At 33.4% G+C, this 57,671-nt stretch carries 46 protein-coding genes, 1 other RNA gene and 1 pseudogene (1 of these 48 running past the window's edge); 25 read left to right on the plus strand and 23 right to left on the minus strand.

Going from position 1 to position 57,671, the window contains the following annotated elements; translation table 11 throughout:
* Positions 1-610 precede the first annotated feature (610 nt).
* Positions 611-1,150 carry a YceI family protein gene (locus tag RT99_RS11820; RefSeq protein ID WP_042564967.1) on the minus strand — a complete coding sequence of 180 codons (540 nt, stop codon included), beginning with the start codon at positions 1,148-1,150 and terminating at the stop codon, positions 611-613.
* A gap of 152 nt (positions 1,151-1,302) precedes the next feature.
* On the opposite strand from RT99_RS11820, the gene RT99_RS11825 reads away from it, so the two are divergent.
* Together RT99_RS11825 and RT99_RS11830 are read left to right on the plus strand one after the other, a co-directional pair.
* Entirely contained in the window at positions 1,303-1,620 is a 318-nt protein-coding gene (locus tag RT99_RS11825) for a helix-turn-helix domain-containing protein (protein WP_242607197.1), read from the plus strand.
* A gap of 211 nt (positions 1,621-1,831) precedes the next feature.
* The gene (locus tag RT99_RS11830; protein WP_042564969.1) at positions 1,832-3,067 is read left to right on the plus strand and encodes a cystathionine gamma-synthase family protein; all 1,236 of its coding nucleotides are present in this window, start codon (positions 1,832-1,834) and stop codon (positions 3,065-3,067) included.
* 82 nt (positions 3,068-3,149) lie between these two features.
* Here RT99_RS11830 and RT99_RS11835 read toward each other — a convergent pair whose 3' ends face one another.
* Positions 3,150-3,842 (minus strand): SIMPL domain-containing protein, encoded by a 693-nt coding sequence (locus tag RT99_RS11835; RefSeq protein WP_042564970.1) that lies wholly within the window; start codon positions 3,840-3,842, stop codon positions 3,150-3,152.
* Positions 3,843-3,893: 51 nt separating this feature from the next.
* Positions 3,894-4,532, minus strand: a complete 639-nt coding sequence (locus RT99_RS11840; protein ID WP_042564971.1) for a rhomboid family intramembrane serine protease — start codon at positions 4,530-4,532, stop codon at positions 3,894-3,896.
* 110 nt (positions 4,533-4,642) lie between these two features.
* Between RT99_RS11840 and RT99_RS11845 the strand changes: the two genes are divergently transcribed.
* Both RT99_RS11845 and RT99_RS11850 read left to right on the plus strand, forming a co-directional pair.
* Positions 4,643-5,515, plus strand: coding sequence for a lysophospholipid acyltransferase family protein (locus RT99_RS11845; RefSeq protein ID WP_042564972.1), 873 nt, complete (start codon positions 4,643-4,645; stop codon positions 5,513-5,515).
* A 231-nt stretch (positions 5,516-5,746) separates the two neighbouring features.
* Positions 5,747-8,137: a TonB-dependent receptor gene (locus RT99_RS11850; protein WP_042564973.1), complete on the plus strand. Its 2,391-nt coding sequence runs from the start codon at positions 5,747-5,749 to the stop codon at positions 8,135-8,137.
* Between the two features lie 267 nt (positions 8,138-8,404).
* On the opposite strand, the gene glmM is transcribed toward RT99_RS11850, so the two are convergent.
* On the minus strand, positions 8,405-9,793 hold the full coding sequence (gene glmM / locus RT99_RS11855; RefSeq protein ID WP_042564974.1) for a phosphoglucosamine mutase: 1,389 nt from the start codon (positions 9,791-9,793) through the stop codon (positions 8,405-8,407).
* A 311-nt stretch (positions 9,794-10,104) separates the two neighbouring features.
* Here glmM and RT99_RS11860 point away from each other — a divergent pair, with 311 nt between their 5' ends.
* The 9 genes from RT99_RS11860 to RT99_RS11900 all read left to right on the plus strand — a co-directional run bounded on the left by RT99_RS11860 (position 10,105) and on the right by RT99_RS11900 (position 25,524).
* Complete coding sequence (locus RT99_RS11860) at positions 10,105-10,689, plus strand: ACP phosphodiesterase (protein WP_042564975.1); 585 nt, start codon at positions 10,105-10,107, stop codon at positions 10,687-10,689.
* Complete coding sequence (gene ggt / locus RT99_RS11865) at positions 10,686-12,368, plus strand: gamma-glutamyltransferase (RefSeq protein ID WP_042564976.1); 1,683 nt, start codon at positions 10,686-10,688, stop codon at positions 12,366-12,368. The genes RT99_RS11860 and ggt overlap by 4 nt, the downstream gene beginning before the upstream one ends.
* Before the next feature lie 83 nt (positions 12,369-12,451).
* The gene (locus RT99_RS11870; protein WP_042564977.1) at positions 12,452-14,236 is read left to right on the plus strand and encodes a chloride channel protein; all 1,785 of its coding nucleotides are present in this window, start codon (positions 12,452-12,454) and stop codon (positions 14,234-14,236) included.
* A 63-nt stretch (positions 14,237-14,299) separates the two neighbouring features.
* Positions 14,300-15,253, plus strand: coding sequence for a Fic family protein (locus RT99_RS11875; RefSeq protein WP_042564978.1), 954 nt, complete (start codon positions 14,300-14,302; stop codon positions 15,251-15,253).
* A 100-nt stretch (positions 15,254-15,353) separates the two neighbouring features.
* Positions 15,354-18,188, plus strand: a complete 2,835-nt coding sequence (gene uvrA / locus RT99_RS11880; protein WP_042564979.1) for an excinuclease ABC subunit UvrA — start codon at positions 15,354-15,356, stop codon at positions 18,186-18,188.
* A 420-nt stretch (positions 18,189-18,608) separates the two neighbouring features.
* Positions 18,609-18,968 carry a cupin domain-containing protein gene (locus RT99_RS11885; RefSeq protein ID WP_042564980.1) on the plus strand — a complete coding sequence of 120 codons (360 nt, stop codon included), beginning with the start codon at positions 18,609-18,611 and terminating at the stop codon, positions 18,966-18,968.
* A gap of 196 nt (positions 18,969-19,164) precedes the next feature.
* A complete protein-coding gene (locus tag RT99_RS11890; RefSeq protein ID WP_042564981.1) occupies positions 19,165-19,893 on the plus strand; it encodes a TIGR00730 family Rossman fold protein in 729 nt (242 codons plus the stop codon).
* A 280-nt stretch (positions 19,894-20,173) separates the two neighbouring features.
* Positions 20,174-22,924: an aminopeptidase N gene (locus RT99_RS11895; protein WP_042564982.1), complete on the plus strand. Its 2,751-nt coding sequence runs from the start codon at positions 20,174-20,176 to the stop codon at positions 22,922-22,924.
* A 188-nt stretch (positions 22,925-23,112) separates the two neighbouring features.
* Entirely contained in the window at positions 23,113-25,524 is a 2,412-nt protein-coding gene (locus RT99_RS11900; protein WP_042564983.1) for a thiamine pyrophosphate-dependent enzyme, read from the plus strand.
* 258 nt (positions 25,525-25,782) lie between these two features.
* On the opposite strand, the gene kdsB is transcribed toward RT99_RS11900, so the two are convergent.
* The 3 genes from kdsB to RT99_RS11915 all read right to left on the minus strand — a co-directional run bounded on the left by kdsB (position 25,783) and on the right by RT99_RS11915 (position 28,952).
* Positions 25,783-26,517, minus strand: coding sequence for a 3-deoxy-manno-octulosonate cytidylyltransferase (gene kdsB / locus RT99_RS11905; RefSeq protein WP_042564984.1), 735 nt, complete (start codon positions 26,515-26,517; stop codon positions 25,783-25,785).
* A gap of 123 nt (positions 26,518-26,640) precedes the next feature.
* Positions 26,641-27,471, minus strand: coding sequence for a 4,5-DOPA dioxygenase extradiol (gene ygiD / locus RT99_RS11910; protein WP_042564985.1), 831 nt, complete (start codon positions 27,469-27,471; stop codon positions 26,641-26,643).
* A gap of 71 nt (positions 27,472-27,542) precedes the next feature.
* Positions 27,543-28,952, minus strand: coding sequence for an ATP-dependent RecD-like DNA helicase (locus RT99_RS11915; RefSeq protein WP_042564986.1), 1,410 nt, complete (start codon positions 28,950-28,952; stop codon positions 27,543-27,545).
* A gap of 333 nt (positions 28,953-29,285) precedes the next feature.
* On the opposite strand from RT99_RS11915, the gene RT99_RS11920 reads away from it, so the two are divergent.
* Together RT99_RS11920 and RT99_RS11925 are read left to right on the plus strand one after the other, a co-directional pair.
* The gene (locus tag RT99_RS11920; protein ID WP_042564987.1) at positions 29,286-30,107 is read left to right on the plus strand and encodes a DUF3822 family protein; all 822 of its coding nucleotides are present in this window, start codon (positions 29,286-29,288) and stop codon (positions 30,105-30,107) included.
* Positions 30,104-30,709 carry an RsmD family RNA methyltransferase gene (locus RT99_RS11925; protein WP_042564988.1) on the plus strand — a complete coding sequence of 202 codons (606 nt, stop codon included), beginning with the start codon at positions 30,104-30,106 and terminating at the stop codon, positions 30,707-30,709. Before RT99_RS11920 ends, RT99_RS11925 begins: the two co-directional genes overlap by 4 nt.
* Positions 30,710-31,023: 314 nt before the next feature.
* Here the strand turns inward: RT99_RS11925 and RT99_RS25815 are convergent, their stop codons facing one another.
* On the minus strand, positions 31,024-31,842 hold the full coding sequence (locus RT99_RS25815; RefSeq protein ID WP_256365467.1) for an outer membrane beta-barrel protein: 819 nt from the start codon (positions 31,840-31,842) through the stop codon (positions 31,024-31,026).
* Positions 31,843-31,874: 32 nt separating this feature from the next.
* Positions 31,875-33,137 carry an outer membrane beta-barrel protein gene (locus RT99_RS25820; RefSeq protein WP_256365468.1) on the minus strand — a complete coding sequence of 421 codons (1,263 nt, stop codon included), beginning with the start codon at positions 33,135-33,137 and terminating at the stop codon, positions 31,875-31,877.
* Positions 33,138-33,404: 267 nt separating this feature from the next.
* On the opposite strand from RT99_RS25820, the gene RT99_RS11935 reads away from it, so the two are divergent.
* The 3 genes and pseudogenes from RT99_RS11935 to RT99_RS11945 all read left to right on the plus strand — a co-directional run.
* Positions 33,405-34,763, plus strand: a complete 1,359-nt coding sequence (locus RT99_RS11935) for a sensor histidine kinase KdpD (protein ID WP_042564989.1) — start codon at positions 33,405-33,407, stop codon at positions 34,761-34,763.
* Positions 34,764-34,773: 10 nt separating this feature from the next.
* The gene (locus tag RT99_RS11940) at positions 34,774-35,463 is read left to right on the plus strand and encodes a response regulator transcription factor (RefSeq protein ID WP_042564990.1); all 690 of its coding nucleotides are present in this window, start codon (positions 34,774-34,776) and stop codon (positions 35,461-35,463) included.
* 95 nt (positions 35,464-35,558) lie between these two features.
* Positions 35,559-35,759: pseudogene (locus RT99_RS11945) on the plus strand (hypothetical protein); the annotation flags it as partial.
* Here the strand turns inward: RT99_RS11945 and RT99_RS11950 are convergent.
* From RT99_RS11950 to rnpB, 3 genes are all read right to left on the minus strand, one after another.
* Entirely contained in the window at positions 35,760-36,674 is a 915-nt protein-coding gene (locus RT99_RS11950) for a ketopantoate reductase family protein (RefSeq protein WP_042564991.1), read from the minus strand. It abuts the pseudogene before it with no gap.
* Positions 36,675-36,947: 273 nt separating this feature from the next.
* Positions 36,948-38,198, minus strand: coding sequence for a cation:dicarboxylate symporter family transporter (locus tag RT99_RS11955; protein ID WP_042564992.1), 1,251 nt, complete (start codon positions 38,196-38,198; stop codon positions 36,948-36,950).
* A 28-nt stretch (positions 38,199-38,226) separates the two neighbouring features.
* Positions 38,227-38,542: RNase P RNA component class A (rnpB, locus tag RT99_RS24700), an RNA gene on the minus strand.
* 124 nt (positions 38,543-38,666) lie between these two features.
* On the opposite strand from rnpB, the gene RT99_RS11960 reads away from it, so the two are divergent.
* Positions 38,667-38,966, plus strand: a complete 300-nt coding sequence (locus RT99_RS11960) for a hypothetical protein (RefSeq protein ID WP_042564993.1) — start codon at positions 38,667-38,669, stop codon at positions 38,964-38,966.
* Between the two features lie 214 nt (positions 38,967-39,180).
* Here the strand turns inward: RT99_RS11960 and RT99_RS11965 are convergent, their stop codons facing one another.
* The 4 genes from RT99_RS11965 to RT99_RS11980 all read right to left on the minus strand — a co-directional run bounded on the left by RT99_RS11965 (position 39,181) and on the right by RT99_RS11980 (position 41,542).
* Entirely contained in the window at positions 39,181-39,552 is a 372-nt protein-coding gene (locus RT99_RS11965) for a LysM peptidoglycan-binding domain-containing protein (RefSeq protein ID WP_042564994.1), read from the minus strand.
* A gap of 6 nt (positions 39,553-39,558) precedes the next feature.
* A complete protein-coding gene (locus RT99_RS11970) occupies positions 39,559-40,035 on the minus strand; it encodes a BON domain-containing protein (protein ID WP_042564995.1) in 477 nt (158 codons plus the stop codon).
* Positions 40,036-40,367: 332 nt separating this feature from the next.
* On the minus strand, positions 40,368-40,841 hold the full coding sequence (locus tag RT99_RS11975) for a hypothetical protein (RefSeq protein WP_042564996.1): 474 nt from the start codon (positions 40,839-40,841) through the stop codon (positions 40,368-40,370).
* Positions 40,842-40,912: 71 nt separating this feature from the next.
* Complete coding sequence (locus tag RT99_RS11980; RefSeq protein WP_042564997.1) at positions 40,913-41,542, minus strand: hypothetical protein; 630 nt, start codon at positions 41,540-41,542, stop codon at positions 40,913-40,915.
* 199 nt (positions 41,543-41,741) lie between these two features.
* Between RT99_RS11980 and RT99_RS11985 the strand changes: the two genes are divergently transcribed.
* Positions 41,742-42,392 carry a hypothetical protein gene (locus tag RT99_RS11985; RefSeq protein WP_131494913.1) on the plus strand — a complete coding sequence of 217 codons (651 nt, stop codon included), beginning with the start codon at positions 41,742-41,744 and terminating at the stop codon, positions 42,390-42,392.
* Between the two features lie 64 nt (positions 42,393-42,456).
* On the opposite strand, the gene RT99_RS11990 is transcribed toward RT99_RS11985, so the two are convergent.
* A complete protein-coding gene (locus RT99_RS11990) occupies positions 42,457-42,960 on the minus strand; it encodes a dihydrofolate reductase family protein (protein ID WP_052483655.1) in 504 nt (167 codons plus the stop codon).
* A 222-nt stretch (positions 42,961-43,182) separates the two neighbouring features.
* Here RT99_RS11990 and dnaX point away from each other — a divergent pair, with 222 nt between their 5' ends.
* Together dnaX and RT99_RS12000 are read left to right on the plus strand one after the other, a co-directional pair.
* Positions 43,183-44,268: a DNA polymerase III subunit gamma/tau gene (dnaX, locus tag RT99_RS11995; protein WP_042564999.1), complete on the plus strand. Its 1,086-nt coding sequence runs from the start codon at positions 43,183-43,185 to the stop codon at positions 44,266-44,268.
* Positions 44,269-44,558: 290 nt separating this feature from the next.
* The gene (locus RT99_RS12000; RefSeq protein ID WP_042565000.1) at positions 44,559-44,975 is read left to right on the plus strand and encodes a hypothetical protein; all 417 of its coding nucleotides are present in this window, start codon (positions 44,559-44,561) and stop codon (positions 44,973-44,975) included.
* Positions 44,976-45,063: 88 nt separating this feature from the next.
* Here RT99_RS12000 and RT99_RS12005 read toward each other — a convergent pair whose 3' ends face one another.
* From RT99_RS12005 to RT99_RS12030, 6 genes are all read right to left on the minus strand, one after another.
* Complete coding sequence (locus RT99_RS12005) at positions 45,064-45,642, minus strand: NAD(P)H-dependent oxidoreductase (protein ID WP_042565001.1); 579 nt, start codon at positions 45,640-45,642, stop codon at positions 45,064-45,066.
* Between the two features lie 56 nt (positions 45,643-45,698).
* Entirely contained in the window at positions 45,699-46,259 is a 561-nt protein-coding gene (locus RT99_RS12010; protein WP_042565002.1) for a Crp/Fnr family transcriptional regulator, read from the minus strand.
* A 140-nt stretch (positions 46,260-46,399) separates the two neighbouring features.
* A complete protein-coding gene (locus tag RT99_RS12015; protein ID WP_042565003.1) occupies positions 46,400-46,975 on the minus strand; it encodes a TMEM175 family protein in 576 nt (191 codons plus the stop codon).
* Positions 46,976-47,065: 90 nt separating this feature from the next.
* Complete coding sequence (locus tag RT99_RS12020; protein ID WP_042565004.1) at positions 47,066-47,956, minus strand: Ppx/GppA phosphatase family protein; 891 nt, start codon at positions 47,954-47,956, stop codon at positions 47,066-47,068.
* A gap of 27 nt (positions 47,957-47,983) precedes the next feature.
* Positions 47,984-50,062 carry a polyphosphate kinase 1 gene (gene ppk1, locus RT99_RS12025; protein WP_042565005.1) on the minus strand — a complete coding sequence of 693 codons (2,079 nt, stop codon included), beginning with the start codon at positions 50,060-50,062 and terminating at the stop codon, positions 47,984-47,986.
* Between the two features lie 5 nt (positions 50,063-50,067).
* Complete coding sequence (locus RT99_RS12030) at positions 50,068-50,553, minus strand: histidine phosphatase family protein (protein WP_042565006.1); 486 nt, start codon at positions 50,551-50,553, stop codon at positions 50,068-50,070.
* Positions 50,554-51,051: 498 nt separating this feature from the next.
* Here RT99_RS12030 and RT99_RS12035 point away from each other — a divergent pair, with 498 nt between their 5' ends.
* The 3 genes from RT99_RS12035 to RT99_RS12045 form a co-directional block, all read left to right on the plus strand.
* Positions 51,052-51,309, plus strand: coding sequence for a hypothetical protein (locus RT99_RS12035; RefSeq protein ID WP_042565007.1), 258 nt, complete (start codon positions 51,052-51,054; stop codon positions 51,307-51,309).
* Positions 51,310-51,536: 227 nt separating this feature from the next.
* Complete coding sequence (locus tag RT99_RS12040) at positions 51,537-57,053, plus strand: gliding motility-associated C-terminal domain-containing protein (RefSeq protein WP_042565008.1); 5,517 nt, start codon at positions 51,537-51,539, stop codon at positions 57,051-57,053.
* A 149-nt stretch (positions 57,054-57,202) separates the two neighbouring features.
* Positions 57,203-57,671, plus strand: partial view of a type IX secretion system membrane protein PorP/SprF gene (locus tag RT99_RS12045; RefSeq protein WP_042565009.1) — the 5' portion only. It continues 449 nt past the right edge of the window; only the first 469 of its 918 coding nucleotides appear in the window; the start codon lies at positions 57,203-57,205; the stop codon falls past the right edge of the window.

Raw genomic sequence — 57,671 nt, forward strand, 5'->3', positions numbered from 1 at the left:
ATGTGTTAAGCCTGCCGCTAGCGTTCATCCTGAGCCAGGATCAAACTCTTCATCGTATATTGTTTGCCTTGATTAAATCAAGACTAATTATTATCGACGATTCTCTATCGGTTCTTTTCAAATCTCTCGATTCTATTACTCTTATTCTTTTGCCTTAACATCTCTGTTAAAGCGGCTGTCAATTCAATATGTCTACGAACGTGTTTCAATTTTGTTTCGCTTGTGTTTCAAAGCGGGTGCAAAAGTACAACCTTTATTGACATTCGCAATACTTTACCAGCACTTTTTTTCAATCTTTTTTAAAACTATTTCCTAACTTTCTGATAACAATAATTTTAGACTAAAATCTTTTTTCAATTAAATAACGATTTTTCTTACTATTTGTATTAAGCACGTAAATTTACATTTTAAAAAAAATTCTCATTTACTAATTTCAAAGCCTTATCATATGTTTCTATCCATTGCGGAGACACATATTCCCAAAATTTTTACTTGTAAATTCAGAATCAATACTCATTTTTCTCAAAATACTTTTTATACTATATATATGTTAGCAAAAGAGTAATGCACAAGGAAAATCCTTGTGCATTTAAATAAACTTTAGAATATCCTACTCCACAATTTTAGAAATCTGAATATTTGCAATAAGTTTTACATCTTCCCCTAACCCCAGACCTCCTTTATCTGTAATCTTGTTCCAGGACATTCCAAACTCTTTTCGATTCACTATTCCTGTTATTTCAAATCCGTGTTTCACATTCCCATGTCCGTCATTTTCAAAACCGCCATATTCTACATACAATTCAATTGGTTTGGTTACACCTTTTAATGTCAGATTCCCTATCATGTTATAATGATTGTTGTCCACTTTTAAAAAGGATGTAGATTCAAAAGTTATTTCAGGATAAGTACCAGCTTCAAAAAAGTCACCACTTTGTAAATGTTCATCCCTTTGTGACTGATTTGTATCTATACTTTTTACATCAATACTAAATGCAAATTTTGCATTGCTAAAATCTGTTCCTTCAGAAATTACATTTCCCTCGAACTTCCTAAAGGAACCGGTTACAGAAGAGATAACTAAATGTTTGATTTTAAATAACACTTCGGAGTGCACTGGGTCTATAACCCAAGTTGTTTTATTTTTCATAATTTTTACAATTTATTATATGAGCAAAATTATATACATTTACTATCTAATATATACTAGTTACCTCTTAGTAAGTAGTTACATTTAAGTAAGTATTGTTTTAAACCAAATTAGATATGAATCAAAAAAATGACGTATGCCGACATAGATTAATGATTGCAAGAGATACTCTGGAGGTTATTCAGGGAAAATGGCGCTTGCCTATAATTATTTCTTTAAATCACGGAAACAAACGTTTTGGAGAAATACAAAGAGATATTACGGATATTTCTCCTAAAATGCTTTCGCAGGAACTAAAAGCTTTAGAAACAAATAAAATTATTACCCGCACTCTTTATGACAGTATGCCAGTAACTGTAGAATATTCACTTACTCCATTAGGAGAGAGCATGAAGAAACTACTAGATGAAATTTTAAACTGGGGTATTCATTTTAGAAAAGAAATTTTAGAAACACGCATTGATAATTGAGATATCAAGTCTTAATAGAGTTCCAGGTCTCTGTTACTTGTTAAATACAATTCATAATTGCAGAAATACAAGGAAACTTTTTTCTCTTTGACATTAATGTTTTATCCATATTAATTGTGCTTGCTCAAATCGGGATACTACTATTTTATTGATTAATTTAGCTTAAAATAAATTAGACATTAACAAAACACAAGTTGCGCATACAATACCTATGAAAAATAAAAAAGGATTTACTACTACAATATTACATTCAGACCGACTTTTAAAACCTGAATTTGGCGCATTACATCAACCTATACATACAGCTGTAACGTGGGGATATGAGGATGTAAACGGACTTATTGATGTTTTTCAGAACAAAACAAAAGGTTATGCTTATTCAAGACAAGGCAATCCAACGGTGACTGCATTAGAAAATAAGGTAACACAAATGGAAAATGGTCTTTCCACGGTGGCTTTCTCCACTGGTATGGCCGCCATAAGTGCCACTATTTCATCGCTTTTAAAAAAGGATGATCACATTATTGCAAGTTCTTACCTCTTTGGTAACACCAGAAGTATTATGCAGACATTTACGGAAATTGGTATTCAAATATCTTTTGTGGATGTTACTAATATAGAGAACGTAAAAAAAGCGTATCAACAAAATACTCGTATGGTTTTTGTTGAAACTATCGCAAATCCGGCTACTCAAATCGCTGCATTGGATGAAATTGGTACTTTTTGTTCAGAGAATACTCTACTATATGTTGTTGATAATACGATGACGTCACCATATCTTTTTAAGTCAATTGATGTCAAAGCCAGTTTGGTTATTAATTCGCTGACAAAATATATAGGCGGTCACGGCAATGCACTTGGAGGCAGCGTTACAGATACGGGTTTGTATGACTGGAATAATTTCTCCAACATTGCTCCTATTTTAAAAGAACAGATTTCTCCGGCTTTACTCGGAATTACTCAAATTAGAAAAAGGGGTCTAAGAGATGGAGGCGGTACATTATCTCCGGAAGCCGCACATAGTATTTCGGTAGGATCAGAAACTTTGGCTTTAAGATTGGATAGAACCTGCAGCAATGCTTTAATTTTAGCTCGTTTTCTGGAAGATCATCAATTAGTCAAAAAAGTTAATTATCCTGGTTTAGAAAGTCATCCACAACATAAAATTGCATCTGAGTTATTTGATGGATTTGGAGGTTTGATGAGTTTTGAATTAGACGATAAAGTTGATTGCGTAACTTTTTTAAACCGTTTGAAAATTGTCATCAAATCCAGTAATTTGGGAGATACAAGAACTCTCGCTATTCCGGTCGCAAGGACAATTTTTCATGAACTTGGTACCGAACGAAGAAAAGAAATGGGAATTGAAGACTCTTTAATTCGACTATCAATAGGAATTGAAGATAAGCAGGATTTAATAGACGACTTTACTCAGGCATTGTACTAAATCTTTTTTCAATTAAATATAAAAAAATCCAAATCCCAATTTTTAAGTTGGAATTTGGATTTTTTTTATAATTTATTGAAGTTTATTCTAAAACAAAACTCACACTTACGTTTGCAGTAACTTCGATTTCTCCAATAGCAAGAGTTTCGTTCGAAGCCCCCATTGCATCTGCTGATTCTTTCATTCTCATTGCAGCATACATTGGCTGTGGCTGGTAAATTTGTGAATTATCAGAAATCACAAAAGCTTTCCCTACTTTTTGTCCTAAAACTGATACATAATCTTCTGCTTTTACTTTAGCATCTTTCATTGCTAATTTACGAGCATCTGACTGTAACTGAACTAATTTAGAAGTTTCAAAAGAAACTTTATCTATACGATTGATTCCTTGTTGAACCAAACCTTCCATTAATTCATCGTATTTAGATAAATCTTTTAATACAATTTCTACAGTTTGAGTAGCATTATAACTTGTTTTCTTTTTTTCGTAATCGTATTGCGGATTTAGCGCAACTTGTTTTGTTTTAAAATCTGCTGTTGGAACATTCATTTTTTTAATGAATTTTAAAACAGCATCCATTTTTTCGTCGTTTTGCTTTTTGACGTCTTTAGCATTATTCCCTTTTGTTTCAACTGTAGCTGAAATACAAACCTGATCAGGCGCTACTTTTACTTTTCCTTCTCCATTTATATTAATTAGAGGAATTTGTTTGGTTTCCTGGCCGTAAGACATAGTCATAAACATGATTGTTAAAAATAATACTAGTTTTTTCATTTTTGTTAAATTTTAATTATTCAATAATGGCATTTCAAAAGTTGTGCCACATTATATTTTCCCCAATTTTGCAAGCACAAAAAGTATCACAATAGGAATCGCCAGCAAGATTACCATCAACGTATGATCTGTTAGTAATGATGGCTCTTTTATCAAAGTAATCAAATAACCACCCACAGCACCTCCAAAATGGGCTGTATGACCAATATTATCGTTTTTAGCGCGCATTCCGTAAATAGAATACAATAAATATAAAATCCCGAAAAGATAGGCTGGAATTGGAATCACAAAAAATATTCCCAACATCATATCCGGCTGTAAAAGAATTGCCGAATACAAAACACCCGTTACTGCACCAGAAGCTCCAACGGCTCTGTAACTATAATCGTTTTTATGGAAAACCATTGTTAGCAAACTTCCAAAAATTAAACTTCCAAAATAAACCAATACAAACGAAAAATTACCCAGCCAACCTAAAACCACAGGGGCAAAAAACCAAAGCGTAAGCATATTAAAAACTAAATGCATGATATCAACATGCAAAAAACCAGATGACAGCATCCTGATTTGTTCTCCGGAACGGATACTTCCTACATGAAACTCATATTTTCTCATAAAAGAATAATCTTCAAAACCTTTCCAGCTAAATAAAACATTGGCAACTATAATCCCAATTAAAATGATATTCATAAAAATATTTAATTTGAAATGTAAATATAGTCATTCTTAAACATATGTTAGCATGAGACCAAAATATCCATCTTTATTCATTTTTATTTTATATTTGTAAAAAAAATTACATGCAATTTCTCGTTTATATATTGGCCTACCCTTTACTCTGGCTTATCTCTATATTACCTTTTCGAATATTTTATTGGCTGTCTGATTTCGTATATTTTATTATATATCACATTATAGGTTATCGTAAAAAAGTTGTACGAGAAAACCTTGCAATGACTTTACCGCATTTAAATGATGCTGAACGAAAAGAAATTGAAAAGAAATTCTACAAGCACATGTGCGATATGTTTTTGGAGACTATCAAAACGATGAGTATTTCTCCTGAAGAAATGGAGAAAAGATTTCAGGTTACTAATATTGAACTCGTACAGGATTATGCAAAAAAAGGTAAAAGTGTAATTCTAGTTGCCTCGCATTATGCTAGTTATGAATGGCTTTTGACCACTAACCCTAAACTTGGTTTTCAGGGAATTGCAATATATAAAAGGATTGCCAATCGCTATTTTGACAAATTAATCCGCGAAATTCGTTCAAAATATAATACAGAGTTAATTGAGACAAGACAAGCTATTCCGACTATGGCTCAAAATCAACGTGAAGGAAAATTAAGTTTATACGGATTGGCAAGTGATCAGTCTCCGAAACTGGACAGAATTTTTCATTCAATGAAATTTATGGGTATTGAAGTTCCTGTACACACGGGAGCCGAAATGCTTGCAAAAAAATATGATTTAAGCGTGATAATGGTAAAAGTAAAAAAAGTAAAAAGAGGTTATTATGAAGCCACTTTCTTAACTATCGCTGATAATCCTAATGACTTTGAAAATTTTGAAATTACTGAAAAGTATTTAAAAGAAGTAGAAAAACAAATTTATGAGTGTCCTGAATATTATTTATGGACACATAAAAGATGGAAGCATAAGGTTGAATAATGTTTTAGAAGAAATTAAAATCCAAAAAGCGCATATTGCTTTTTGGATTTTTTGTTTGATTAAACAAGCAATTATATTTAAAAAAGAGAATTACTTGTTTTAATTTATAATTTATTAAATAATGAACAACAAAAAGCGTTATTTACTTTATTATTTAGAATAAATAAAGATAATTTGGTTTGTTTTAACACAACGTATACATTTGTGCTATTCGAAACAATTCTAAATAACATGAAAGTAAAAATATCATTTTCAAAGTTGATCTGCAGTCTAATGTTGCTGGCAGCTGTAACTTCATTTGCTCAAACAGGTACTATTAAAGGTAGAGTTTCATTATCTAGTGATGAAAGTGCCGACAATGTTTCTGTAACTATTAGAGGAACAAAAATTGGAACCAACACAGATGCTCAGGGAAACTATGAGATTAAAAACATCAAACCGGGTAATTATACTTTAAGAGCTACTGCGGTAGGTTTTTCCTCTAAAGAAAAAAGCATCTCTATTCAGGATGGAGATGAACTTACAGAAAACTTTACATTGACAACTTCATCTGAAACTCTTACTGAAGTATTTGTAAAAGGAAATGCTAACAAATATACTAAAACAGAAAGTGAGTATGTTTCAAGAATGACGATCAAAAATCTTGAAAATGCTCAGGTTTACAATGTTGTTACTAAACAATTAATGAAAGACCAATTGGTAACAAATCAGGATGAAGCGTTGAAAAACGTTCCGGGTTTATACCAATTATGGGGAGCTACTAACCGTGCCGGTGACGGAGGTTCTTGGTTTTCACTACGTGGATTTACAACTCAGAGTTTGGTAAGAAATGGTATTGCAGGAAAAGTAAACAGTAATTCTGATGCTGCAAATCTTGAGAAAATTGAGGTTATAAAAGGGCCATCTGCTACATTATTTGGAAACGTACTTTCTTCATACGGTGGTTTAATCAACCGCGTAACCAAAAAACCTACTGAAAATTTTGGTGGAGAAATTGCTTACCAAAGCGGAAGCTATGGTTTTAATCGTTTGTCTGCTGACGTTAACACGCCAATTAACGACGATAAAACAGCATTATTCAGATTAAATGCTTCTGTTGGTACTGCAAATACTTTTCAGGATTTCGGTTATTCAAAAAGTTACTTTATAGCACCGTCTTTCTCTTATCAGGTAAACGAAAAACTGAATATCTCTATTGATGCCGAAATTGGAAATCAGGACAACTCTGGTATGCCGTTAATATACCTTTCTGCTTCTAGCGCAGATTTAGGATTTAATAACGCTAAAGATCTTAACATCAACTTTAAAAGATCATTTTTAGGAGATGAATTTATGACCAATACGAAAACATTTAATGTTTTTGCACAGGCTAATTATAAAATCTCTGATGAATGGACTTCACAAACTGTATTTAGCAGCAGCTCAAATAAAGCAGCGGGTTTACAAACTTGGTTTTATCTTTTAAAAGACGAGCAATTATCAAGAAATGCATGGGATGCAAATGGTAGAGACAATGCTATAGAATTCCAACAAAACTTTAATGGCGATTTCAAAATTGGATCAATGAGAAACCGTTTCCTAATTGGTGGTGATATTTATCACGGTACAAATAAATTAGGATACCAAAGTTTGCCTGGTTATGCTCCATACGATACAGTAAACTATAGCGGAACAGCGGCTAATTATTATGATTTTAACCCAACAAATGTAAAAAATGCGCTTGTTGGAAATGGTAATACCCCATATACTACAAATAGTGCGATATCAACATACAGTGCTTATGTTGCAGATGCAATTAACATTACTGAAAGCTTAATTCTTTCGGCAGCAGTACGTTTTGATCATTTTGACAATCAGGGAACATTTGATGCTGTTACTAATACAAAAGCTGATACGTTTTCTCAAAATGCATTCTCTCCAAAATTTGGTGCAGTTTATCAAATCATAAAAGACCAGTTATCTGTATTTGGTAGCTATCAAAATAGTTTTACAAACAAAGGGTTCTTAAATGCAAATGTTGATGGAGCTCTTCAAATGAAACAATTTGATCCTGAAAAAGCCAATCAGTTTGAAGGTGGTGTAAAAGTAAATGCTTTTCAAAATAAAGTAAGTGCTACAATTAGTTATTACAAAATTAAAGTTGAAGATATTGTAACAGCTGATCCAAATTTGCCAAATGCAAGCATACAAAATGGTACACAATTTAGTAAAGGTTTTGAATTAGAAATTACGGCTAACCCAATTGCAGGATTAAATTTATTGGTTGGTTATGCTAAAAATGATTCTGAGTTAAACGATTTAAGACCAGCAACTGCAGGACCAGAAAACTTAATCAACTACTGGTTTAGCTACAATTTACAAACTACTACACTTAAAGGTTTAGGTTTAGGATTTGGAGGTAACTACGGAGATGCAACATACATCTACAATGCAGGACCTGGACAAACTTTTGAACTTCCGTCTTACTCAGTTGTAAATGCTGCATTATACTACGATCAGCCTAAATACAGAGTTTCATTGAAAGTAAACAACCTTACAGACGAATTGTACTTTAATGGTTATACAACAATCAACGTTCAGGCTCCACGTACAATTATGGGAAGCTTAACATATAAATTCTAATCGAATTTAAAACATATAGAAATGCCCCGGACTCACGTTCGGGGCATTTTTTTTTAATCAAACGGTAAGATGTTTTTTTAACCGCAAAGTTCGCAAAGATTTTTATCTATGTAGCCTTCTAAAGCACAAAGTTCGCAAAGCTTTGTATTGACTTAACTTTGCGAACTTTCTATTGTGTTAACACACTTTTAAAAAAACCTTTGCGAACTTTATGTTTTTAAGGATTTACGAATAAAAAACCTTGCGTGCTTTGCGGTTAAATCTCACTTAAATTCCCGCAATTGCTTTTATTTCGTCTATAATTCGAAGTGCCAAAACATCAGCTTTTTCCTGAGATGGAGCTTCGGTATAAATACGAATAATAGGTTCTGTATTTGATTTTCTTAAATGAACCCATTCTGTAGCAAAATCAATTTTTACACCGTCTATTGTCGAAATATCTTCGTTTTTATATTTTTCAGTCATTGCAACTAAAATAGCATCAACATCAATTTGTGGCGTTAATTCAATTTTATTTTTGCTCATATAATATTCCGGATATGAAGCACGTAATGCCGAAACTGACATTTTTATATTCGCCAAATGTGTCAGGAACAATGCAACTCCTACCAAACTATCACGTCCGTAGTGCAATTCAGGATAAATAATTCCGCCATTTCCTTCACCGCCAATAATCGCGTTGTTCTTTTTCATCAATTCAACCACATTCACCTCGCCTACTGCACTGGCTTCGTAATTTCCTTTATGTCCAACAGTTACATCGCGCAAAGCACGTGAAGATGACATGTTCGAAACCGTATTTCCAGGAGTTTTGCTCAACACATAATCAGCACAAGCGACTAGTGTATATTCTTCACCAAACATTTCCCCGTCTTCACAAATAAAAGCCAAACGATCCACATCAGGATCAACTACAACTCCCAAATCGGCTTTTTCTTTTACTACCAATTCAGAAATATCAGTTAAATGTTCTTTTAAAGGTTCCGGATTATGAGGGAAATGTCCGTTTGGTTCGCAATATAATTTTACTACTTCAACGCCCATTAATTCTAATAATTTCGGAATAATAATTCCGCCAGAAGAATTTACTCCATCGACAACAACTTTAAATTTTGCTGCTTTTACCGCTTCGACATCAACCAAAGGCAAATTCAAAACCTCGTCGATATGAATATCCATATAAGCGTCGTTCATCGTGATTTCGCCTAAACTGTCTACATCCGAGAAATCGAAGGCTTCAGCGTCGGCAATTTCAAGAATTTTAGCACCTTCGGCACCGCTTAAAAATTCTCCTTTTTCATTCAGTAATTTTAGAGCATTCCATTGTTTTGGATTATGAGAAGCAGTAAGAATAATTCCGCCATCTGCTTTCTCCAAAGGCACTGCAACTTCAACAGTTGGTGTTGTCGAAAGTCCAAGATCAATAACATTAATCCCTAGACCAATTAACGTATTTACAACAAGATTGTGAATCATCGGACCAGAAATTCTGGCATCACGACCAATTACAACCGTTAGTTTTTCTTTTGAAGTATTATTTTTTAAAAAGGTTCCGTAAGCCGATGCAAATTTTACAGCATCAACAGGAGTCAGGTTATCGCCTACTTTTCCTCCTATCGTTCCACGAATACCGGAAATTGATTTTATTAAAGTCATTTTTTTGAGTTATAGTTACCGGTTACAAATATAAAAAAGATACTGAGGTTCTAAGATGCTAAGTGGCTAAGATTTTTTTAAAAGAGTTATTATCCCGAAGCGTCGGGACTAAGTTGCTAAGATTCCAATATTTAAAAATAAACTAAAATGTTAAGTTTATATTGTGAAGTCTACTGGTAAAAACGATTTAAAAAAGATTTCATACTTTTACTAAAACAACTTAATTTCTTAGTCCCGAAGTTTCTGGTAGCAACTTTAAAAAAGAAAAACTTAGAATCTTAGCCTCTCAGAAACTTAGCAAATTAAAAAGAATGAACTTCCTTGCCCACATATATCTTTCCGGTGAAAATGATTTAATCAAAATTGGCAATTTTATGGCCGATGGAATTCGCGGAAAACAATTCGAACATTTTCCCGAAGATGTTCAGAAAGGAATTATTTTGCATCGTTTTATTGATACTTATACCGATTCGCACGATATTTTCAGACAAAGCACCAAGCGGTTACATGAAAAATACCATCATTATTCGGGGGTGATTGTAGACATTGTTTATGATCATTTTTTAGCTAAAAACTGGTCTAATTATTCTGATGAAAAACTCGAAGATTTCATTAATAGATTTTATAGTTCCTTACATGAAAATTATGACATTCTAACCGAAAAAACACAAGGTATGATGCCCTACATGATTGATCAAAACTGGCTTTTGAGTTACAGAACCGTTGAAGGAATTCATCAAATTTTAACGCAAATGGACAGAAGATCAAAAAACATATCAAAAATGCAATTTGCCAGTGAAGAATTAAAAGAATTCTATGACGACTTTGAACAGGAATTTACCGTGTTTTTTGAAGACATAAAACTGCATGCCCGTCAAAAACTACAATCACTATGAAGAAAATTACGCTTTTATTAAGCCTTATTTATATTAGCTGCTCAGCTCAGGTTTCTACAAATCCAACAGGATTAGTAACTTCAAAAGCGATGGTGGTTTCTGCCCGTGAAGAAGCATCCAAAATTGGGGTTGAAATCATGAAAAAAGGCGGAAATGCTTTTGATGCCATGATTGGTACCGAACTGGCTTTGGCAGTCTCTTTTCCTTTTGCAGGAAACATTGGCGGTGGCGGATTTATGGTTTACAGAAAAGCAAATGGCGAAGTTGGATCTCTGGATTATCGTGAAAAAGCGCCTTTGGCAGCATCAAAAGATATGTTTCTGGATAAAGATGGAAATGTTATAAAAGGAAAAAGTACAGAAACTGCGCTTGCCATTGGTGTTCCCGGAACTATTGCCGGAGTTTTTGCGGTACATAAAAAATTTGGTTCATTACCAATGTCCGAAATCTTAAAACCTGTTATCGCTCTTGCCGAAAGAGGCGTTATTGTTACCAAAAAGCAGGAAAAAAGTATGAATAATTATCGGGAATCGATCGTAAAAGTAAACGGTTCTACAACGCTTTTGGCAACTAATTTTAAGGAAAAAGATACTATTAAATATCCTGCTCTTGCCAATACATTAAAACGAATTTCTAAAAATGGTCGGGATGAGTTTTACAAAGGAGAAACCGCTAAAATTCTTGTAGATTACTTAAAGAAAAAAGGTGGAATTATTACACTTGAAGATCTCGCCAAATACGAAGCCAAGTGGAGAAAACCGCTTCAGTTTAATTACAAAGATTTAAAAATCACTTCGATGTCACCGCCAAGCAGCGGCGGAATTTGTCTGGCGCAAATCCTGAAAATGATTGCTCCTTATGATTTGGCAAAAATGGGTCATAATTCGCCAGAAGCAATTCAGGTAATTGTTGAAGCAGAACGAAGAGCTTATGCTGACAGGAGTCAGTTTTTGGGGGATCCTGATTTTGTCAAAATTCCCGTAAAAGCATTACTCTCTGATGCCTATTTAAAAGATAGAATGTCGACTTTTAATGTTGAAAAAGCCAGTTTGTCATCTGAAATAAAAGAAGGAAAAATAACGTATAACGAAAGTACCGAAACCACACATTATTCAATAGTAGACCAATTTGGAAATGCAATTGCTGCAACTACAACCTTAAATGATGGTTACGGTTCTAAATATTATTGTGACGAATTAGGTTTTTTTCTCAATAACGAAATGGACGATTTTAGTGCAAAACCCGGATCTCCAAATATGTTTGGTCTGGTCGGAAGCGAAGCCAATAGTATTGCTCCTCAAAAACGTATGTTGAGTTCTATGACGCCAACAATCGTAGAAAAAAACGGAAAACTTTTTATGGTTGTGGGAACTCCTGGAGGATCTACTATTATTACTTCTGTTTTACAGACTATTTTAAATGTTTACGAATACAAACTAAGTATGCAGGGAGCTGTAAATGCTCCACGTTTTCATCATCAATGGCTGCCGGATCTTATTAATTTTGAAGCTGATGCTTTTGATATCAAAACTTTAGACCTATTAAAATCTAAAGGTTATTTGATTAACGAAAAACCAACTCCCGTACTTGGTAAAGTCGATGCAATTTTGGTTTTACCAAACAAAAATCTTGAAGGAGGTGCCGATTTTCGAGGAGACGATGCGGCTTCTGGTTTTTAAATTCTAAAAAATAAACGGAAATAATTTACATTTTCGAATTCTATGCCCTAAATTTGTAGTTTACCTAACTTTTTAAACAAATAATGTTAAGAAAACTTTTTCGCAGACTAGAGAGCATTATTGCTTTAGCTCAATCTATATTGACCCCAAAGCAATTTATTTTTTTATCAAGTGTATTAGTTGGTATTTCCTGCTCATTGGCTGTAATTGTTTTAAAAACATTTGCCCATAGTGTTTTCTCTTTTGCGACCTATATAAACGGAATCCTTAAATTAAACTTCATTAATGGTATTTTACCTATAATTGGTATTTTACTAACTGTATTTGTTGTAAAAAAAGTTTTGAACGGCACGATTCAAAAAGGTACTTCACAAATTTTATATGCTGTTGCAAAAAAAGCCAGTATTATTCCTAAAAAACAAATGTATGCCCAAATCATTACAAGTTCCTTAACTGTAGGTTTGGGAGGTTCTGCCGGATTAGAGAGTCCAATTGTAATAACAGGAGCTGCTTTTGGATCCAATTACGCTCAAGGCTACAAATTATCTTATAGAGACAGAACTTTACTTATTGGCTGCGGAGTTGCCGCAGGAATTTCAGCCGCTTTTAATGCTCCTATTGCCGGAGTTCTTTTTGCGATCGAAGTTTTATTGGTAGATGTTAGTATTTCTGCCTTTACCCCTATTATGATTTCGGCTGCTACCGGTGCTTTGGTTTCTGCTATTTTATTAGACGAAAGCATTTTATTGTCTTTCAAAAAACAAGAAACTTTTAATTATCATAACATTCCTTTTTATGTTCTTTTAGGTGTTTTAACCGGTTTTGTTGCGGTTTATTATGCCCGAAATTTTCAGAGAGTCGAGCATTATTTTTCCCATTTAAAAATGGGACCGTATAAAAAAGCACTAATCGGTTCTTCCTTATTGGCATTGCTTATTTTTATTTTTCCAACCCTTTTTGGTGAAGGTTATGAGAGTATCAAAACTTTATCAGAAAGTGATCCCGGACAATTATTAGACAATACCTTGTTTGCCGATTTTAGAAACAACCAATGGGTTTTACTTCTTTTTGTGGGATGCACGATGATGGTAAAAGTATACGCTTCCGGATTAACCCTTGGAAGTGGAGGAAACGGAGGAAACTTTGCTCCCTCTTTATTTATGGGATCGTATTTGGGTTATTTCTTTTCAAAATTTATCACTTTGATTGGCTTATCAAAACTGCCTATTAGTAATTTTACTATGGTTGGAATGGCTGGTATTTTGAGTGGATTGTTTCATGCGCCACTTACTGCAATTTTCTTAATTGCCGAAATTACCGGTGGTTATGGCTTAATGATTCCGCTTATGATTGTTTCTTCTATAAGTTTTGCGATTTCAAAACGCTTTGAAAAATATTCGCTTGACGTAAAAAACCTGGCAAAAAAAGGACATGCTTTTACGAGCAATAAAGATTCTAATATTCTTTCAACTTTAGATATTGACACTATTATACAATGCGATTATTTAACGGTTTCTCCAGATGAACATCTAACGAAATTAGTCGATCTTATTTCGCATTCTAATCAGGTTGTTTTTGCCGTTGTCACGAAAGAAAACGAACTTGTTGGCGTGGTTCATTTTAATGATATTCGCGAAATTATTTTTAATCCGTATCGTGTCAAATATACTTTGATTAAAGATGTAATGAAAATACCTCCGGCTGTGATTTCCTCTTTTGATAGTATGGAAGTGGTTATGACTAAATTTGAAAGATCAAAATCGGCCTTTATACCTGTCTTACGCGACGGAAAATATTTTGGTTTTATTTCTAAATCTATTGCCCTCGAAGCTTACCGAACTAAGTTGCGTTCTATGACAATTGAATAAGCTTAATATCGGATAAGTTAAAAATTTTAGTTATCCGATATTAAGACATATCTTTGCGGGATTATGTGGAATATAGACGTAACATACAGAGAAGAATTTCAATCAACTTTTGATAGATTGTACCAAAAAAGGCTTGATTTGCAAAACAGCAGACCATTGCCAAATATCGCTTTGCATAAAATTCGTGAAAGTTTATCTCTGGAATGGACATACAATTCGAATAGTATTGAAGGAAACACCATGAGTTTGCGCGAAACCCAAATGGTTATTCAGGAAGGAATAACCATAAAAGGAAAATCTTTGCGAGAGCATTTCGAAACCCACAATCACGACAAAGCCATTGATTATCTATACTCAATTGTTGATGATAATTACAAGCTTCGAAGTATTGACATTCTTTCTATTCATGGATTAGTCCTTCGTTCTATTGAAGATGATTTTGCAGGACGTTTACGTAATGGAGGCGTTAGAATTTCTGGTGCTAATTTTATGCCTCCAAATGCCAATAAAGTTTCAGATTATCTGGATGAACTAATTGATTTTATAAATACAAATCCTTTAGGTTTAAACGATATTGAACTGGCAACAATTTACCATCATAAATTAGTCTGGATTCATCCTTTCTTTGATGGAAATGGCAGAACCGTTCGTTTAAGTATGAATTTATTGTTGATGCGTTGTGGTTTTCCACCGGCTATTATTCTCAAAAATGACAGAAAAAAATATTACGAAGCGCTTAATCAGGCCAATAACGGCAATTATCAAAAACTAACCCTTTTGATGTGTCAGGCTTTGGAGCGAACTTTAAATATTTACTTAAGTGCTATGCCGGGAAGCAGTTACGATTATCAACCGATAATTAATATTGTGAGCGAACCAGAAACTCCTTACGGTCAGGAATATATTAGTTTACTTGCCCGAACAGGAAAAATAGACGCTTATAAAGAAGGTCGAAACTGGTATACAACCAAAGAAGCCATAGACGAATATATGCTTACACGAAAAAGAAAACGCTAACTTAGGTTAGCGTTTTTTGTTACTAATTGTAACATAAAGTTTTGTTTTCGAGTACTAAAAGAACAAATCAAAGTGGTAACTTTGCGTTTTGCTCAAAATTATGTTAGAAAAAGACAATACTATTGAAGTTCTTGGTGCAAGAGTTCATAATCTAAAAAATATAGACATTTCTATTCCGCGTGAAAAACTGGTTGTTATTACCGGTCTTTCAGGTTCGGGAAAATCATCTTTGGCGTTTGACACTATTTATGCCGAAGGACAGCGTCGTTATGTTGAAACGTTTTCGGCTTATGCCAGACAGTTTCTTGGCGGTTTAGAGCGTCCGGATGTTGACAAAATCGACGGACTTTCGCCTGTAATTGCGATTGAACAAAAAACAACAAGTAAAAGTCCGCGTTCAACTGTGGGGACTATTACTGAAATATATGATTTCCTGAGACTTTTATACGCTCGTGGAGCTGATGCTTACAGTTACAACACAGGCGAAAAAATGGTTTCCTATTCTGATGATCAGATTAAGGATTTGATTATGCAGGATTTCGACGGAAAACGCATCAATATTTTGGCACCGATTATTAGAGCCAGAAAGGGACATTATGCCGAATTATTCCAGCAAATTACCAAACAGGGATTTTTGAAAGTTCGCGTAAATGGCGAAGTTCAGGATTTAGTTTCGGGAATGAAACTGGATCGTTATAAAACACACGATATAGAAATTGTTGTTGACCGAATGTTGATCGAAAATACCGAAGACAATCAAAAAAGATTAGCCGAAAGTATTAACACAGCGATGCATCACGGCGAAAATGTATTGATGATTTTAGATCAGGATACAAATGAAGTTCGTTATTTCAGTAGAAATTTGATGTGTCCAACAACCGGAATATCCTATCAAAATCCCGAACCAAATTTGTTTTCGTTTAACTCTCCAAAAGGAGCTTGTCCGCATTGTAACGGACTGGGAACTGTTCATGAAATCAACATCAAAAAGATTATTCCAAATCCTAAATTATCAATAAAAAGCGGTGGTTTTGCTCCGCTTGGCGAATATAAATCGTCCTGGATTTTTAAGCAATTGGAAGTTATTGGAGAAAAATTTGGGTTTAAAATAACCGATCCGATTGAAAAAATTCCGGAAGAAGCCATGAATATGATTCTTCACGGCGGAAAGGACAAATTCACCGTAAACTCAAAAGACCTAGGTGTCACAAGAGATTATAAAATAGATTTTGAAGGAATTTCACATTTCATTAAAAATCAATATGATGAAAGCGCTTCGACAACTATAAAACGTTGGGCAAAAGACTTTATGGACGAAGTAAATTGTCCGGTTTGCGAAGGTTCACGTTTAAAAAAAGAAGCACAATTTTTTAGAGTTAATGGAAAAAATATCACAGAATTGTGTGATATGGATATTTCTGATTTAACGGCCTGGTTTCAGGATTTAAATAGTCATTTGACAGACAAACAACTTTTGATTGCATCAGAAGTCGTAAAAGAAATAAAAGATCGTTTGAACTTTTTGATGAATGTTGGTTTAAATTATCTGGCTTTAAGCCGAAGTTCAAAATCACTTTCCGGTGGTGAAGCGCAGCGTATTCGTCTGGCAACACAAATTGGTTCGCAATTAGTTGGTGTTTTGTATATTTTGGATGAACCAAGTATTGGTTTGCATCAAAGAGACAATGAAAAACTGATTAAATCGCTGGAACAATTACGTGATATTGGAAACTCTGTTATTGTTGTTGAACATGATAAAGACATGATCGAAACAGCAGATTATGTTATCGATATTGGTCCGAAAGCAGGAAAATACGGTGGAGAAATCATTAGTATTGGAACGCCTGCAGAAACTTTAAAATCGAACACGATTACCGCTCAATATTTGAATGGTACAATGAAATTAGAGATTCCGAAAGAACGCAGAAAAGGAAACGGAAAGTTTTTAAAACTAACCGGAGCAACCGGAAATAACCTGAAAAATGTTTCTATTGAATTGCCTTTAGGTCAATTAATTTGTGTGACAGGAGTTTCGGGAAGTGGAAAATCGACTTTGATTAACGAAACCCTCTACCCTATTTTGAACGCTTATTATTTTAATGGCGTAAAAAAACCACAACCTTACAAAAAAATAGAAGGTTTAGAACATATTGACAAAGTAATTGATATAGATCAAAGTCCGATTGGTAGAACGCCACGTTCAAACCCAGCGACTTACACTGAGGTTTTTACCGAAATCAGAAACTTGTTTACCATGACTTCTGAAAGTATGATTCGTGGTTACAAAGCCGGACGTTTTAGTTTTAACGTAAAAGGCGGACGTTGCGAAACCTGTGAAGGTTCCGGAGTTCGAACTATTGAAATGAACTTTTTACCGGACGTATACGTAGAATGTGAAACCTGTCAGGGAAAACGTTTTAATAGAGAAACTTTAGAAATTCGATACAAAGGAAAATCTATTTCGGATGTGTTGAATATGACAGTTGATGAAGCGGTTCCGTTTTTTGAAAACATTCCTAAGATTTACAGAAAAGTAAAAACAATTCAGGATGTTGGTTTAGGATATATTACGCTTGGTCAGCAAAGTACAACTCTCTCTGGTGGTGAAGCACAACGTATAAAACTGGCGGGAGAATTGTCTAAAAAAGATACCGGAAATACCTTTTATATTCTTGATGAACCTACAACAGGTTTGCATTTTGAAGATATTCGTGTTTTAATGGACGTAATAAATAAACTAGTTGATAAAGGAAATACAATCCTGGTTATCGAACATAATATGGACGTGATTAAACTAGCCGATTATATTATTGATATTGGTCCAGAAGGCGGAAAAGGCGGCGGACAATTAATCGCCAAAGGAACTCCTGAAGAAGTTGTCAAAAATAAAAAAAGCTATACGGCTAAATTTTTGAAAAAGGAATTAGAAGCGTAAGATTTGCGACGATACCTTTGTCAAAGTTTTAAACTTTGACAAAGGTTGAAATCCAATGTCACTCTATGCAATTGTCATCCCAGAGAACGAAGGATGACAAAAATGAGGTTGTTTTTCGTGGATATTACCGTTTAGTAATAATCAAAGCATCTAAAAGTTCCGTAGGAACTACATATTGGTAGCAACGAATTAAATCCGTTGGAAATATAATTATACCACAACCAAGTTCCGTAGGAACGACATATTTTTCTGATTTCATTAATCATTTGATAATGAACAACAATCCAAAAATCTTCTGTTTTAAATGTTACATTTAAATTAATAAATGGACATTCTTGTGACAATTCTTAAAAAAAGCACTAATTTAGTACGCCCTTTTTGTCAAAGCTTATTTGATTTTGAAAGGTTAAGAGAAATTCTATGAATCTAAAAGAGAAATTCAGTAGCGTAGACCAATATTTTTCGCCAAAAATAATTGATGAAGTAAACGATCAATATATTAAAGTGGCTAAAATAAAAGGTCAGGAAGTTCCGTGGCATAATCACGAAAATGAAGATGAATTATTTTACATTGTTGATGGTGAACTTTTAATGGAAATTGAGAATGAACCCTCTTTTACTATGAAAAAAGGCGATTTATTTGTTGTAAAGAAAGGCGTAAATCACAGGGTTTCATCTATTGACGAATGTTTAATAATGCTGATTGAATCGAAAACTACTGAACATACCGGAAAAGTTAAAAGCAACATTACTAAATCAATTGAGGAACAAACGTATTAATTAAAAGACAATTCTTCTTTTTATAAAACAATGTTTCTATTGAAAACGAGTGCCCTAGCCCTGATGGGAGCGGCATCCTTTTGTGCCGGAGTTCGGCACAAAAGATATAGCGGACAGCAGGAATTAGCTCCTTACTTTCACTATAATTAAAATGACAACTAAAGAAATAAAAATATAAATAATTAAAATACCTAAAATGAGATTAGAAGATTTTGATAATGATGAGGATAAAGTAATTCAGGACCGTTTAAAGCAAAAAACGTGGAATGAAATCAGAACCAATGACAGCTGGGCGATTTTTAAAATCATGGCCGAATTTGTAAACGGTTACGAAAGCATGGGGCGTATTGGTCCTTGTGTTTCGATTTTTGGATCGGCGAGAACAAAACCGGAGGATAAATACTATTTATTGGCCGAAAAAATTGCTTATAAAATTAGTAAAGCCGGTTATGGCGTAATTACAGGCGGAGGGCCTGGAATTATGGAAGCCGGAAATAAAGGTGCACATTTAGGAGGCGGAACTTCGGTTGGTTTGAATATCGAACTGCCTTTTGAACAACACTTTAACCCTTATATTGACCACGATAAAAACCTGAATTTCGATTATTTCTTTGTGAGGAAAGTAATGTTCGTAAAATATTCGCAAGGTTTTGTGGTTATGCCGGGAGGTTTTGGAACTCTTGACGAAATGTTTGAGGCAATAACTTTAATTCAGACCAAGAAAATTGGAAAATTCCCAATTATATTAGTTGGTGTTGAATTTTGGTCTGGTTTGATTGATTGGGTAAAAACAGTTTTGGTTGAAAAAATGCAAACTGTAAGTCCTGATGATTTAAACTTATTTAAAATCGTAGACACTGAAGATGAAGTAGTTGATGTTCTGGATAAATTCTACAAGAAATACGATTTAAGTCCTAACTTCTAATTTTTAAATTATATAGTAACTTAAGTTAACCTAAGTTTAATAAATAGATATAAATTTGCCTGAATGAGCAAATAACGTTAAGTCTTACAAAAAATGAAAGCTGTTTTTTAAAACAGCTTTTTTTATGCTATTTTTACAAAAAACCAAAACAAGTTTATGCACGTAAATTTAAGTGATATCCTTTAATACCAAGTCATCATTGAAGCCATTTTATAGAAACATTTTAATTATTCTAGTTTTATTCAGTTCGATAAAACACTACGCGCAGCATCAATCTAAGATGGAAGTAGCTGTGAATCTTGAGCTTAAAACACTGAATGTAAAACAAGATATCACGTTTTATAACACTTCAAATGATTCTTTGAGTACTATTGTTTTGAATGACTGGAATAATGCTTTTTCTGACAAAAATACGCCTTTGGCTAAACGTTTTTCGGATGAATTTTACAGAGGTTTTCATTTAGCGAAGGCAGCCGAAAGAGGAAATACTACAATTTTAAATCTTTCTGATTCTAATAATTTGGCTTTTGAATGGGAAAGAACCGATAAAAACCCGGATTTTATTATCGTAAAACTGAAGCAAAAGTTACTTCCCGGCGAAAAAATTGAACTTCATCTTACTTACATTTCTAAAATTCCGAGTGATAAATTTACGCACTATGGTTTTGATCCAAATGGTGGAATGAGTTTAAAAAACTGGTTTTTAAGCCCTGCACGTTTTGAAAATCATAGTTTTGTAAAAAACAATAATTTTAATCTCGATGATATTGCCAATGCAGGTACAGATTATGAGATTGAAATAAAAATTCCGAGTCAATATTCGATTACTACTGATTTGAATTCGGTTTCAAAAGACAATTCGAACCTTTCTTATACTTCTTATCTTTTTTCGGGATTGAACAGAACTGATTTTAATTTTTTTATAGAAAGACAAAATACTTTTAGAAGTTATACCAATGACTCTTTAGAGATTCTTTCGGATTTAAAAAGTAAAAAAATCAGTGATATTCAAAAAGCAATTATCATCAATAGAGTGGTGACTTTTGCGAGTGCGTTTATTGGGAAATATCCACATCAAAAGATTACTGTTTCTCAGGCAGATTATGATCGAAATCCATTTTATGGACTCAATCAGTTACCATCATTTATTAGTCCGTTTCCGGATGATTTTATCTTCGAAATTACATTCCTAAAAACATTTCTGAATAATTACTTAAAAAATAGTCTGCGACTGGATCCGCGAAAAGACAATTGGGTTTATGACGGAATTCAGATCTATTCCATGATGAAATTTATGGAAGAACAGCATCTGGATCAAAAGATGTTAGGAAAACTTTCGGACATGAAGCTTTTTAAAAGTTATAATATTACCAACTTATCTTTTAATGAGCAATACAGCTATTATTATATGCTGATGGCCAGAAAAAATCTCGATCAGCCTCTTGGTGACCCAAAAAATACACTGATAAAATTTAATGAGCAAATTGCCAGTAAATATCGCGCAGGTTTAAGTTTAAGCTATCTGGATGATTATTTAAATAATGGTGTTGTTCCTGAAAGTGTTCAGGAATTTTATAATTTGAATAAAACGAAACAGACAAACCGATATGATTTTGAAGAAATACTACTCAAAAAGAGCCCTAAAAATATCGATTGGTTTTTTAAAACTATAATTGATTCCCGCGATATTATCGACTACAAATTCTCGAATGTTTCCAGAACAAAAGATAGTGTACAATTTTCTATAAAAAACAAAACCGGTATTTATGCCCCAATTCCTGTGTACGGAATCAAGAAAAATGAAGTTGTTTTTAAAGAATGGATTGAACCTAAAAATGAGGATACAACTTATACATTTGGACGAAAAAATGCAGATAAAATTGTAATTAATTATGACAATGAAGTTCCGGAGTACAACCAAAGAAATAACTGGAAATCATTAAAAAGTCTGGTGGTTACAAACCGTCCGATAAAATTTAATTTTGCCAAAGATCTGGAAGATCCGTATTACAATCAGATTTTATACATTCCAACGCTGACTTATAATTTATATGATGGTTTTATGCCGGGAATCCGTTTTCATAATAAAACAATACTCGACAAGCCTTTTAATTTTGATATTAATCCAACATATTCGATTAATACGGAAACTTTAACGGGTTCATCTGCTTTTTCATACAGTCAATATTATAGAAACAGCACACTTTATAATGTACGTTACTCTATCAGTCAGAATTATTTTCATTATGCTCCCGATGCTACTTATTTTAGATTGAATCCGATGGTTCAGTTTAGAATTCGGGAAGAAAATTTCAGGGACAACAGAAAACAATTGATTTTGTTGCGTCAGGTTATTGTAAATCGCGAAGCAAGTACTTATATAACAGACAATTCGAAACCAAACTATTCTATTTTCAATGCCCGATATTCGAACACAAAGACCGAATTAATCAATCATTTTAATTTTATGACTGATGTACAGTTTTCAAGTGATTTTGGAAAATTGGCAGCAGAAGTAGAATACAGAAGATTATTTGATAATAATCGAAAATTAAATTTGAGATTATACGCGGGAAGTTTTGTATACAACACAACCAATTCAGATTATTTTAGTTTTGGTTTGGATCGTCCAACTGATTATTTGTTTGATTATAATTTTTACGGAAGATCAGAAAGCACCGGTTTTTTTAGTCAGCAATATGTAATGGCAGAAGGTGGTTTTAAATCGAAAATAGAACCGCGATATGCCGATAAATGGATGACAACTTTAAATGCCAGTTACTCGATCTGGAACTGGATCGAAGTTTACGGAGATCTTGGTTTTATGAAAAACACACATGAAAATGAACGTTTTATATATGATAGCGGTATAAGATTGAATTTGGTAACCGATTATTTTGAAGTTTATTTTCCGGTTTACTCCAATAACGGCTGGGAGATTTCTCAGAACAAATACAATGAAAAAATTAGATTTGTGGTTACACTCTCTCCAAAAACATTAGTTACACTTTTTACCCGAAAATGGTTTTAATTCAATAAATTTTACACAAAAACATAAATTATTGTTATTAGAAGCAGAAAAAACTTAAATATTACACAAAAAATATACGTAGTTTTAGCAATTTAATTATAAATAATTAAATTATATTTATTTTAATGAATTATGATTATTGATACTTTTTAATTAATTTTGCTGCGTAACATGACCCATTTGAGATTATGATTAAAGAACACAACAATACTACACTTACTTTCGAAGATTTCAAAACAGAAGTAATGAAAGATTACAGAATTGCGGTTACAAGCCGTGAATGTAGTCTTTTAGGCCGTAAAGAAGTATTGACAGGAAAAGCCAAGTTTGGAATATTTGGTGACGGAAAAGAAGTGCCGCAGCTTGCTATGGCAAAAGCTTTTAAAAATGGAGATTTCCGTTCCGGATACTATCGCGACCAAACTTTTATGATGGCTATTGGCGAATTGACTCCAAAGCAATTTTTCGCAGGTTTATACGGTCACACCGATTTAGAATATGATCCAATGTCTGCCGGAAGGCAAATGGGCGGACACTTTGTAACGCACAGTTTGAACGAAGACGGTTCATGGAAAGATTTAACACAACAAAAAAATTCAAGCGCAGATATATCTCCTACAGCCGGACAAATGCCAAGATTATTGGGATTAGCACAGGCTTCAAAAATTTACAGAAATGTTGATGGTATTACTATTAAAGACAAATTTTCTGTAAACGGAAACGAAGTTGCCTGGGGAACTATCGGTAATGCAAGTACATCTGAAGGCCTGTTTTTTGAAACTATAAATGCTGCCGGAGTTTTACAGGTTCCGATGGTTATGAGTGTATGGGATGATGAATACGGAATTTCGGTTCATGCCAAACATCAAACTACTAAAGAAAATATATCTGAAATTTTAAAAGGATACCAACGCGACGAAGATGTGAAAGGGTATGAAATTTTTAGAGTTAAAGGATGGGATTATGCTGAACTGGTTTCGACTTACGAAAGAGCCGCAGCAGTTGCAAGAGAAGAACATGTTCCGGTTTTAATTCACGTTAATGAATTAACACAACCACAGGGTCACTCTACTTCTGGTTCTCACGAACGTTATAAAAATGGAGAAAGACTGGCTTGGGAAAGAGATTTTGACTGTATTCGCCAAATGCGTTTATGGATGATTGCCATTAATATTGCATCACCTGAAGAATTGACTGAAATTGATTTTGAAATCAAAAAAGAAATTCTTGAGGCTAAAAAAGAAGCGTGGAATTCTTTTATCAACCCTATTATTGAAGATCAAAAGAATCTTTTGGCTTTACTGGAGCAAATTGCTGAAGCAAGTATCAACCATAAAGAAAGAATTCAAAAATATATCTCCGAATTAAGCGCTATAAAATCGCCTTTGAAAAAAGAAATGCTTGCCATTGCAAGAAAGATTTTACGCTTTATTGAAGTTCCAAACAGTAAAGTTCTTTTATCAAACTGGATTACGAACTATATTGGAATAACACAGGGAAGATTCAGCAGTAATTTATATTCTGAATCTGACAAGAATGTGTTTTCTGTAGAAAAAGTGCTTCCTAAATATGCAGATGATGCAAAAGCAGACCTGGACGGAAGAATGATTTTACGTGATAACTTTGATGCTTTGTTTACTAAATATCCTGAAACTTTGATTTTTGGTGAAGATGTTGGAAACATTGGAGACGTAAATCAAGGCCTTGAAGGTATGCAGGAAAAATACGGAGAACTTCGAGTTGCCGATGTTGGTATTCGTGAAGCTACTATTATTGGTCAGGGAATTGGAATGGCTTTGAGAGGTTTACGTCCAATTGCCGAAATTCAGTATTTAGATTATTTATTGTATGCCATTCAAATCATGAGTGATGATTTGGCTACACTTCAATACAGAACTGTTGGAAAACAAAAAGCGCCATTAATTATCAGAACCCGCGGACACCGTTTAGAAGGTATCTGGCATTCTGGTTCTCCTATGGGGATGATTATTAACGCTATTCGCGGAATTCATGTTTTGGTTCCAAGAAATATGACGCAGGCAGCTGGTTTCTACAACGCGCTTTTAGAGTGTGATGAACCTGCTTTAGTAATTGAGTGCTTAAATGGTTATCGTTTAAAAGAAAAAACGCCTTTAAATTTTGGTGAATTCAAAACACCAATTGGTGTTGTTGAAACTTTAAAAGAAGGTTCTGATATTACTTTAGTTTCTTATGGATCTACTTTAAGATTGGTAGAACAAGCCGCAACTGAATTATTAGATTTAGGAATTGATTGCGAAGTAATTGACATTCAATCTTTACTTCCGTTTGATATTAATAAGGATATTGTAAAAAGTATTGCCAAAACAAATCGTCTTTTAGTAATCGACGAAGATGTTCCTGGTGGAGCTTCAGCTTATATCCTACAACAAATTCTGGAGGAACAAGACGCTTATAAATATCTTGACAGTAAACCACAAACACTTGCTGCAAAAGCCCACAGACCTGCTTACGGAACTGATGGCGATTATTTCTCTAAACCTTCTACAGAAGACATTTTCGAGAAAGTATACAGCATGATGAATGAAGCAAATCCTTCTAAATTTCCCGTTTTATACTAGGATTTAATTAGGTTTTCGATATAAAAAAAGCTTATAAACAATTGTTTATAAGCTTTTTTTATTTTGTTATTGCGTTGTGTTTGTCATTTCGACGGAGGAGAAATCACATCCGGAGAACGACGTACTCTGTGTATTCACTTTATGTGATTTCTCCTCCGTCGAAATGACACGAAATACGTATAAATTAAACTAAAAAATCCGTCAAAATCAGCGTCTTCGCGTTAGCGAATCACCGTCATCCGCGTACCATCTCGCAATTTATTTAGATGCCAAAATAGCTCTCGCCTTTTCTAAATCCTCAGCCGTATCAATTCCAATACCAACATGGGTGGTCTCCACCATTTTAATACGTTTTCCAAATTCTAAATAACGAAGCTGTTCCAGTTTTTCAGAAGCTTCTAAAGATTTCATCGGTAAACTATAAAAATCTAACAAAGCTTGTTTTCTAAAAGCATAAATACCAATATGCTGAAAATAACGAACTCCAACATCTTTGTCTCTCGGATATGGAATTACTGAACGTGAAAAATACAACGCAAACTGCGATTGATCTACCACTACTTTTACATTATTTGGATTATTGATTTCGTCTTCATTCGTGATTTCACGCATTAACGAAGCCAAATCAATTTTGCGTTCTTCATCATTTTTAAAAACAGATAAAACCTGTTCCAGAGGTCCCGCTTCTGTAAAAGGTTCATCACCTTGTACATTTACCACAATATCAACATCAAGATTTGCAACGGCTTCTGCAATTCGGTCGCTTCCAGATTCGTGTTCTTTGATGCTCATAATGGCTTTTCCACCATGAGAAACGATCTCATCATAAATTAAATCTGAATCTGTTACAACAAATACATCATCAAACAAATTTGTAGCTACAGAAGCTTCGTAAGTTCTTAAAATTACCGTTTTACCTCCCAGATCCTGCATTAACTTTGCGGGAAAGCGTGTTGATGCATATCGTGCCGGAATTACAGCTATTATTTTCATTCTACTATTTTTAAATTTATTTTCTTCTTTGTGAATCTTTGTGAAAATCTTCCTGCAACTTTGCGTAACAATTTTACCACAGAGATTCGCAAAGGTTTTCACAGAGATTCACAAAGTATTTTTTTACATTATTTTCATTGAAGTCATACTCAACGAACCAGCCAGTAATTTATCATTGAACAAACTCAATTCTTCTGATTTGTCTTTTAAGCCTAAAGTATACAACAAAGGCAAATAATGATCTGGAGTTGGAATCGCAACCTGAACGGCTTTACTCATTTTTTCGAAATCTATTAAAGGCTGAAAGTTTCCATCTAATAAATAATTATTCACGGTTTCACGTGCTTCGATTGCCCAATCATAACCATAATTATCTTTATCAAAATTTCTAAAATCTACCAAACGAAGATTATGTACAATATTTCCGCTTCCGATAATTAAAACTCCTTTATGACGTAAAGATTGTAACTTCTGAGCCAACTCAAAATGATATTGCCCCGATTTGGTGTAATCTATACTCAACTGAATTACAGGAACATTTGCCTCAGGATATAAATGTTTGATAACGCTCCACGCACCATGATCTAAACCCCAGTGTTCGTCTAAATCGACATTGACCGGTTCTAATATTTTTTTAGTTTCTACAGCCAGTTCAGGGCTTCCTTTTGCAGGATATTGTACATCAAAAAGCGCTTGCGGAAATCCTCCAAAATCATGAATTGTTCTTGGCATTTGCATTGAAGTTACTTTGGTTCCGTTGGTAAACCAATGCGCCGAAACACACAAAATGGCATTTGGCTGCGGCAATGTTTTTGCCAGATTACGAAAACCCGCCACAAACTGATTTTCTTCAATCGCATTCATTGGGCTGCCATGTCCTAAAAACAAAACCGGCATTTTATCTGTATTCGAAAACGTCGATGAAATCGAATGTAAGTCGTTTAGTGTTGTCATTTGCTAAAGTTTTTTTTCGCCACGAATTCACGAATTATTCAAATAAAATTCGTGAATTCGTGGCGGAAAATTTATTCCTCAAAACTCTCATCTTTAAATCCTATCAAATATAATTTATTTTTGGCGCGCGTCATAGCGGTATAAAGCCATCTTATATAATCGCGATCGATTCCGTTTGGTAAATACGGCTGCTCGATAAAAACCGTATCCCATTGTCCCCCTTGCGATTTATGGCACGTTATGGCGTAGGAGAATTTTACCTGCAAACCATTAAAATATTCGTTTTCTTTTACTTTCTGGAATTTCTTGTATTTCGTACTTTCATCTTCATAATCTTTCATCACTTCTTCATACAAACGATTTGATTCTTCGTAGGTTAATGATGGAGATTCACTTTTAATCGTATCCAAAAGCAAAACCGTTTCAAAAGGTTTTTGATCCGGATAATCGACCATTCTGATTTTTACTCTGGCAAAATTAAATCCGTATAATTCCTTGATACCGAAGAGTTCCAACACTTCGATAATATCTCCGTTGGCAATAAATCCGGCTTCATCTGTTTCTTTTAACCAGAAATAATTATTCTTTACTACCATTAAAAAATCGCCTACCGAAAGTTCGCTTTCTTTAAACAAAATTCGGGTTCTGATTTGTTCATTATACTGATTGGCTCGTTTATTTGAGCGAACAATAAAAGCAGTATCTTCAATACTATAATTGCTGTACGCGGTATTTATAGCATCCTGAATATCATATCCATCGGTTAAACGAACAATATCTTTGAATTTTTTCACATTGAATTTAAACTCTGTAATAAAACTTTCTTTCAGCAATTCACGCAATTCCGTCGCATTAAATAAAATTCCGGAACTTTCTTCCTGACGCATAACTTCATCAAGTTCTATATGTTCGATTTCTTTATCATAATGAACGCCCAAAGTTTGTACATCAAGCGCCGGACTAATATCTAAATTCACAGGAGGTAACTGCGCCGTATCTCCCAAAAGAATCATTTTGCAATTGGTTCCTGAATAGACATAATTAATCAAATCATCCAAAAGCGAACCGCTGTCTAAAGTACTGTCTGAAATCATCGAAGCCTCATCGACAATAAAAATCGTGTTTTTATGCTTGTTGACTTGTTTGGTAAAAGCCACTCCTCCACCCGACGATTTTTTAGGAAAATAAATTTTTTTATGAATCGTAAATGCAGGCGTATTCGAATAATTGGCAATGACTTTTGCAGCTCGTCCGGTTGGTGCAAGCAAAACAAATTTTTTATTGATATCGCCAAGATTATTTACAATAGTCGAAATCACAGTTGTTTTTCCCGTTCCGGCATATCCTTTCAATACAAAAATGGTATCGTTATGCGTATCGGTTAAGAAAATAGCGATTTTTTGAAAAAAAATATCCTGCTTGTAAGTTGGTGCAAATGGAAATCTTTTTTGTAAAACGCCGTAAAACAATGATGAATTCATAGGGAAAAATTGAAATACAAAGTACGGTTTTTTAAATGGCAAATGCCAATTTCAAAAATCAATAAATTTTTTACCATATAAGTTATATAAGTTCATTTAATTTCTCGCTATGTCTTCTTAAATCTCTTTTTAATGATAAGCTTTACTGCGCAACTCTACTTAATTGAACTTATATAGCTTATATGGCGGAAAAAATCTTAACATTGGCTTAAACTGCATATTAAAATGATTTTTGAAATTGCAATTATTATTGTTGCTTTTTAATTTGTAAGTTTGTCTTCGAATTAAATTCTTTCTTGACTCTAAAGCAGGTAACGAATTGTAAATCAAGTTATGTCTTTACAAAATACTAATATTACATCAAAAAAATACAAAAAACTTTCGATTCAGGTATCCCTGACCGGATTTTCATTTTGTTGTTTTGATACACTCAATAATACGATTACATCTTTTAATGAAGTTAGTTTCGATCCTTCACAGAAAATAGCTAAAATAGAAGATTTATATCACGATAATTTTAAAAAATTTGCTGAATTAAAGGATACTTACGACGAAATTATAGTTATTCACAATAACAATCTTTCAACTTTTGTGCCTTCAGCTCTTTTTGACGAACATTATCTGGGAAGTTATTTACAATATACAACCAAAGTTTTTGAAACTGATTTCTTTACATACGATCAAATTTCAAAGTACGAAATGAATTCTGTTTACATACCCTATGTAAACATCAATAATTTCCTGATTGATCAGGTTGGTTCGTTTGATTATAAACATGCCAATAGTATTTTGATCGAGAAAGTTTTAGAAGCGTCAAAAAATAATGATGAAAAAAAAATGATTGTCAATTTTAATGTTGGTCATTTTGAAATTATCGTGGTTCAAAATCAAAAGCTATTATTATTTAATTCGTTTGAATATCAAACCCCAACCGATTTTATTTATTATTTGCTTTTTACTGCCGAACAATTGAGTTTAAACCCGGAAAGTTTTCCACTTGAATTATTGGGGACAATCGAAAAAAATGATGCTTATTACGCTGTCGCATACAAATACATTCGTAACATTTCATTCTTGGATGTAAGCACATTACAAGAAAAAAATAACTTTTCAACTGCTCAGAATCAAAAACATTATATCTTATTTCAATCATGAGAATCATTTCAGGAAAATACAAAGGGCGCCGCATTTTCCCACCAAAAAATCTTCCTGTAAGACCTACGACTGACATGAGTAAAGAAGCATTATTTAATGTTTTAAATAATCATTTTAGTTTTGACGGCTTAAAGATTTTAGATTTATTTTCGGGAACCGGCAATATTAGTTTTGAATTCGCTTCACGCGGAAGTGCACCAATTACGTCTGTTGATGGCGATTTTGGGTGTGTAAAGTTTATCAAGCAGGTTTCATCAGAATATGATTTTGATATTGCAGCAACCAAAAGTGATGTCTATAAATTTTTGGAAAACTGCAAAACATCGTACGACATTATTTTTGCCGATCCGCCTTACGGTTTAGATCAGGCTGCTTTTGAAAAAATTGTTTTAACTGTTTTCGAAAGAGATTTGCTTCACGACGACGGAATGATGATTATCGAACATTCTAAATACACCAAAATGGAGCATTTAAGTAATTTCTCTTTTCAGAAAAGTTACGGTGGTTCGTTTTTTAGTTTCTTCGAATTAAATTCTACAGATGATGATGAAGAGCTTCCTGACGATTCGCCTCTAAAAATAGTAGACGAAGACGAAGGATAATTTCTTAAGATTACATACTGGTAAAAATCAATTTATTTGACCTTTTTTTGTCCCGTAGGGAATGTCATTAAGTTAAGTTTTTTAAAAATAAAATTATTGCAAATAAAACCCGTTTTTATCCGCGTTTTTACGAAGTAAATCTGTTTCATCCGCGTCGAAATTAGACACTGATTTTACTGATTCGCTAAAGCGAAAACGCTGATAAAAACAGATTTTTCTAATTACTTTCTTGATTAATTGTTAGGTAATTTTATAGATTTACTCTTAACTTAATGACATTGCCCGTAGGAACACTTATTAAGTAGCAACTTGAATTAATTGACTCTATTCTGATTTTCGTCGTTGTTTCTCTCTCTAAATTCTGTTTCTTTTACTTTTCCAAAAGAATATTTTATCGCTATAGAAATCAAATGATTATCAACAACATATCGTGCTTTAGAATTAATAGTATTGATCGTGAATTCTTCTGTTTCGATATTATTTTTAAAAATGTTATTACAGCTTAAAGTACAATTCCATTTTTTGTAGAATGTTTTTGAAACCGCCATATCTAGTATAAATCTGGGATTTGTGGTAAAAACGCCTGTATATTGTTTTGTTAATCCCCAGAAATTTAAAACTAAAGAATAGTCTTTTGGAAGTTTAAATTCGTTATTTGAAGTATAATAAAAATAAGGTTTTGAAGCCATAAATGCTGCCGAATGATCTTCAATCTTTTCTAAAATAAAAATCAAAGAATTGGTTGTTGTCCAGAATTTGTATGTGAATGGCAATGTAAAATCAGCTGTAAATGCAGAACTTTTATCAAAATTAATATCTTTAAAAGTCATTATATTATTTTGATCATCGAATGAAAAACTATTGTAAACAGGGTCTTTAGCGTTAGTATAACTCAATTTAACCGATTTATCGTGATATTGAAAAGTGGTCGAGATTTCGTTAATAATTGTTGGTCCCAAATTAATATTTCTGGTATATAAAAAATACGGATTTATATAAGTTGATCCCTGACTTAGAGACGAATAATTAGGTCTTGAAATGCTTCTGGCATAGTTTACAGAAATGCTTTTAACACTGTCAATCGGAAAAGTAAACTGTGCTTTCGGGAAAAAATTAGTGTATTTTTTATCCAATAATGGCAATTCATCTGCTCTGAATTTTCCCTTTACAGTGGAGTTTTCAACCTAAAATCAAGAGAGAAATCGACTTTTTTAATTTTTCCTGACAATTGTGTATATCCGGATAAATTTTCTTCTTTAAAATCATAATAACTCCATTCATTCTGATTGTTTTCGGTATAAAAAATAGCCACATCAGATTTAGAATCTGCGGATGAATACAATCCTCCTATTTCAAATTTAATTTCATTTTTAAGCTTTTTCTCGATATCAATTCTTCCAGAGAAATAATTAATCTGAAATTTTTGATCTCTGATTTGATCTAATTCAAATTGGGTATCATTAAAATTATTATTTACTTCGGTAAACAATCCCTGATCGAAATTAGAATATTGAAAACCCGTAAAAATCTGTGTGTCAATTGATTTTATTTTCTTTTGATAATTAAAAAAGGAGTTTACAAAATTCTTTTTGCTGTCATTATCCGTAAAAGTCACCACGTTATTTACAACCTCTTTATTCTTATTATCGGTTATGGTATTAATGGGAAAAGTATCAGATTGTAACTTACTATTGATGCTAAACGAAAAATAATCGTCTTCATTTATTTTGTAAAACAAGCCGGCACCAAAAACATATTGATTTCTTTTTGTAGTGGCCGTTACATCATATTTAGAAGCAATTTCTGCCGCTGGGATTTGATAATCAATACTATGACCTTCCCACGGATTTAATCTATTATAATTGAAATTAGCCTTCAACTCCAGTTTATTCTTTTTGAAGTTAGAATTAAGACCAAGATAATTGTTGAAGTTTTTTTTGAACGACGCTACTTCAGAAATCTCTGTTCTAAAGCTGTCTTTTTTACTAAATTTCCTTGTAATCAAAATTACTGCACGACCTTCTGCTTCGTATTTAGAAGATGGATTCTGAATGATTTCGATGGTTTTAATATCGGCGACAGCCAAAGCATTCAAATCGTTTATCCCAACTTTTTGATTGTCAATATAAATCAACGGATTTCCTTTTCCAACAACTGTAATACTTTCCTGGTCAGAACTTACCTGAACCGTTGGTAATTTTGCCAGTAAATCAACTGCATTAGGAATTGAATTGTAAATTGAATTGGCAACATCTACTTTAATATTTCCGTTTGTGTTCGTAAAGGTTTTTTTATTCTGAGTAATGACAACTTCGTTTAGTTTATTCGAAATACTATCTTTTGGGGTCTCATTTTGCGCATTTGCAGCTATAGAAAGCAAAATAAATAATAAGATCAGAAAAAGTTTTAAAGGCAAATAAAGATTCATTTTTAGAAAGATTTTGGTTTGATTTGATGCAAAAGTGCTTCTAAAAAAAGGTTGCGAAAGTTAATTGAAGGTTAATGGGCGGTTAATACGAAAAGTGTATCATAAAAGCTTTATTTTTGAATCGAAATTGCCCACAGATTTTACGGATTAAACTGGTTTGCACAGATTCAATTATTGTAGAAATCTGCTTAAATCATTTTTAAATCTGCGTGAAAAAAATCAGTGTCAACCTGTTTAATCCGCATCATCCGCGTGCCATAAAAACTAATGAAACAAAGAATCAATTTATTAATCGCTTTTTCTGTAATAGCTTTAATCGTTTTGTCGACGGTGCAATGCTATTTGGTAAAAACAACTTACGATTATAAAGTAGCACAGTTTCATACTGAAATTAAAAACGAAATTGGTCAAATTTCTAATAATTACAGTGATATCGATTCGGTTATTGTTTCCAAAAAAGAAGCACTTTACAAACAATTATCGGAGAATTATATTCAGGGGAAAAAGACGAAAATTGATCTTAAAAACAGTGTTCTCCAAAATGCATTCAGAGATATTTTAACACAGAAAATTCAACGTAAATTCGAAAGAGATTTGCCAAATCTTAAAATAGATTTTGCTATTATTCTGAACAAATTTATTCTGTATCAAAACACAAAAAAAGCAGATACAATTTTCTCTGAAAAACCTTTTATAGCGAATAAATTATACGGAAATCTGGCTTCTTTAAACCATGCTTTTCTGGTTCGGAGTTATGTTGGAACCACAAACGGAAATTTTGAAAATCAAGACTATAAGTTATTGACAGAAGATTCAATGTACATTTCTGTTGTCGATTGGGAAATGATTATTTTAAAACGAATGACTTTCATTCTCGTTTTATCTTTATTTTCGATTTTAACCCTCATCACGCTTTTTGTAATTGCCTTAAAAGCTTTAATAAAACAGAAAAAAGTAAGCGATGTTAAAACTGATTTTATCAATAATATCACGCATGAACTCAAAACGCCTTTGGCTACTTTAGGTATTTCTACTAAAATTTTAGAACAGAAAAACATCCGTGAAAACGATGAAAATTTCAATGCTATTGTCAATACTATTTCGCGTCAAAATAATCGTTTGCAAAGCCTGATCGATCAGGTTATGGCAAATTCACTGGCAGAAAATGAAATCGAATTGCAAAAAGAAAAAATAAATACAGAAGCTTTTCTACTTTCAATTATTGAAGATTTTAAAATTGGAAACCCGAAAATTAATCTTGAAACTGATTTTCAAACTGAAAAAACAATTCTGGTTTTGGATAAATTCCATCTGACAACCGCTTTTTTAAATGTTTTGGAAAATGCTGTAAAATATGGTTCAAATACGATTACGATAAAGACAAAAATAGTTCAAAATCAATTTTCGGTTAGTATTCAAGATGACGGAATCGGGATTGAAAAGAACAAACAATCACTTCTTTTTGAAAAATTTTACCGCGTAGAGCAAGGAAATCTTCATAATACAAAAGGCTTAGGTTTAGGATTGTATTATGTCGATCAAATTATAAAAGCGCATCAGGGCACTGTTAATGTTGTGAGTGATTTAGGAAAAGGAACTCAGTTTACTATTTTATTAAAAGTTTAATTACCTTATTTTGAAAAAATTACTTTTAGCCGAAGACGATTTTGATTTTGCTGCAATTTTAAAACAATATTTAGAACTGCATCAATTTGAAGTAATCTGGGCAGAAAATGGAGAAATAGCTTTAGACTATTTTAAAAACCAGACTTTTGATATTTGTGTTTTTGATGTCATGATGCCAAAAATGGATGGATTTTCATTGGCCGAAAAAATAATTACAATCAATCCTGAGATTCCCTTTATTTTTCTAACTGCAAGAAAGTTAAAAGAAGACAAAATCATTGGATTAAAACTGGGTGCAGACGACTATATCGTAAAACCTTTTGAAGTAGACGAACTGATTTTGCGTTTGCAGAATATTTTAAAGAGAATCGAACAAAAAAGAAGCCTGGACGGAAATAATATTATTGAAATTGGTTCTTATATTTTTGATAATGAAAGATTAACTCTAAATAATAAAAATCATGTCCAGCAGCTCACAGAAATGGAAGCTTCTCTTATTGAATATTTATATCTGAACCATAACCAGTTATTAAAAAGAGATCAAATTTTAATATCTGTCTGGAAAAAAGACGATTATTTCTCCGGGCGAAGTATGGATGTTTTTATCAGCAGGCTTAGAAAATATTTTAATTCAGATCCAAAAATCAAGATTGAAAGTGTTCGTAATATCGGGTTGGAATTTAAAATAGCAAAATCTTAAAATTCTTTTACTGCAAATCATATAAGTTTCGTAAACAATTGTATAACAGCTTTCAGTTAATAATAAAATACATTTGATATGAAAACTTAAAAACACAAATCATGAACCTTAAAAGATTTTTTGGAGGATTACTTACTATTCTGGGAATAGTTGGTCTTATCTATACTGCAGTTATTTTTGCAGGAACTTCCGGCGAAACAAGAGATATTAAATCACTAATTATTTACGGAATATTAGGAATCGTTTTTTTCATGTCGGGCATCAGTTTAGTTCGAACTACAAAAGACGAATCATAGTTAAACCAAAGCGTTTGCTATCTTTTCATAAAGAGGTGTTTTTACTTTATACTTTAAACCCTCTTTCACAATAAATTGTGTTAGCGACATAGCTTCTGTTTTGTTACCGGCAGCTAAATCCCTATGCATCGATGAAGTCGCTTCTTTAGGCGATTTTTCGAGTTTTACAATAGTCTGATTTACGATATCTTCGGGTAATTGCAATCCTTTTGCTTTGGCAACAGCCTCAATTTCATGTAGCAATGCCACATAAACTGCTTTAGATTCTTTATTACTTAAAATTTCACCAATATTTTGATTGAGATAAGAAGTTACAGAAGCCAATGCCGAAATAAAAATAAACTTCTCCCAAACCGTTTCTTCTATATTTTGAACCTGATAACTTTCTATTTTAGCCTTTTCAAAAATACTTTGCAATTGATCTAATTTATCTTTTGAAGCCGTTTTTGAACCAAAAAATAGTTTTTCATAAAAGCCAATTTTTCTAATAGTCCCAGGCGAAAAAATCATCGAAATGATATAAACACAACCTTGTAAAATATCATTTTCGGGGAATATTTTCTGAATGCGTTCCGGTGCGTCAACGCCATTGTACAAAGGAAGAATTACAGTTTTTGGAACAATACATTCTTTTATTGAAAGTAAACTTTCTTTAATATCATAAGTTTTTGTAGCACAAATTAAATAATCTAAAATTCCAATTTCATCGGGATTATTCGAAACTAATTTTGGATGTACAATCGTTTCAGTATTATCAGTTACAATTTTGAGCCCGTTTTCGGCAATTGCTTTTTGAGTTTCGCCACGAGCGATAAAAATAATTTCTATTTCTTCAGATTTAAAATAGGCTTTTGCCAAAAGTCCGCCAAAATAACCACCTACACCACCAAGTCCTAAAATTCCAATTCTTATCATAATAAATTCCAATTAAAAAATTCTAAATTTCAATAAACATCAAACAGTGACCGAACCGTTTTTCATCCTGAGCGGAGTCGAAGGAACGCAAGTAACTCCGTAATGAGAATTCCAATCTTTGTAGAGTTTCTCACGGAGATTTCTCGTTCCTCGAAATGACAAAAAAATGCGGTGATTGCTTAAAATAAACACAACCACTAAAAAAATCCGTTTAAATCCGCGCTTTCGCGAAAGCGAATCCGTCTCATCCGCGTGCCATTCACGGCAAAGCAATTATTCCTCCAAAACAGGCTCCAGATTTAACTCTGTAAAATCATGCTCTGTTTTCGAAATTATAATCGTTGCCACAGTATTTCCAATCAAATTTGTAATCGCTCTTGCTTCGCTCATAAATTTATCTACTCCTAATAAAAAAGCCAAACCTTCGACGGGAATTTTATGCAAAGCTGTTAAAGTCGACGCCAGAACAATAAAACCGCTTCCGGTAACGCCAGCTGCGCCTTTTGAAGTAATCATCAAAATTCCGATTACGGTTAAAATCTCAAAAAAACTCAAATGTACATCATACAATTGTGCAAGAAATATAACTGACATCGACAAATAAATTGAAGTTCCGTCGAGATTAAACGAATATCCTGTCGGGATTACCAAACCTACTACAGATTTACTACAGCCCATTTGTTCTAATTTAACCATAATACTTGGTAGTGCTGCTTCTGAAGATGATGTACCGAGAACTAATAAAAGTTCTTCTTTAATGTATTTTAAAATCGAAAGAATATTGATTTTATAGTATCTCAGAATACTTCCTAAAATAAAAAACACAAACAAAGCCATTGTCAGATAAACGCAAAGCATCAATTTACCAAGCGGAATCAAAGTTTCTAATCCGAATTTACCTATTGTATACGCCATTCCGCCAAAAGCCCCAAGCGGAGCGAGATACATAACATATTTTAATCCTGTAAAAACAACTTTTGAAAAGCGTTCTAAAACCAAAATTGTTTGTTCTCTTTTTTGATAAAAATTCAATGCAATACCACAAACGATGGCAGCCAAAAGAACCTGCAAGGTAAAATTTGAGAGAAAAAATTGCAGCCACGAAAAATTCTCGGCAGCATGATTGGTATACTTACTCGGATCTTGTAAAGTTAATCCTGATTTGTCAATTTTTCCGGGTTGAAAAAAATAGGCAACGCTTACTCCAATTGCCAGAGCAACTGTCGAAACGACTTCAAAATACGCCAAAGCTTTTACGCCAATTCGCCCCACTTTTTTAAGATTTCCCATTCCGGAAATTCCCAAAACAATGGTTAAAAATATAATAGGACCAATAAATAATTTGATAATATCGACAAAAGTTTTTCCGACAATTTCCATTTTTACGCCATTTTGAGGCGAAAAATGTCCAAGCAAAATACCTGCAATTATGGCGATTAAAACCCAAAAAGTAAGATTGGTAATTACTGCCCTGAAAGTACTTTTCTTTGGTTTACCGGCAGTATTTGGAGTAGTTATATTCATGAAGATAAGTTAGTATTCACAAATATATAAAAAATGCAGACCTATAAGCCGGATTCTGTCCCTGATAAATCAGAGCCTTATCATTTATCTAGATTCCGAATTACTTCGGAACTCAAGCTACCTACCCTTCAACAACGGACGAGAAGCCCTTAAATGCTGATATACTTGGTATTTCACCGCATAGAGTTTACCTGGTTTCACTACAGCATTACCTGTACATACTTTCTGTTGCACTTGTCCTTGCGTTATTGCTAACACCGACGGGTGTTACCCGCTATGCTTCTCTGTGGTGTCCGGACTTTCCTCCCTCCGCAAAAGCGAACGACGATAAGGCGGTCTGCGGCGCAAAAGTAGCGATTTATAAGCGAAGAAACGGGGTTCTAAATTTAAGATTTTTATAAAATTTTGATAACGTTTTAATTTTAAATTGGTTACCTTTAAAATCCTTAATTTTTAAATTCATTTATTATGGCTAAAATGTATCATTACGCAACTGTCTCAAAGGCTTTAGATCAATTGAATGAAAAAGGATTTACATGTGATTTTAATCTGAACTCAAATTCAGACATGATTAAAAAAAATCCCGAAAAATTTGAAATTGTTCATGTGTATCGATACGAAGGGGAGTCGGACCCGGGCGATGAGGCAGTTGTATACGGAATTAGATCAACATCAGGGAAAAAAGGTGTTTATGTAGCAGGTTTCTCCGCAGGCTCTGATCTGGAAACTTCTAAGTTTTTATTCGATTTGAGTATTAGGGGGAGGTGATTTTTTAAATTATTCTTAAAGTTTGTCATTTCGACAAAGGAGAAATCGCATTTGCTGAAGCCACACAGTACGTTGCTTTCTGGATGTGATTTCTCCTTCGTCGAAATGACAAAAAAATGAAATCCGCCAAAATCCGCGTCATCCGCGTTCCTTTTTTAAGCAAAAAAGTCCATCATAAAAATGACAGACTTTTCAACTCAACACGCAAAATAAATTACGCAGTTGGTATTTTTAATTTCCAACCCGGCTGAATAACATCAGGGTTTTTAATAATATCTTTATTGGCTTCGTAAATAGTTTGCCAGGAAACGCCGTGAGCTTTTCCTATTTTCGAAAGAGAATCTCCGCTTACAACGGTATAATCTGTTGTTGTTCCTTCAGTAACTTCAATATTCATAACCAAATCACCAGCTCTAAAATCAGGATCAATTTTTCCGTAAGCACTCCAAAGTTTTTCTTTGTCATCTGCAGATTTTGCTGTACCATCAATGTACAAAACATTATCCTGATCTCTTACCTGCAAATTTGAAACTCCTAAATTAGTCGCCAAATCTGTTAACTCTTTGTATTTATCTTGTAAACTCATGGCTTCTTATTTAATAATTAACTTGTTATCTACTTTTTTTGGTTTCAATTCCTGAACGCTTTTGATTAGGTTTGGCAATTGACTTCTTTTAATTTCTCCTGTAAGCGTTACTACACCGCCCACAACAGTTGCGCTAACACCATTGTAAGATTCGATAACTTTATGTAATGATTTATCCAATTCAGTATCCGGACTAATGATAACAGCTTCAGCAGCAGTTTCTTCAGGAGCTACAATCTGGCAGTTGTTCACTACAGATTTTACACCTTTAATTTCTTTTATAGAATTTGCAACCTCTTGTTTGAATGCATCATCTTTACAAATGCCCGAAATTGTAGCAACACCTTTCTCTACAGTAACTTGTACTTCTGGTCTGTCACTCAATTTTGCACTGATTTCTTTTTGAATGTCTGCATCTTTAGGCCCACAAGCTACTAATGAAACAGCAAGACCCATTCCTAATAAAACTGATTTAATCTTCATAATCGATATTTTTTAATTATTTACTAATAAAGTTAAACGAATTAAAATACCAAATATTACATAATAATCTTACAATTTTATATTTTTTCTATGAGATTTAAATAGTGATATAATTTCCAAATTCAGATTTAAAAGAAACCTCCTTTTACAAACAAAAAACATCTACCTAAAATCAGTATGCATATGTGGATTTGGTCCCGCGACCGGTGGAACCGATATTTAGATTAGAGCATATTCTCGATCAGATTGTGTTCCCGAAATCTAATTATGGTCCACAATTTTTAGTTTTTGTCCTGTGGTTTCGTCGATTCCTATAATTGGGTTAGGAGTTTTCATTTTTGAGTAATGATATTAAATTGAATTTGCATTGCCTTTAAAGTATCAAATTTTTTGTCTTCATTAATATGAAACAAAACTTTATCATTCTTAATCAGCATCTTTCCCGAATTGATGTATTTTTCCATCTCATCTCTTTCTTCTTTAATCTCATTCGGTTCCTTTTTAATTATAATCGTATCGCCTGAAATATAGTATTGCTTAAAAATTATATGATCTACTCCATTATCTCCAACATAAAGCATGATATTGGTATTGTCTCTCAAAGTAATTTCACACACTTCAGTTGCACTAAAATATCTTGCTGATAAAAGTTCCTTATTCCTTGCCTCTACATTTCTTTTTACTGTTTCCGGATCCTTATGACCTACAAAATCAAGATTCATAAAGTAGAATATAATAGTTCCGAAAAAGAGGATAAAAATTCCAATTAAGATTGTCGCCGCAACTATTATTTTTTTCTTTTTCATTAAATTAATTTATTATTGATTTAGATTCTACATACAAACTGGATTCGCATTTACTCTAATCTTTCATTTTATTAAAATTTCGACTTTATTTTATTCCAAAAAGAATTACTGCCTTTTATCTTTTCATTTTCATTTTCATCATCATCTTTGGTCAGGTCAAAACTTAACGATACTACTTCTCCGTCAATATACTCAACATGATCTGCCATTTCAGCTCCTGCATTTAAAAACTCCTGTGTGAGGTTTTCAGATGATTCTCTTAATCCTTCCCAATGTTCAGAATCAAAAACTAAATCTTTGGCTTCTGATAAATTTATATTTAGGTTTCTGTTCAAAAAAAGAATTGTTTCCATTGGAGAACTTCCTAATATTTTTAAATCATTTATAAAATTTGAAGTATTAGAATGATACAATTTTAATGTTCCTTCTATAATCTTGTCTTTGAGGTATTTTTTAGAAGTTTCTTCCGCTTTATTTCTTGCTGTTTTGCCTCCAATACATCTTTCTTCATATTCATTTGAGCTGTCAATTTGTTTTTCTTCATTCAGCATATCATAAACACACCACCACCAATTGTCTTCTTCGTCCATCAACTCGGCACGAAGCATTAATCCAGCCCATTTGGCAAGACAATCATCATCTAAATCACCTTCCCAAATAATTGGTGCATAAAAATTTCTTTCTTGTAAATATGATGTCATAAATTTTAATAAATTATAGAATTTGTGTTCTACTTTATTGTTTCAATAGTTATGGATTCTAAATTCAAAATAATTCTTCTAATACTGAGACAGGAATTTTTATATTGCTAAACTAATCTTTTTCATCATAAAATAGTAAAGAAAAAATATATACAATTACAAAATGAAAAATAACTATTATTGTACTAAAATCTTTCTTATGAAATTAAAATACATTTTAGTTTTAGTATTTATTTGTTTTTATAATTATTCGTTTTCATGTGAATGTAGACCGTTGAATAAAGAAACTATGGTTACTGAAGGCTTAAAAAACTCCGACTTAGTTTTTTTTGGAGAAGTAATAAAATTCAATTCAACAAAAGGAACTTACACTTTTAAAATTATAGAATTATTTAAAGGAAAAATTAATTCTAAAATCATTAATGGAAAAGCGTACACTAGTTGTTCTATTTCACCAAATACTAAAGGTCTTTGGATTGTTTTTACAAATTTTAAGGAGAACAATACAATTGACATAAGTGATTGCTCACCAAGTATAGGATTAGATTCAAATCAAGGTTTGCTTCTTCCCCGAATCCCGGAAAAATACTTTAGTATAAAAGATCAGGAAATGAGATCTCTAAAAATAAACATTTTTGCTTTAGAGTATGAAAAACAAAATTTGATTTATTGGATTCGTCAATTAGAACAATTAAGAGCTTATAAAACTTCGCAAATAATAGCGCTTAAAAAAGAAGAAACAGAACTAAAAATCAAAACATACAGAAGTTATATTGTCATTTCTTTAATAGCAAATATCATATTATTTCTGATTTTAATTTTTGTTCTTCTAAAAAGAAAGAAACAATAAAGTTACTTTTCAATACACTTATACAAATGAAGCACAATCCCATTACTATAACTCTCCGATTTTTCTAATTCAAACTTAGATTTTTACCAAAAATGGGTAAACCATTTCCAATCGCTACAGGATGAACAAACAAATGTAATTCGTCTATCAAATTTTGTTCTATTAAAGACAAAACAAATCTTGCACCGCCATAAACCATTATATCTTTTCCGGGTTCAGCTTTTAATTGTGATATCGCTTTTTTTAAATTGCCTTTTTCGATGGAAGTATTTTCGCCTTCAAAACTTTTTAATGTTTTACTGAAAATGATTTTTGGGGTTTTTACAAACAAATTGGCGTAGGCAACTTCTTCATTTTTACTTTTACTTTTAGCAACGCTTTCCCAATACGGAATTCCTTCTGTTGCCATTACGCGTCCCAGAATTATAATGTCGATACTATTTGTAAGCTCATGCAAATATTGTATTTGTTTTTCGTCGACTTCGGGCAGCATCCAGTTTAATTCACCTTTACTATCTCCAACAAATCCGTCAAGAGTCATGTTCATTTGTAATTTTAACTTTCTCATAAAATAAGTTTTGAGGATAAATCCAAAATTAGCTATTCTTAAAAATACCATTTTTTACAGGAAATAACCCCTAATTTTTCTTAATTTTTTAAAGGTTCAATTTTAAAATTAACGGTTACTTTCTCATATTCAAAACACTTAAAAATCCCTTTCAGATTTGTTGATTTCAGATTTGTGATTTGGTAATTTTCAGCCTATATTTGCTATCGAATAAAATAGAATATGGAACAATTTGTAGTATCGGCTCGTAAATATCGCCCGCAAACCTTTAAGGATGTTGTGGGGCAGAAAGCCATTACCAACACTTTGCTAAATGCCATAGAAAGCAATCACCTTGCTTCTGCCCTTTTATTCACCGGACCACGTGGTGTTGGAAAAACAACCTGCGCGCGTATTTTGGCACGTAAAATAAACCAGCCGGGATATGATGATCCAAATGAAGATTTTGCTTTTAACGTTTTTGAGTTAGATGCCGCTTCAAATAACTCAGTTGATGATATTCGTAGCCTGATTGATCAGGTTCGAATCCCACCACAAACCGGGCAATACAAAGTTTATATTATTGACGAGGTTCATATGTTGTCTTCGGCCGCTTTTAATGCTTTTCTGAAAACATTAGAAGAACCGCCAAAACATGCTATTTTCATTTTAGCTACAACGGAAAAACACAAAATTATTCCAACGATTTTATCTCGTTGTCAGATATTTGATTTCAAGAGAATTACGGTAAAAGACGCTAAAGAACATTTGGCTGAAGTTGCTGCAAGTCAGGGAATCAATTTTGAAGACGATGCTTTGCACATTATCGCTCAAAAAGCCGATGGTGCCATGCGTGACGCTTTATCGATTTTTGACCGTGTTGTTTCTTATTGCGGAACCAACTTAACACGTCAGGCCGTAACCGAAAACCTAAATGTTTTAGATTACGAAACTTATATTAGTATCACCGATTTACTTTTAGAAAATAAAATCCCGGATCTTTTGATGGCTTATAACGAAATTCTTTCAAAAGGTTTCGACGGACATCATTTTATTGCCGGATTGGCTTCGCATTTCAGAGATTTATTAGTCAGCAAAACTCCTGCTACTTTAAGTTTGCTTGAAGTGGGTGAACAAGCACAGCAAATGTACGGCGTACAAGCGCAAAAATGTTCGCAAGAGTTTTTATTGAAAGGAATTGATATTGCCAACGACTGCGATTTAAAATACAAATTAAGTCAGAATCAGCGCCTTTTAGTTGAATTATGTTTGATGCAATTGGCCTCTATCAACTTTGATGGAGAAAAAAAAAAGTTGAGCAATACATAATTCCTCCCACTTATTTTAAAAATGGCGGATATTCTATAGTTGAAATTCCAAAAAATAAATCCCAAATTCCAAATGAGGGAAATGAAATTTCGAATGCTGAAATTCCAACTAATAAAAGCCAAATTCCAAATACTGGAGAGAATGGTAATGTCAATCAAAATGGAAATTCTAATGTTGAAGTAAAAACTGAAACTCCAAAAGTTGAAGAACCTGAAACTCCAAGAGCTGAAGTAAATGGTACCTCTAAGGTTTCTGCTTTTTCTCTGGCCAGTATTCGCGCAAAAAAAGCGATGGAAGAAAGCAGTAAATCGTATGTAAAACCTTCATCTGTTTTACCAACTGAGGAATTTACAGAAACCGAAATGTTATTGCACTGGAACAAATACGCACAGCGTCTGGGTGAAAAAGGTTTGAAAATTATGGAATCGTTATTACTGATTAACGACCCAACTTTGAACGGAACGGTGATTACGCTTGAATTACCAAACGAAGGTTCTAAATTAGATTTTGAAAGTCAGATTAACGGGCTTTTAGGGCATTTAAAAGGACATTTGCATAATCATGATATTACGATTGAAATTGTTGTGAATGAAGCTGTTCAAACCAAAAGAACTTTTAGCGATCAGGACAGATACAATCGATTATTGGAAATCAACCCAAACATTGAACTTTTACGTTCTACATTTGGATTGGATTTACATACTTAAGATTTTTTTCTGCCACGAATTCACGAATTGTTTTGCTACTATTTTAGAATATAAAATTCCTGAATTCATCGCCAAAAACTATTCAGCTTTATTTATTTCTTAATCCTAAATTATAGACTTCTTGTAGCCATTTTTCTCTTTGAAAATCATCTGCTGTTTTTACAACCCCGATGTAGGTTACTTTTACGGGTTTTACGCCACAGAATTCCAAGGTTGATTTCTTCAACTGATTTACACTCGGTCTTCCAAAAAATAATCTGTAATACCAGCCTGGCTGATCTAAAGTTGTGATAATATGCGCTGTTTTTCCTTTTAAGAGTTTATCCCACCAAACTGAATTTTCGCGATATTGAAATGCCATTCCCGGTAAAAATAATCGATCTATAAATCCTTTTGTAATTGCCGGAAGCCCGCCCCACCAAACAGGATGAATCCAAACCAAATGATCAGCATTTTGAATCTTTTGCCATGCATCTAGTAAATCCGGTTCTAATTCGGTTCGTTTTTGGTAACCAAATTTTAAATTGGGGTTGAATTCTAATTCAGCAATTGTAATTGTTTCTACTTGCGCACCCGAAGTTATGGCGCCTTTTTGATAAGAATCTGCAATACCAAAGTTAAAACTTGCAGGGTTTGGATGTCCGTTTATAATCAGTATTTTTTTCATGTTTTACGTTTTTACAAAAATACTATTAGCATGAAAAAAGGTACCGGACAAATGTCCTATAAAATCGCTTTTCGAATGCGGCTTAAATGTCTTGGTGTAACACCCAAATAAGAAGCCAGATATTGAAGCGGAATTAACTGAATGTATTTTTGATGGTTTTGATATAGTTCTTCATAACGCTGTTTTCCTGATAATTTCTGAAAAGAAATCATTCTTTTTTGAAGCGTTACGTATTCCATTTCGGTTAATTTTCTTCCAATTTCCTGCCAATGGATTCCTGATTTATAAAGCTGTTCTAAACTTTCCCGACTGATAATCTGTAATTCTGTATCGGCCAGAGCCTGAATACTTTCTTCGGCTACTTCCTGGGTTATAAAACTGGAAAACGAAGCCATAAATTCATTTTCAAAAGCAAAACAATTGGTAATTTCATCGCCTTGATGATTGAAAAAATACGAACGTAAAATTCCTTTTTTTATAAAAACAATTTCGTTACAAACCTGATTTTCTGTCAATAAAAGTTCTCCTTTTTTAAGTTTTCTAAAAGTAATTAAATCGTCTAACTGATCTAATTCATTTTGAGATAAGGGTGAAATGGCTTTGAAAACAGATTTCATTTAAAAAAAATATTAAAATTTGAAAACACTAATATCCATCCGGCTTTCTAACTATTTTTTTGCCACGAATTCAGGAATTATTTATGCTTATTTGAGAACAAAAAAATCGTGAATTTGTGGCTAAATATTTATTCTGAAATCTATTTACTAAAAACCTTTTCAATTCTTTTATCCGGAATAAGCCATGATAATGCAACAATAAAATACGCTGCGCCGGAAATCCATTCGTTGTAAAACGAAGCTATAATTCCAACAGTATACAAAACTGCAGAAGCTTTTCCTTTTAAATCTTTCCCCAAAGCTTTTGCCAATGCAGAATTTTTTCCTTCGACATCTAAAACTGTTTTTTGCAGAATTACATATGCAATTGCAGAAAGTAATAAAATGATTCCGTAAAATGCCATTGCTGCTTTTGCAAAATTATGTTCTCCCATCCAGCCTGTAGCTACGGGAATTAGCGACAGCCAAAATAATAAATGAAGGTTTGCCCACATTATTTTTGCATTTACTTTTGATAAGCCGTGAAGTAAATAATGATGATTGTTCCAGTAAATTCCAACGTAAATAAAACTTAAGATATAACTCAAAAACTTCGGAATAAGTGGTTTTAAATCAGCAAACTCATGTCCGTGAGGCACTTTGATTTCTAAAATCATAATGGTAATAATAATTGCTAAAACACCATCACTAAAGGCTTCGAGTCTGGTTTTATTCATTTTATATAAGTTAAAAAGGTTGCCACGAATTTCACGAATTTTTTATTCTAAATCTTAAAAAAATAATTAGTGAAATTTGTGGCTAAAAAATTATATTTTACCGTAATACATTGCTTTTACGATTCCGTCAGAAAGTCCGATTTTGGGAACAAAAATTTGGCGTGCTCCGCTCCATTTCATTGCATTAAGATAAATACGAGTGGCATGGATAATTACGTCGGCACGGTCAGAGTTTAAACCTAATTCGGCGATTCTTTGCTCGTATGTCAATGAATTTAAAAACGCGTATTGTGAATTGATATAAATGTATGAAAGCGGTTTTTCCTGCTGTTTTCCAGACATTTTAAACAATTTGTTAATGTTTCCGCCAGAACCTATCAGGGTTACTTCTTCATAATCTGCAGTATTGGTTTTAATCCATTTTTCGATTTCATCCCAAACCACATCATGTACCATATTGTTTAGTAAACGAACCGTTCCTGCTTTAAACGATCTTGAAGTAATCATTTTTCCGTCAGAGAAAAGCGTAAATTCCGTACTTCCACCACCTACATCTACAAATAAATAAGTTTCATCTGTTTTAAGTAAATGATGCAAATCTGTAGAAGCAATTATTGCGGCTTCTTTTTTACCATCAATAATTTCGATTTTAATGTCGGCTTTTTTCTTGATTAATGCCACAACTTCTTTGGCGTTGTAAGCTTCACGCATTGCCGAAGTTGCAAACGCCATATAGCGTTCGACTTTATGTACTTTCATCAAAAGATTGAATGCTTTCATAGCATCAACCATTCGATCTATATTTTCTTCTGAAATTTCTCCAACTGTAAAGGCATCTTGTCCCAAACGAATTGGCACACGAACAAGTGAACTTTTATTAAATTGCGGTTCTTTGCCATCTTGTTCTACAACATTGGATATCAGAAGCCTCATGGCATTTGAACCGATATCTATTGCTGCATATTTCTTTATATTAATCATGCTCACTTATGATTTGAATTTGTTTTATTAATTTACTTTTTGAGTAACCTCTTCTAGTACCGAGATTTTATTCTGATAATATTTATAGGTTTCCAATTGAGCTCTAAATGGGGCATGATGATTTCTGGGCTTATATTTATTATCTAATTTATAGGAATGATATCTCACTTTCACATTCCCTTTCCATCCAATATTAAAATTATCAATTAGTTCTTTTTTAATTTCCAAATCATAAATTGGGCAGGTTACCTCAACTCTTCCATCGAGATTTCGAGTCATGAAATCGGCAGATGAAATGTAAACTTCAGTTAAACCGGCGTTTCCAAAAATATAAACTCTTGAATGTTCAAGATAATTGTCGACAATACTTATGGCCTCGATGTTTTCGCTCATTCCCGGAATTCCCGGAATCAGAGAGCAAATTCCTCTTACCTGCAGCTGGATTTTTACGCCTGCATTACTTGCTTCATATAATTTATCGATCATTTTAAAATCCGACAAACTATTCATCTTCAGTTTTATATGCGTTTTTCTACCTGCTAATGCGTGCAAAATTTCACGATCTATCAGTTTTACAAATTTGGTTCTTGTGTAATGCGGAGAAACTATTAAATGCTTGTATCTGTGAACTCTGTAATTGATATCGAAAAATTCGAAGATTTTAGAAATGTCTTTCAAAATTCCCTGATGACATGTTAATAGCGTTACGTCGGTATAAATTTTGGCTGTTGATTCGTTAAAGTTTCCTGTTGAAATAAATCCGTAACGACGGCTTTTGCCTTCTTCTACTCTTTCGATAACACATATTTTACTGTGTACTTTCAGACCTTTTATTCCGAAAATTAAATTGATTCCTTCGGTTTGCATTTGTTCGGCATACGAAATATTCGATGCTTCGTCAAAACGCGCCTGAAGTTCGATTTGAACCGTTACTTTTTTTCCGTTTTTTGCGGCATTTATCAACGAACTAATAATTTGCGAATTTTTTGCCAAACGATACAAGGTGATTTTTATACTCGTCACTTTTGGGTCTAAAGCTGCTTCACGCAAAAATTTAGTTATGTATGAAAAAGACTGATATGGAGCGTTTAGTAAATAATCTTTTTTATTGATTTTCTCTAAAATACTTCCATCAAGGCTTAATCCCGGAACGGGTAAAGGCTCATTTGCTTTATAAAGTAAATCGTAGCGTCCTAAATTTGGAAAATCCATATAATCACGGCGATTGTGATATCTTCCTCCCGGAATTATACTGTCTGTTTCGACAATTTTCATTTTATCTAAGAAAAAACGCAACGTATCTTCTTCAATTAAACTGTCATAAATAAAACGAACAGGTTCTCCAATTCGTCTGTCTTTTACAGAAGTAGCAATTTTTTCAAGCATACTTTTACTCAAATCGCTGTCGATATCCAACTGCGCATCACGAGTAATTTTGATCATGTGTGCCGAAACGGTTTTATAATCGAAAATATTGAAGATGTTTTTCAGTTTAAGCCGAATTACATCATCAATTAAGATAACATATTGTTTATCATCTTCTGATGGAAGAACAACAAATCTGTTGATTGTTTTGGGAATTTCAATAACAGCATAGCGAACTTCATCGTTGTTGAGTTCCAAACGCACCGCCAGATATCCTAAAGTATCTTTTAAAATAGGAAATTCTGCAAGGTCATTCAAAATAATGGTCACCAATTCGGGACTCAATTTCTGCATATAAAAGTCCTTTAAAAAACATTCCTGTTTTTCTGTAACCTGATTTTCGTTGATAATAAAGATATTTTCGGCTTCGAGTTCAGATTCGATATTTCCTAAAATACGTAAACTTTCAGATTGCTGCTGAATTACTATTTCTGTAATATCCTTAATTAATTGGTGGGCAGAAACACCTCCTAAATATTTTTCACCTGAAATTCCAGAAAGACTCAATCTCCGGATTGCGGCATAGCGAACTCTAAAAAATTCATCTAAATTGTTTGAAAAAATTCCAACAAAACGCAACCTGTCTAAAAGTGGAACTGTGTTGTCTGCTGCTTCCTGAAGCACTCTTGCATTAAACGCTAACCAACTTTTTTCTCTATCGATATATTTCTGCTCGTACACTTTATTTATTTTAAATCTTTGGGGAAAATTGTTTTTTGGGTTTTGCCTTTATGAATTGCATCCCAGGCTTCGGCATCAAATTTAAGTGATACAAATCCGGAAGTAGGTACATTTTCAATAAAAACATCCCCAAATTTATTAACAAAATTTGTAATAGCCTCGTTATGTCCGAAAAGAATAACGCTTTCGAAACTATTATCACATGATTTGATAACTTTTTCGAGTTGTTTATCGTCAAAAGTATAAAGATCATCTTTATAAACGATACTTTCTATAGGATAAGATATATTTTGAGCAAAGATAAGAGCCGTTTCAGACGCGCGTGCTGCAGTACTGCTCCAGATTATATAGGTTTTAGGGAGATATTTTGAAATATGAGTTGATACTTCATGAGCATCTAAAATTCCTCTTTTCATTAAAGGTCTGTCAAAATCCTTTAAAGGAGCTTCCCAGCTTGATTTTGCATGTCGTATCAATATTAAATTTTTCATATGTGCAAGGATTTATAAACATCAAAATTGAAGTTACTTTTTTATTAAGTTCTAATTTACAAAAGAAATTGTAATAGTTCTCTTTTTTTTAATTCTGTTAACATTTAAAGAAAATTTTAACAAGAATATGAAATGCATAATATTCAAAATTTTACAAAATAGCTGAATATGTTTTTTTTCATTTTATGTACTTCATCCTTTAAAACCATCACTTAGTCGATTATGACGATATACGTAATAAATTAACTAAATAATTGATTTATAAGCAGTTATGTTGTTTTATTTTTTTACAGATTTGGGCAAAAAAGTAAAAATTCGTACTTTTTTAATTGTTACAAATGACAAAAAAAAATCGTTTTTTGATCCATATTTAACAAAAAAAGAACGTTTCAACGAGTTTTTAGGTTAGTTACGGATAAAAAAAATCAAAAATAAACTGACTATATACCTTTGATTATGTTAATTTTTTATAAATAATGCAAAACAAAATCTTAAGTTATGAGAACAAAAACTACTCTTAGAACCGCGGTCAAATTTGTAAAAAATTGTAAGTCTATTTTTTCTTTCAAAAAAGTGATTTATCAAAAAAACATTTTTCCTCTCTTGCATATTTCATTTTCGCCAACAGCTTCCTTTGATGCTATTTTGATTGAAAATAAGGGAAACATCAGAAGCATTCCATCTTATAGAAATGCTTATTTCCTGATTTCAGACAATACCGGTTTTCGACTGACACTTAAACCTTTAAGGGCATAGATTTTAGTTTAAAAAACAAACACTTAAAAACCCTTGTAATTAATCAAATCCTAAATAATTTGATTAAAACAATATATAATTTGATATCAAAATTACTGTATACGCCTTTTAACTAACGAAAAATATTTGATATCAAATTATTTTATCGCCGGATAATTTTAATCAAAAACATATTGATTAAAAAGATAAAAATCTCATAAAATAATAATGTTTAAAAAATAGAGATTATGAAAAACATTACTTCTTTTTTTAAAAATATTAATGTTAAGAGCGTTTTCATAACGTTGCTTTTACTATTTAATATCCACTTTTCGTTTTCGCAAGTAGATTTGAGAACATGCGGTTTTGACTGCACCTCCAACAATTACACTTTGACAGATGTATATTTAAGTCTTTCTAATGTAAATGGAGATCCAATAACAAATACTACCTGTACTATTGGGCAAGTGCAACAGGTGTATATTTACCTTAATTATTCTTCGAATTCAAATTCGAGTATACACTTTGCACGGTTAAATTCTGATTTGACTATAAACGGAGTTACAACTTTTTTGAATGTATTGCTTGGAACTATTGTTCCGGGAAGTAACAAAAAGTTATTGTACGGGCCATTTAACTGGACTTGCGGTGAAGAATTAGGTCTTACTAATACCATAATAGCCTGGAAAACAAACAGCAATAATGATCCTGGTCCAAATTATCAATGTGGTAGTTTTACAAACTCACAATGTGATTTTACAAATTCGTTTATTATTTCTAAACCTTTAGCTGTTCAATTTACTTACAAGGCTTGTAAAGTTGGTGCAAACACAACAGTTACTTTTACCTCTACAACCAATGGAGGTAAAACACCTTATACCTACGCCTGGGATTTCCAAAACAATGGCGGTTTACCAGATTCAACTTTACCAAATCCAACGTACACTTATACGACTTCGAATAACACGGCAAAATTAACTGTTACGGACTCACAAAATATATCAAATTCATATACACTCCAGATAATTGAGCCAACAGAATTGATGTTAAGTGAATCTCATACTAATGTAGGCTGTAGCGGAGGCACATCGACTATAACATTGACAGCAACTGGAGGAACTCCTGCCTACACTTACTTATGGAATACAGGTGCAACAACTAAAGATTTGCAAGATGTACCACCCGGCACTTATACTGTTACGGCTACAGATAGTAACAGTTGTACAAAACAGCTTTCTGTGACTATAACAAGCGGAGATTTAATTAAGCCAATTATTGATCCGCTACCAGCTACTTCTACAATTAATTGTCCGGATTTACCTGTATTTACCCAGGCTACGGCCAGTGATAACAGTGGTACGGTAACCTCATTAACCTACGAAGATGTAAACACACCCGGATCTTGTACCGGCACATACTCTATTACCAGAACCTGGACAGCAAAAGATGCCTGCAATAATATATCGCTTCCGGTAAGTCAAACTATAAATGTTGTAGATACTACAGCACCAATCTGGACAACTCTTGCCACTTCTCTTGATATAACACTTGAGTGCAGTGACATAGCTGGATTGGCTACAGCGCAAAACCAAGCGCCAATAGCAACTGATAATTGTTCTACAGTAACTTATAGTAAAACTAGCGGGAACTTTATTGCAGGCTCTTGTGCTAATTCCGGAACTTATACCAATACATGGGTTGCCCAAGATGCTTGTTTGAATAGCTCAACTACTTTCACTCAGATAATTACAATTCAGGATACTTCTGCGCCAATCTGGACAACAGCTTCAAATGCATTAAATGTCACTTTGCAATGCAGTGATGCTGCAGGAATTTCAAACGCTCAAAATCAAGCTCCGGTTGCGACCGATAATTGTGGAGGAACTGTAACTTACACTAAAACCAGCGGAATTTTTGTTGCAGGTTCTTGTGTTAATTCAGGTACTTACACCAATACATGGGTTGCCAATGATGTATGTCTGAATACTTCTACCACTTTTACCCAAGTAATAACAATTATTGATAATACTGCGCCAATCTGGACAACAGCTTCAAATGCATTAAATGTCACTTTGCAATGTAGTGATGTTATAGGGATTTCAAACGCTCAAAATCAAGCTCCGGTTGCGACCGATAATTGCGGAGGAACTGTAACTTACATTAAAACCAGCGGAGTTTTTGTTGCCGGTTCTTGTGCTAATTCAGGTACTTATACCAATACATGGGTTGCCAATGATGTATGTTTAAATACTTCTACCACTTTTACACAAGTGATAACAATTATTGATAATACTGCGCCAACCTGGACAACAGCTTCAAATGCATTAAACGTAACTTTACAATGCAGTGATGCTACAGGAATTTCAAACGCTCAAAATCAAGCTCCGGTTGCGACCGATAACTGCGGAGGAACTGTAACTTACACTAAAACCAGCGGAATTTTTGTTGCAGGTTCTTGTGTTAATTCCGGAACTTACACTAATACATGGGTTGCCAATGATGTATGTTTGAATACTTCTACCTCTTTTACACAAGTGATAACAATTATTGACAATACCGCTCCAATCTGGACAACAGCTTCAAATGCATTAAACGTAACTTTACAATGCAGTGATGCTACAGGAATTTCAAACGCTCAAAATCAAGCTCCGGTTGCGACCGATAACTGCGGAGGAACTGTAACTTACACTAAAACCAGCGGAATTTTTGTTGCCAGTTCTTGTGTTAATTCAGGTACTTATACTAATACATGGGTTGCCAACGATGTATGTTTGAATACTTCTACCACTTTTACACAAGTAATTACTATTGAAGATACTACAAAACCAACATGGACTACACAAACCGCTTCTTTAGATGCAACTTTAGAATGCAGCGACTTAACTGCTTTGGCTTCCGCGCAAGCGTTATTCCCAACAGCTTCTGATTTGTGTGATGCAGATGTTTTGAATGTTGTAAAAATCAGCGGACAGTTTGTAGCTTCAGGTTCTTGTTCGAATGCAGGAACGTATACCAATACATGGACAGTTACCGACGATTGCGGAAATGTTTCTGATACTTTTACTCAGGTAATTACAATTCAGGATACTACAAAACCAACATGGACTACGCAAACAGCTTCTTTAGATGCAACTTTAGAATGCAGCGACTTAACTGCTTTGGCTTCCGCGCAAGCGTTATTTCCAACAGCTTCTGATTTATGCGATGCCGATGTTTTGAATATCGTAAAAACCAGCGGACAGTTTGTAGCTTCAGGTTCTTGTTCGAATGCAGGAACGTATACCAATACATGGACCGTTACGGATGATTGTGGAAATGTTTCTGATACTTTTACTCAGGTAATTACAATTCAGGATACTACAAAACCAACATGGACTACGCAAACAGCTTCTTTAGATGCAACTTTAGAATGCAGCGACTTAACTGCTTTGGCTTCCGCGCAAGCGTTATTTCCAACAGCTTCTGATTTATGCGATGCCGATGTTTTGAATATCGTAAAAACCAGCGGACAGTTTGTAGCTTCAGGTTCTTGTTCGAATGCAGGAACGTATACCAATACATGGACAGTTACCGACGATTGCGGAAATGTTTCTGATACTTTTACTCAGGTAATTACAATTCAGGATACTACAAAACCAACATGGACTACGCAAACAGCTTCTTTAGATGCAACTTTAGAATGCAGCGATTTATCTGGTTTGGCTTCCGCGCAAGCGTTATTTCCAACAGCTTCTGATTTGTGTGATGCAGATGTTTTGAATGTTGTAAAAATCAGCGGACAGTTTGTAGCTTCAGGTTCTTGTTCGAATGCAGGAACGTATACCAATACATGGACGGTTACGGATGATTGCGGAAATGTTTCTGATACTTTTACTCAGGTAATTACGATTCAGGATACTACAAAACCAACATGGACTACACAAACCGCTTCTTTAGATGCAACTTTGGAATGCAGTGATTTATCTGCTTTGGCATCCGCGCAAGCGTTATTCCCAACGGCTTCAGATTTGTGTGATGCAGATGTTTTGAATGTCGTAAAAATCAGCGGACAGTTTGTAGCTTCAGGTTCTTGTTCGAATGCGGGAACCTATGCCAATACTTGGGCAGTTACGGACGATTGCGGAAATGTTTCGGATACTTTTACTCAGGTAATTACTATTCAGGACACTACAAAACCAAGCTGGACTACGCAAACAGGTTCTTTAGATGCAACTTTGGAATGCAGTGATTTATCAGCTTTGGCTTCCGCACAAGCGTTATTCCCAACAGCTTCGGATTTATGCGATGCCGATATTTTGAATGTCGTAAAAATCAGCGGACAGTTTGTAGCTTCGGGTTCTTGTTCGAATGCGGGAACGTATACCAATACATGGACAGTTACGGATGATTGCGGAAATATCTCGGATACTTTCACACAAATAATTACAATTCAAGATACTACAAAACCAATATTTAGCGGAGATCTTCCAACTGATATTACGGTTTCTTGCGATGCCGTTCCTGAACCAGCTGAAATGAATGTTGCAGATAATTGCAATTTAGGTTTACCAGTTGTATTTTCTGAAATTAAAAGTGATATTCAAAATGAATGTGCTTCTAATTATACTTTGACACGTCAATGGACAACAAGTGATTGTGCCGGAAACACGACTTCATTTACTCAAATTATTACAGTAAGAGATACGACTCCGCCAACAGGAACTGCTCCTACAGATGTTGCAGGTTTACAAAGTATTACAGATATTCCGTTAGCAAATTCACAAGACATAACAGATGCCGCTGATAACTGCAGTCAAAATGTAACTATTACGATTAATGATACTAATAATGGAGCTTCTGGTTGCGAAGGAAATGCTTATATCCTAACCAGAACCTATACTTTGATGGATTGTGCAGGTAATAAAACCGATTTAATACAAACTTTTACTGTAGAAAATAAAATTTCAGTTTCAGGAATTGCTTCTGCTGTTACTTGTTTTGGCGGAGACAATGGTTCAATTCTGGTTACAAATACGGCAGGCTCAACTGTTGTTATTACAAACGAAGAAAATGAAATAGTTGGAAATTCTAATTTACCAGCCGGAACATATACCTTAACAGCTTCTTTTCCGGTTAATGAAAACCAAGCTTGTTCTGCAACAGCAACCGTTATTGTTACACAGCCAAGTTCTCCAAATGAAGTAACTACTATATCAAGTGAGGCTTGCGCCGACGATTCCAGTCTTATTAATTTATTAGCACTCTTACCGATAAACACAAGTGCAACCGGAACTTGGATTGATAAAAATAACAGTAATGCATTGCAAGGCAACATCTTCAATCCGTTTGGTTTAGCATTGGGCAATTATTTGTTAGAATATCAAATTACCGATGAAATTTGTCCACGAAGCATTCTTCTAAATATGGAGATTAATAATGATTGTCAGGTTTTAGCTTGTGGAAATGTCATAATACACAACGCGTTTTCTCCTAACGGAGATGGAATAAATGATACTTTTAAAATTGACAGTATTGATGACCTGACATGTTATCCTGAAAATACAGTTGAAATTTATAATCGATGGGGAATATTAGTATTCGAAACTGTTAATTACAATAACACCACGAATGCATTCGACGGAACTTCCAGAGGCAGAACAACTTTTAAACAATCAGAAGGGCTGCCAACCGGAACTTATTTTTATATCATTAATTATAAATCTCTAGATGGGAATAATATAATTCAATCAAATAAAAAAGATGGGTTTTTATATTTATCGAAGTAAAAAAAATCATAATTAACTGTATAACAAACTTTTATACGGGTTTTAAATATATTTAATAAAAAAAATCCGTATTTTTGAGTATGTAATCTGCAGTTTAATCTTAGGTTTTACTTCCAAAAAAATCAATAGTAATTTAATAAACATCTACTATGAGAGCAAAATTACCATCCTTAGTCATAATGTTTGTATCCTTTGTAAGTTTTGCACAGCAAGATGCGCAGTTTACACAATACATGTATAATACCATAAATATTAACCCTGCGTATGCGGGTTCTCGCGGAGCATTAAGCATTTTCGGGTTGTATCGTACGCAATGGGTTGGATTAGACGGGGCACCGGAAACCAGTAGTTTTTCTGCCAACACACCGATAAACAATTCTAATTTAGGAATTGGTCTTTCTGTAGTTAATGATAAAATAGGACCTACAAACGAGAATAATTTCTCTGTAGATCTCTCTTACACGGTCCAGACATCTGCTGATTTTAAACTTTCTTTTGGTATCAAGGGAACAGCTAATTTATTCAATCTGGATATAAGCAAGTTAAACCCGGAAGATCAGGGAGATCCACAATTTCAGGATCTTGATAATAAATTTTCTCCCAATGTTGGAGCCGGAG

It is taken from the genome of Flavobacterium sp. MEB061 (assembly GCF_000834715.1).
Taxonomy (GTDB): domain Bacteria; phylum Bacteroidota; class Bacteroidia; order Flavobacteriales; family Flavobacteriaceae; genus Flavobacterium; species Flavobacterium pectinovorum.

Excerpts from the sequence above, each read along its gene's own strand:
- RT99_RS11820 (WP_042564967.1), bottom strand. The coding sequence starts at position 1,150 with ATGAAAAATAAAACAACTTGGGTTATAGACCCAGTGCACTCCGAAGTG.
- RT99_RS11825 (WP_242607197.1), top strand. The coding sequence starts at position 1,303 with ATGATTGCAAGAGATACTCTGGAGGTTATTCAGGGAAAATGGCGCTTG.
- RT99_RS11830 (WP_042564969.1), top strand. The coding sequence starts at position 1,832 with ATGAAAAATAAAAAAGGATTTACTACTACAATATTACATTCAGACCGA.
- RT99_RS11835 (WP_042564970.1), bottom strand. The coding sequence starts at position 3,842 with ATGAAAAAACTAGTATTATTTTTAACAATCATGTTTATGACTATGTCT.
- RT99_RS11840 (WP_042564971.1), bottom strand. The coding sequence starts at position 4,532 with ATGAATATCATTTTAATTGGGATTATAGTTGCCAATGTTTTATTTAGC.
- RT99_RS11845 (WP_042564972.1), top strand. The coding sequence starts at position 4,643 with ATGCAATTTCTCGTTTATATATTGGCCTACCCTTTACTCTGGCTTATC.
- RT99_RS11850 (WP_042564973.1), top strand. The coding sequence starts at position 5,747 with ATGAAAGTAAAAATATCATTTTCAAAGTTGATCTGCAGTCTAATGTTG.
- glmM (WP_042564974.1), bottom strand. The coding sequence starts at position 9,793 with ATGACTTTAATAAAATCAATTTCCGGTATTCGTGGAACGATAGGAGGA.
- RT99_RS11860 (WP_042564975.1), top strand. The coding sequence starts at position 10,105 with ATGAACTTCCTTGCCCACATATATCTTTCCGGTGAAAATGATTTAATC.
- ggt (WP_042564976.1), top strand. The coding sequence starts at position 10,686 with ATGAAGAAAATTACGCTTTTATTAAGCCTTATTTATATTAGCTGCTCA.
- RT99_RS11870 (WP_042564977.1), top strand. The coding sequence starts at position 12,452 with ATGTTAAGAAAACTTTTTCGCAGACTAGAGAGCATTATTGCTTTAGCT.
- RT99_RS11875 (WP_042564978.1), top strand. The coding sequence starts at position 14,300 with ATGTGGAATATAGACGTAACATACAGAGAAGAATTTCAATCAACTTTT.
- uvrA (WP_042564979.1), top strand. The coding sequence starts at position 15,354 with ATGTTAGAAAAAGACAATACTATTGAAGTTCTTGGTGCAAGAGTTCAT.
- RT99_RS11885 (WP_042564980.1), top strand. The coding sequence starts at position 18,609 with ATGAATCTAAAAGAGAAATTCAGTAGCGTAGACCAATATTTTTCGCCA.
- RT99_RS11890 (WP_042564981.1), top strand. The coding sequence starts at position 19,165 with ATGAGATTAGAAGATTTTGATAATGATGAGGATAAAGTAATTCAGGAC.
- RT99_RS11895 (WP_042564982.1), top strand. The coding sequence starts at position 20,174 with ATGGAAGTAGCTGTGAATCTTGAGCTTAAAACACTGAATGTAAAACAA.
- RT99_RS11900 (WP_042564983.1), top strand. The coding sequence starts at position 23,113 with ATGATTAAAGAACACAACAATACTACACTTACTTTCGAAGATTTCAAA.
- kdsB (WP_042564984.1), bottom strand. The coding sequence starts at position 26,517 with ATGAAAATAATAGCTGTAATTCCGGCACGATATGCATCAACACGCTTT.
- ygiD (WP_042564985.1), bottom strand. The coding sequence starts at position 27,471 with ATGACAACACTAAACGACTTACATTCGATTTCATCGACGTTTTCGAAT.
- RT99_RS11915 (WP_042564986.1), bottom strand. The coding sequence starts at position 28,952 with ATGAATTCATCATTGTTTTACGGCGTTTTACAAAAAAGATTTCCATTT.
- RT99_RS11920 (WP_042564987.1), top strand. The coding sequence starts at position 29,286 with ATGTCTTTACAAAATACTAATATTACATCAAAAAAATACAAAAAACTT.
- RT99_RS11925 (WP_042564988.1), top strand. The coding sequence starts at position 30,104 with ATGAGAATCATTTCAGGAAAATACAAAGGGCGCCGCATTTTCCCACCA.
- RT99_RS25820 (WP_256365468.1), bottom strand. The coding sequence starts at position 33,137 with ATGAATCTTTATTTGCCTTTAAAACTTTTTCTGATCTTATTATTTATT.
- RT99_RS11935 (WP_042564989.1), top strand. The coding sequence starts at position 33,405 with ATGAAACAAAGAATCAATTTATTAATCGCTTTTTCTGTAATAGCTTTA.
- RT99_RS11950 (WP_042564991.1), bottom strand. The coding sequence starts at position 36,674 with ATGATAAGAATTGGAATTTTAGGACTTGGTGGTGTAGGTGGTTATTTT.
- RT99_RS11955 (WP_042564992.1), bottom strand. The coding sequence starts at position 38,198 with ATGAATATAACTACTCCAAATACTGCCGGTAAACCAAAGAAAAGTACT.
- RT99_RS11960 (WP_042564993.1), top strand. The coding sequence starts at position 38,667 with ATGGCTAAAATGTATCATTACGCAACTGTCTCAAAGGCTTTAGATCAA.
- RT99_RS11965 (WP_042564994.1), bottom strand. The coding sequence starts at position 39,552 with ATGAGTTTACAAGATAAATACAAAGAGTTAACAGATTTGGCGACTAAT.
- RT99_RS11970 (WP_042564995.1), bottom strand. The coding sequence starts at position 40,035 with ATGAAGATTAAATCAGTTTTATTAGGAATGGGTCTTGCTGTTTCATTA.
- RT99_RS11975 (WP_042564996.1), bottom strand. The coding sequence starts at position 40,841 with ATGAAAAAGAAAAAAATAATAGTTGCGGCGACAATCTTAATTGGAATT.
- RT99_RS11980 (WP_042564997.1), bottom strand. The coding sequence starts at position 41,542 with ATGACATCATATTTACAAGAAAGAAATTTTTATGCACCAATTATTTGG.
- RT99_RS11985 (WP_131494913.1), top strand. The coding sequence starts at position 41,742 with ATGAAATTAAAATACATTTTAGTTTTAGTATTTATTTGTTTTTATAAT.
- RT99_RS11990 (WP_052483655.1), bottom strand. The coding sequence starts at position 42,960 with ATGAGAAAGTTAAAATTACAAATGAACATGACTCTTGACGGATTTGTT.
- dnaX (WP_042564999.1), top strand. The coding sequence starts at position 43,183 with ATGGAACAATTTGTAGTATCGGCTCGTAAATATCGCCCGCAAACCTTT.
- RT99_RS12000 (WP_042565000.1), top strand. The coding sequence starts at position 44,559 with ATGGAAGAAAGCAGTAAATCGTATGTAAAACCTTCATCTGTTTTACCA.
- RT99_RS12005 (WP_042565001.1), bottom strand. The coding sequence starts at position 45,642 with ATGAAAAAAATACTGATTATAAACGGACATCCAAACCCTGCAAGTTTT.
- RT99_RS12010 (WP_042565002.1), bottom strand. The coding sequence starts at position 46,259 with ATGAAATCTGTTTTCAAAGCCATTTCACCCTTATCTCAAAATGAATTA.
- RT99_RS12015 (WP_042565003.1), bottom strand. The coding sequence starts at position 46,975 with ATGAATAAAACCAGACTCGAAGCCTTTAGTGATGGTGTTTTAGCAATT.
- RT99_RS12020 (WP_042565004.1), bottom strand. The coding sequence starts at position 47,956 with ATGATTAATATAAAGAAATATGCAGCAATAGATATCGGTTCAAATGCC.
- RT99_RS12030 (WP_042565006.1), bottom strand. The coding sequence starts at position 50,553 with ATGAAAAATTTAATATTGATACGACATGCAAAATCAAGCTGGGAAGCT.
- RT99_RS12035 (WP_042565007.1), top strand. The coding sequence starts at position 51,052 with ATGAGAACAAAAACTACTCTTAGAACCGCGGTCAAATTTGTAAAAAAT.
- RT99_RS12040 (WP_042565008.1), top strand. The coding sequence starts at position 51,537 with ATGAAAAACATTACTTCTTTTTTTAAAAATATTAATGTTAAGAGCGTT.